General features: G+C 64.8%; 49 protein-coding genes and 1 tRNA gene (1 of these 50 only partly in view). 32 read left to right on the forward strand and 18 right to left on the reverse strand.

Features of this window, described 5'->3' with window-relative positions; all coding sequences use genetic code 11:
• The first annotated feature begins 221 nt into the window (after positions 1-221).
• The 4 genes from FG93_RS03675 to FG93_RS03690 all read left to right on the forward strand — a co-directional run bounded on the left by FG93_RS03675 (position 222) and on the right by FG93_RS03690 (position 10907).
• The gene (locus FG93_RS03675; protein ID WP_052513340.1) at positions 222-5828 is read left to right on the forward strand and encodes an autotransporter domain-containing protein; all 5607 of its coding nucleotides are present in this window, start codon (positions 222-224) and stop codon (positions 5826-5828) included.
• Positions 5829-6073: 245 nt separating this feature from the next.
• Positions 6074-9367, forward strand: coding sequence for an adenylate/guanylate cyclase domain-containing protein (locus tag FG93_RS03680; RefSeq protein ID WP_043232016.1), 3294 nt, complete (start codon positions 6074-6076; stop codon positions 9365-9367).
• Positions 9368-9385: 18 nt separating this feature from the next.
• Positions 9386-10066 carry a peroxiredoxin-like family protein gene (locus tag FG93_RS03685; RefSeq protein ID WP_043232018.1) on the forward strand — a complete coding sequence of 227 codons (681 nt, stop codon included), beginning with the start codon at positions 9386-9388 and terminating at the stop codon, positions 10064-10066.
• Positions 10067-10097: 31 nt separating this feature from the next.
• Complete coding sequence (locus FG93_RS03690) at positions 10098-10907, forward strand: class I SAM-dependent methyltransferase (RefSeq protein ID WP_043232019.1); 810 nt, start codon at positions 10098-10100, stop codon at positions 10905-10907.
• Between the two features lie 74 nt (positions 10908-10981).
• On the opposite strand, the gene FG93_RS03695 is transcribed toward FG93_RS03690, so the two are convergent.
• Positions 10982-11317 (reverse strand): hypothetical protein, encoded by a 336-nt coding sequence (locus tag FG93_RS03695; protein WP_043232021.1) that lies wholly within the window; start codon positions 11315-11317, stop codon positions 10982-10984.
• Positions 11318-11785: 468 nt separating this feature from the next.
• Between FG93_RS03695 and FG93_RS03700 the strand changes: the two genes are divergently transcribed.
• The 3 genes from FG93_RS03700 to FG93_RS03710 all read left to right on the forward strand — a co-directional run bounded on the left by FG93_RS03700 (position 11786) and on the right by FG93_RS03710 (position 13925).
• Positions 11786-12061, forward strand: coding sequence for a hypothetical protein (locus FG93_RS03700; RefSeq protein WP_152579292.1), 276 nt, complete (start codon positions 11786-11788; stop codon positions 12059-12061).
• Positions 12062-12196: 135 nt separating this feature from the next.
• Positions 12197-12661, forward strand: a complete 465-nt coding sequence (locus FG93_RS03705) for a hypothetical protein (protein ID WP_043232025.1) — start codon at positions 12197-12199, stop codon at positions 12659-12661.
• The gene (locus FG93_RS03710) at positions 12654-13925 is read left to right on the forward strand and encodes an HlyD family secretion protein (protein WP_043232027.1); all 1272 of its coding nucleotides are present in this window, start codon (positions 12654-12656) and stop codon (positions 13923-13925) included. The genes FG93_RS03705 and FG93_RS03710 overlap by 8 nt, the downstream gene beginning before the upstream one ends.
• Before the next feature lie 391 nt (positions 13926-14316).
• On the opposite strand, the gene FG93_RS03715 is transcribed toward FG93_RS03710, so the two are convergent.
• The 3 genes from FG93_RS03715 to FG93_RS03730 form a co-directional block, all read right to left on the reverse strand.
• Positions 14317-15477, reverse strand: coding sequence for a succinylglutamate desuccinylase/aspartoacylase family protein (locus FG93_RS03715; RefSeq protein WP_052513343.1), 1161 nt, complete (start codon positions 15475-15477; stop codon positions 14317-14319).
• Positions 15478-16178: 701 nt separating this feature from the next.
• Positions 16179-16427, reverse strand: coding sequence for a hypothetical protein (locus FG93_RS03725; RefSeq protein WP_152579293.1), 249 nt, complete (start codon positions 16425-16427; stop codon positions 16179-16181).
• A 166-nt stretch (positions 16428-16593) separates the two neighbouring features.
• Positions 16594-16845: a hypothetical protein gene (locus FG93_RS03730; RefSeq protein ID WP_043232036.1), complete on the reverse strand. Its 252-nt coding sequence runs from the start codon at positions 16843-16845 to the stop codon at positions 16594-16596.
• Between the two features lie 266 nt (positions 16846-17111).
• Here FG93_RS03730 and FG93_RS03735 point away from each other — a divergent pair, with 266 nt between their 5' ends.
• The gene (locus FG93_RS03735) at positions 17112-17459 is read left to right on the forward strand and encodes a hypothetical protein (RefSeq protein ID WP_043232288.1); all 348 of its coding nucleotides are present in this window, start codon (positions 17112-17114) and stop codon (positions 17457-17459) included.
• Positions 17460-18374: 915 nt separating this feature from the next.
• Here FG93_RS03735 and FG93_RS03745 read toward each other — a convergent pair.
• Positions 18375-18599 (reverse strand): hypothetical protein, encoded by a 225-nt coding sequence (locus FG93_RS03745; protein WP_043232041.1) that lies wholly within the window; start codon positions 18597-18599, stop codon positions 18375-18377.
• A gap of 296 nt (positions 18600-18895) precedes the next feature.
• Here FG93_RS03745 and FG93_RS03750 point away from each other — a divergent pair, with 296 nt between their 5' ends.
• The 6 genes from FG93_RS03750 to FG93_RS03770 all read left to right on the forward strand — a co-directional run bounded on the left by FG93_RS03750 (position 18896) and on the right by FG93_RS03770 (position 25316).
• A complete protein-coding gene (locus tag FG93_RS03750) occupies positions 18896-19654 on the forward strand; it encodes an SDR family oxidoreductase (RefSeq protein ID WP_043232044.1) in 759 nt (252 codons plus the stop codon).
• Positions 19655-19877: 223 nt separating this feature from the next.
• Positions 19878-20018: a hypothetical protein gene (locus tag FG93_RS33125; protein WP_162531534.1), complete on the forward strand. Its 141-nt coding sequence runs from the start codon at positions 19878-19880 to the stop codon at positions 20016-20018.
• 646 nt (positions 20019-20664) lie between these two features.
• Positions 20665-22185: an MBOAT family protein gene (locus FG93_RS03755; RefSeq protein ID WP_043232046.1), complete on the forward strand. Its 1521-nt coding sequence runs from the start codon at positions 20665-20667 to the stop codon at positions 22183-22185.
• Positions 22186-22211: 26 nt separating this feature from the next.
• Positions 22212-22463: an acyl carrier protein gene (locus FG93_RS03760; protein ID WP_043232047.1), complete on the forward strand. Its 252-nt coding sequence runs from the start codon at positions 22212-22214 to the stop codon at positions 22461-22463.
• Positions 22460-24238 carry a fatty acyl-AMP ligase gene (locus FG93_RS03765; RefSeq protein ID WP_348270465.1) on the forward strand — a complete coding sequence of 593 codons (1779 nt, stop codon included), beginning with the start codon at positions 22460-22462 and terminating at the stop codon, positions 24236-24238. Before FG93_RS03760 ends, FG93_RS03765 begins: the two co-directional genes overlap by 4 nt.
• 28 nt (positions 24239-24266) lie before the next feature.
• Positions 24267-25316 carry a hypothetical protein gene (locus FG93_RS03770; RefSeq protein WP_043232052.1) on the forward strand — a complete coding sequence of 350 codons (1050 nt, stop codon included), beginning with the start codon at positions 24267-24269 and terminating at the stop codon, positions 25314-25316.
• A gap of 245 nt (positions 25317-25561) precedes the next feature.
• Here the strand turns inward: FG93_RS03770 and FG93_RS03775 are convergent.
• Positions 25562-25639, reverse strand: a tRNA-Pro gene (locus tag FG93_RS03775).
• Between the two features lie 338 nt (positions 25640-25977).
• Here FG93_RS03775 and FG93_RS03780 point away from each other — a divergent pair.
• Positions 25978-26793 carry a bifunctional 2-polyprenyl-6-hydroxyphenol methylase/3-demethylubiquinol 3-O-methyltransferase UbiG gene (locus tag FG93_RS03780; RefSeq protein ID WP_052513346.1) on the forward strand — a complete coding sequence of 272 codons (816 nt, stop codon included), beginning with the start codon at positions 25978-25980 and terminating at the stop codon, positions 26791-26793.
• An 82-nt stretch (positions 26794-26875) separates the two neighbouring features.
• On the opposite strand, the gene FG93_RS03785 is transcribed toward FG93_RS03780, so the two are convergent.
• Positions 26876-28174 (reverse strand): O-antigen ligase, encoded by a 1299-nt coding sequence (locus FG93_RS03785; RefSeq protein WP_052513349.1) that lies wholly within the window; start codon positions 28172-28174, stop codon positions 26876-26878.
• Positions 28171-29718 (reverse strand): undecaprenyl-phosphate glucose phosphotransferase, encoded by a 1548-nt coding sequence (locus FG93_RS03790; protein ID WP_043232056.1) that lies wholly within the window; start codon positions 29716-29718, stop codon positions 28171-28173. The genes FG93_RS03785 and FG93_RS03790 overlap by 4 nt, the downstream gene beginning before the upstream one ends.
• Positions 29719-30250: 532 nt before the next feature.
• On the opposite strand from FG93_RS03790, the gene FG93_RS03795 reads away from it, so the two are divergent.
• Positions 30251-30607, forward strand: a complete 357-nt coding sequence (locus FG93_RS03795) for a multidrug efflux SMR transporter (protein ID WP_043232058.1) — start codon at positions 30251-30253, stop codon at positions 30605-30607.
• A gap of 2 nt (positions 30608-30609) precedes the next feature.
• The gene (mdtI, locus tag FG93_RS03800; protein WP_043232063.1) at positions 30610-30942 is read left to right on the forward strand and encodes a multidrug/spermidine efflux SMR transporter subunit MdtI; all 333 of its coding nucleotides are present in this window, start codon (positions 30610-30612) and stop codon (positions 30940-30942) included.
• A 136-nt stretch (positions 30943-31078) separates the two neighbouring features.
• Here the strand turns inward: mdtI and FG93_RS03805 are convergent, their stop codons facing one another.
• Positions 31079-32245 (reverse strand): glycosyltransferase family 4 protein, encoded by a 1167-nt coding sequence (locus FG93_RS03805; RefSeq protein ID WP_043232295.1) that lies wholly within the window; start codon positions 32243-32245, stop codon positions 31079-31081.
• A 20-nt stretch (positions 32246-32265) separates the two neighbouring features.
• Positions 32266-32826 (reverse strand): polysaccharide biosynthesis/export family protein, encoded by a 561-nt coding sequence (locus tag FG93_RS03810; protein WP_043232298.1) that lies wholly within the window; start codon positions 32824-32826, stop codon positions 32266-32268.
• A gap of 180 nt (positions 32827-33006) precedes the next feature.
• On the opposite strand from FG93_RS03810, the gene FG93_RS03815 reads away from it, so the two are divergent.
• On the forward strand, positions 33007-35181 hold the full coding sequence (locus FG93_RS03815; protein ID WP_081881285.1) for a GumC family protein: 2175 nt from the start codon (positions 33007-33009) through the stop codon (positions 35179-35181).
• A 123-nt stretch (positions 35182-35304) separates the two neighbouring features.
• Here FG93_RS03815 and FG93_RS03820 read toward each other — a convergent pair whose 3' ends face one another.
• Positions 35305-36582: a GNAT family N-acetyltransferase gene (locus FG93_RS03820; protein WP_081881286.1), complete on the reverse strand. Its 1278-nt coding sequence runs from the start codon at positions 36580-36582 to the stop codon at positions 35305-35307.
• A 106-nt stretch (positions 36583-36688) separates the two neighbouring features.
• Here FG93_RS03820 and FG93_RS03825 point away from each other — a divergent pair, with 106 nt between their 5' ends.
• Complete coding sequence (locus FG93_RS03825; protein WP_043232064.1) at positions 36689-37741, forward strand: polysaccharide deacetylase family protein; 1053 nt, start codon at positions 36689-36691, stop codon at positions 37739-37741.
• On the opposite strand, the gene FG93_RS03830 is transcribed toward FG93_RS03825, so the two are convergent.
• On the reverse strand, positions 37738-37950 hold the full coding sequence (locus FG93_RS03830; RefSeq protein ID WP_043232066.1) for a DUF2842 domain-containing protein: 213 nt from the start codon (positions 37948-37950) through the stop codon (positions 37738-37740). The genes FG93_RS03825 and FG93_RS03830 overlap by 4 nt on opposite strands.
• A 130-nt stretch (positions 37951-38080) precedes the next feature.
• Between FG93_RS03830 and FG93_RS03835 the strand changes: the two genes are divergently transcribed.
• On the forward strand, positions 38081-39154 hold the full coding sequence (locus FG93_RS03835; RefSeq protein WP_244448490.1) for a COX15/CtaA family protein: 1074 nt from the start codon (positions 38081-38083) through the stop codon (positions 39152-39154).
• Positions 39155-39278: 124 nt separating this feature from the next.
• On the opposite strand, the gene FG93_RS03840 is transcribed toward FG93_RS03835, so the two are convergent.
• The 3 genes from FG93_RS03840 to FG93_RS03850 all read right to left on the reverse strand — a co-directional run bounded on the left by FG93_RS03840 (position 39279) and on the right by FG93_RS03850 (position 42408).
• Positions 39279-40556: an O-acetylhomoserine aminocarboxypropyltransferase gene (locus tag FG93_RS03840; protein ID WP_043232068.1), complete on the reverse strand. Its 1278-nt coding sequence runs from the start codon at positions 40554-40556 to the stop codon at positions 39279-39281.
• A 67-nt stretch (positions 40557-40623) separates the two neighbouring features.
• Positions 40624-41853, reverse strand: coding sequence for an FAD-dependent oxidoreductase (locus FG93_RS03845; RefSeq protein ID WP_043232071.1), 1230 nt, complete (start codon positions 41851-41853; stop codon positions 40624-40626).
• A gap of 24 nt (positions 41854-41877) precedes the next feature.
• Positions 41878-42408, reverse strand: a complete 531-nt coding sequence (locus FG93_RS03850; RefSeq protein WP_043232072.1) for a CoA-binding protein — start codon at positions 42406-42408, stop codon at positions 41878-41880.
• Positions 42409-42557: 149 nt separating this feature from the next.
• Between FG93_RS03850 and FG93_RS03855 the strand changes: the two genes are divergently transcribed.
• Positions 42558-42989: a hypothetical protein gene (locus FG93_RS03855; protein WP_043232076.1), complete on the forward strand. Its 432-nt coding sequence runs from the start codon at positions 42558-42560 to the stop codon at positions 42987-42989.
• Between the two features lie 103 nt (positions 42990-43092).
• Here the strand turns inward: FG93_RS03855 and FG93_RS03860 are convergent, their stop codons facing one another.
• The gene (locus tag FG93_RS03860; protein ID WP_043232077.1) at positions 43093-43908 is read right to left on the reverse strand and encodes an enoyl-CoA hydratase; all 816 of its coding nucleotides are present in this window, start codon (positions 43906-43908) and stop codon (positions 43093-43095) included.
• 103 nt (positions 43909-44011) lie between these two features.
• Between FG93_RS03860 and FG93_RS03865 the strand changes: the two genes are divergently transcribed.
• The 7 genes from FG93_RS03865 to argC all read left to right on the forward strand — a co-directional run bounded on the left by FG93_RS03865 (position 44012) and on the right by argC (position 49268).
• The gene (locus FG93_RS03865; RefSeq protein WP_152579294.1) at positions 44012-44428 is read left to right on the forward strand and encodes a PaaI family thioesterase; all 417 of its coding nucleotides are present in this window, start codon (positions 44012-44014) and stop codon (positions 44426-44428) included.
• A 390-nt stretch (positions 44429-44818) separates the two neighbouring features.
• On the forward strand, positions 44819-45280 hold the full coding sequence (gene rplM, locus FG93_RS03870; RefSeq protein WP_043232308.1) for a 50S ribosomal protein L13: 462 nt from the start codon (positions 44819-44821) through the stop codon (positions 45278-45280).
• Positions 45281-45282: 2 nt separating this feature from the next.
• Positions 45283-45762: a 30S ribosomal protein S9 gene (gene rpsI, locus FG93_RS03875; RefSeq protein ID WP_043232079.1), complete on the forward strand. Its 480-nt coding sequence runs from the start codon at positions 45283-45285 to the stop codon at positions 45760-45762.
• Positions 45763-45858: 96 nt separating this feature from the next.
• Complete coding sequence (locus tag FG93_RS03880) at positions 45859-46617, forward strand: SDR family oxidoreductase (protein ID WP_043232082.1); 759 nt, start codon at positions 45859-45861, stop codon at positions 46615-46617.
• Positions 46618-46731: 114 nt separating this feature from the next.
• Positions 46732-47010: a hypothetical protein gene (locus FG93_RS03885; protein WP_043232085.1), complete on the forward strand. Its 279-nt coding sequence runs from the start codon at positions 46732-46734 to the stop codon at positions 47008-47010.
• A gap of 21 nt (positions 47011-47031) precedes the next feature.
• Positions 47032-47988 (forward strand): agmatinase, encoded by a 957-nt coding sequence (gene speB, locus FG93_RS03890; RefSeq protein WP_043232309.1) that lies wholly within the window; start codon positions 47032-47034, stop codon positions 47986-47988.
• Positions 47989-48335: 347 nt separating this feature from the next.
• Positions 48336-49268, forward strand: coding sequence for an N-acetyl-gamma-glutamyl-phosphate reductase (argC, locus tag FG93_RS03895; RefSeq protein ID WP_043232310.1), 933 nt, complete (start codon positions 48336-48338; stop codon positions 49266-49268).
• Positions 49269-49633: 365 nt separating this feature from the next.
• Here argC and FG93_RS03900 read toward each other — a convergent pair whose 3' ends face one another.
• Positions 49634-50482 carry a fumarylacetoacetate hydrolase family protein gene (locus tag FG93_RS03900; protein ID WP_043232088.1) on the reverse strand — a complete coding sequence of 283 codons (849 nt, stop codon included), beginning with the start codon at positions 50480-50482 and terminating at the stop codon, positions 49634-49636.
• A gap of 433 nt (positions 50483-50915) precedes the next feature.
• Between FG93_RS03900 and FG93_RS03905 the strand changes: the two genes are divergently transcribed.
• Complete coding sequence (locus tag FG93_RS03905) at positions 50916-52247, forward strand: OmpP1/FadL family transporter (protein ID WP_052513357.1); 1332 nt, start codon at positions 50916-50918, stop codon at positions 52245-52247.
• A gap of 181 nt (positions 52248-52428) precedes the next feature.
• On the opposite strand, the gene phaC is transcribed toward FG93_RS03905, so the two are convergent.
• Complete coding sequence (phaC, locus tag FG93_RS03910; RefSeq protein ID WP_052513358.1) at positions 52429-54252, reverse strand: class I poly(R)-hydroxyalkanoic acid synthase; 1824 nt, start codon at positions 54250-54252, stop codon at positions 52429-52431.
• 116 nt (positions 54253-54368) lie between these two features.
• On the opposite strand from phaC, the gene FG93_RS03915 reads away from it, so the two are divergent.
• The 3 genes from FG93_RS03915 to FG93_RS03925 form a co-directional block, all read left to right on the forward strand.
• Positions 54369-54719 carry a hypothetical protein gene (locus tag FG93_RS03915; protein ID WP_052513359.1) on the forward strand — a complete coding sequence of 117 codons (351 nt, stop codon included), beginning with the start codon at positions 54369-54371 and terminating at the stop codon, positions 54717-54719.
• A gap of 288 nt (positions 54720-55007) precedes the next feature.
• Positions 55008-55844, forward strand: coding sequence for a class D beta-lactamase (gene blaOXA / locus FG93_RS03920; protein WP_043232090.1), 837 nt, complete (start codon positions 55008-55010; stop codon positions 55842-55844).
• A gap of 221 nt (positions 55845-56065) precedes the next feature.
• Positions 56066-56853, forward strand: partial view of an LL-diaminopimelate aminotransferase gene (locus FG93_RS03925; RefSeq protein WP_043232319.1) — the 5' portion only. 433 nt of this gene lie beyond the right edge of the window; the window shows 788 of its 1221 coding nt (coding positions 1-788); the start codon lies at positions 56066-56068; the stop codon falls past the right edge of the window.

The raw sequence follows: 56853 nt of genomic DNA on the forward strand, positions 1-56853 counted from the left end.
CTGCGGGGCTGGCCCTGCCAGGTCGGCAGCTCGCCTACAGCCCATTTTCAGGCGGGTTTCATTGGGTAGCGCCGCCCAACCTCGTCGTAATGACCACCAATGCGAATCTGCAAGGAGGCAATGGCGGCCGGGGCGGAAATGGCGGTGATGGGGGGTCGGGCTCTGGCGGCTATGAGACGCAAGTCTGCCTTCCAGCAGGCCGGGGCTGCATACCGATCCGCATGTACCCCGGCGATGGCGGCCCCGGCGGCTCCGGCGGTGACGGCGGCTCCGGCGGCGCTGGACTCTCCTCGTCGTATGGCCGGCAGATCAGCCTCTTCGCGACGACCGCTCAGGGCGGGAATGGAGGCGATGGCGGTGACGCCGGGGGCGGCGGCGATGGCGGCTCAGGCCATGGCTACAGCGGCATGCCGGATGGCAACCGCGGCAATTTCGGAAACGGCGGAAACGGCGGTCGCGGCGGCTCCGGCATCGAGGTCGATGCAAGGTACGGTGGCAGCACGACCATCACCCTGGCGTCCAATAGCCGTGCGTCGGGCGGCAATGGCGGTCGCGACGGAAGCGGCGGCTGGGCCGGAATGGGTGGCGACGGCATCCATGTGACAGGTCCCGCCACGATCACGGTGGGCGGAATCGTGACCGGTGGCGGCGGCGGCAATGCCAGCTATGCAAGGTTCGGAGCTGTCGGAGGCGCCGGCATCTTTGTCGATGGCCAGGCCACGATTACGATCCAGAGCGGCGCGCAGGTGGCGGGCGGGCTCGGCGGCCTCGGCCAGCAAGCGTCGAGCGGCCGCGGCGGCGACGGCGGGTCAGGCATCGGCGTGACCGGTGGCGGCACATCCCTGACGATTGCGGGCGAGGTTCGCGGCGGGGACAGCCATGGCTTTGTTCCGGGCTCGCAGGGCGCGGCGATAGCGCTCAACGGTAGCGGCAATTCGGTTGAACTGCATGCGGGGTATAGTCTCGTCGGCAATGTAATCGGCGGCAGCAATGCGACGCTCATCCTCGGCGGTGCGGCAAATACAAGCTTCGATCTGCGCGGACTGGACTCGCAGTATCAAGGCTTCCTCGATTTCAACAAAAGCGGTTCGAGCACCTGGACACTTTCGGGCGCCGCGACCGCTTTCCGCGGCAACATGGCGGTCGATGCCGGAACGCTTGCATTCTCGGCGGGAGCACAACTGACGGCCACGAACGCTTACATCGCAGACAGAACAGGCGAGGTTGCGGCTGTCGCCGTCACCGGAACTGGGGCGAAATGGAGCGCTGAGGGCCAATTTTTCGTCGGCAATCGAGGTCAGGGCAACCTGACCGTCTCCAATGGCGGAACCGTTCATGCAGGCTCGATCAGCGCCGGCACGAAGATCGGAGGGGCCGGCGCGATCAGCGTCACCGGCAATGGATCATATGTCGGAGCCGGCAGCCTCATGCTCGGTGATAGCGGCACGGGATCGGCTCTGGTGTCCGGCGCCGGATCAAGCCTGACGGCGGACACGTTCACGGTCGGGAACTCGGGCAGCGGCACGCTGACCGTCGCCAATGGCGGCAGGGCCGGCGCAGGACGCGGCAAGCGGATCGATGTCGCCAGGAATGCCGGGGGCACCGGCACGATCAGTATCGGCGCCGCCGCAGGGCAGGCCGCGGTCGCCCCCGGCACGATCGAGGGAGACATCCGCTTCGGCGCCGGCACCGGTACGCTGGCGTTCAACCACACCGCCAGCGACTACACCTTCTCGAGCGCGATCTCCGGCGCCGGAGCGATCAACGTCCTGTCCGGCACGACCGGCCTCACAGCCGACAGCTCCGGCTTCTTGGGCGCCACGACCGTCTCTAACAGCAGGTTGCGCATGGCAGGCACGGCGCGCCTCGGCGGCACGGTTTCCATCGACGCCGGTGGCACGGTCACCGGCGAAGGTTCGATCGGCGCGACCACGATCAACAATGGTGGCACGCTCGCGCCTTCGGGGCGGACCTCGCTGACCGTCAACGGCAACCTGACCGCCAATGCCGGCGGCACCATCAAGCCGTCGGACGCTGCGCCGCTCGTCGTCAACGGCGCGCTGACGCTCAATGCCGGCAGCAACTACGATTATCAGTTGCGCAGCAGCGACGTCGTCGCCGTCGATTCCGCGACGACGCGGGTGAACGGCAACCTCGCGCTCAATGGCTGGACGCTGAACCTCTCCGGCGGCGCCCAGCCGCAGATCGGCTACCACCGGGTCATCACCTACACGGGCGGCCTGACCAATACCGGGGGCACCGTAGGCAGCAGGCCACCCGTTGGCGTGTTCACCTATGACTACGCGATCGACACCGCCCGCGCCGGAGCCGTCGATCTGCTCGTCACCCCCAACGGCCTCAACATTTTGCAGCTCTGGGGCACGAGCCCCGCCGGCGGCGCGAGCGGCACCTGGAACGGCGCCAATCCGAACTGGTGGAACCTCGGCGGCGTCTCGGCGACGCAATGGGGTAGCGCCTATGGCGTCTTCCGCGGGCCGGGCGGCACGGTCACCGTGGACGGCCAGCAGAACGCGGTCGGGCTGCAATTCGCCGGCGGCAACTACACGCTGGTTGGCGGCGCTGGCGGCAGCCTCAACCTGCACGGCTACAACAATGGCGGCTTCGTCGTCACGACGCCGGAGATCCGCGTGCTCGACGGCGAGACCGCGACAATCGCGGCGACCATCACCGGCACTGCGGGGCTCGAGAAGACAGGCGATGGCACGCTGATCCTGTCCGGCTCGAACAGCTTCAGCGGCGGCACCATCATCTCGGGCGGCACTTTGCAGATCGCAGCCGACGGTCATCTCGGTGCGGCCAGCGGCGGGCTCACCCTCGACAATGGCGCGTTGCGTACGACGGCGGACATGGTCTCCGCCCGCACCGTCACCTTGCGCGAAACCGGCGCGATCGAGACCGCGGCCGGCACGACACTGACCCTGACCGACACGCTGAGCGGCGCCGGCGGACTGATCAAATGGGGCGACGGCACGCTCGCGCTGACCGGGGCCAACGGCTGGTCGGGCGGAACCCTGATCACCGCGGGCACGATCAGGGCCGGCAGCGCCGGTGCCCTGCCGACGATGACCGACTGGGCCCTGACCGGCGGCAGGCTCGACCTCGACGGTCACGATCTGCGCATGAACCTGGTCGCCGGCAGCGGCGGCGAGATCGCGCTCGGCGGCGCCGACCTGACCATCGACCAAGCTGAGGACAGCGTCTACGCGGGAACCGTCACCGGTGCCGGCCGCCTGCTGAAGGACGGCGCAGGGACAGTGCTTTTGACCGGCACCAGCAGCTATTCCGGCGGCACGGTCATCCGCGACGGGACGCTCGCCATCATCGCCGACGCCAATCTTGGCGCGGCCGGCTCGGCCATCGCCTTCGATGGCGGCGGCAAATTGTCAACCTATGCCGACATCACCAGCGGGCGTTCGGTCACGCTCACCGGTACAGGCACGATCGAGACCGTCGCCGGCACGACATTCGCCCTCGGCGGGTCGATCAGCGGCGCCGGAAGCCTGGTGAAGGACGGCTGGGGCACGCTGACACTGACAGGAAGCGCCGGCCATGGCGGCGGGACGACGATCGCGGCCGGCATGCTGCAGATCGGCAATGGCGGGACCTCCGGCGAACTTGCGGGCGATGTCGTCAACAATGCCTTTCTGAGCTTCAACCGCACGAACGACTATGTCTTCGCGGGCGCGATCTCAGGCAGTGGCAGCGTCGTCCAGTCCGGCAGCGGCACGACGATCCTGACCGGCAGCAACAGCTATTCCGGCGGCACGGTCATCCGGGCCGGCGTGCTCCAGGTCGCATCCGACAGCAATCTCGGCGCCCAGGGCACGGCGATCACCTTCTTCGGCGGCGCCCTGCGCTTCGGCACCACGTTCGACACGAGCCGTACCTTGCTGCTGCTTGGCAACGGCACCGTCGACACCAATGGCCGCGACGCGACGCTGACGGGCGGCGTCTACGGCTTCGGCGACCTGGTCAAGACCGGAGCGGGCACACTGACCCTGACCGGCACCAACTCCTATCGCCGCACCGTCGTTGCAGCCGGCAGGCTCGTCGGCGACGCAGCCTCGATCTCCGGCGATATCGTCAATAGCGGCACGGTTGTCTTCGATCAGCGCAGCGATGCCAGCATCGCGAGCGTGTTCTCGGGCACGGGGCGGTTCGACAAGACCGGTCGCGGCGGGCTCGAACTGCACGGTGACAGCTCGGCCTATTCCGGGACGACCACGGTGTCGGCGGGCATGCTCGTGGTCAATGGGTCCCTTGGCGGCGAGATCGATGTCCTCACTGGCGCACGGCTCCAGGGCGGCGGCACCATCGGCGCAACGACGATCCGGCCCGGCGCGACGATCGCCCCCGGCAACTCGATCGGCACGCTGACGGTTGCCGGCGATATCGCGTTCGAGCGCGGCGCGATCTACGAGGTCGAGGTCAGCGCCGGCGGCATGTCGAGCGACCTGATCCGTGCCAGCGGTGCGGCGCGGCTCGGCGGCGGCTCTGTGGTCCATCTCGGTGAGGACGGCAATTATCGGGCGAACCAGCGCTATACGATCCTGACCGCCGATCGGGGCGTGCAGGGCCGTTTCGAGGATGTGACCTCGCGCTATCTCTTCCTCGATCCGACGCTGGGCTACGACGCGACCAGCGTCACGCTGACCCTGCTGCGCAACGATTTGCCTTTCGCCGCCCTCGCACAGACCCGCAACCAGGTCCAGACCAGCCTCGGCCTGGAGAGCCTCAATGAGGCCAATCCGCTCTGGCAGAGCTTCACGCAATTGCGCGACGAGGATGAGGCGCGGCGCGCCTTCGACAGCCTGTCCGGCGAGATTCACGCCTCGGCCAAGACCGTGCTGATCGAAGGCAGCCAGATGGTGCGCAGCGCGGTTTCAGACCGGATCCGCGCCGCTTTCGACGGGATCGGCGCGCCGCATATCGCGACGCTGGCCTATGCCTCGGGTCAGGGGGCGATCTCGACGGCCCCGGCGGAGAGCCTGGCGCTATGGGCGCGCGGCTTCGGCGCCTGGGGACAGACACGGGGAGACGGCAATGCCGCCTCGCTGACGCGCTCGACCACCGGCCTTGTCGCTGGCCTCGACCTCGCCGCCGCGCAGGATATTCGGGTCGGTGTCATGGCGGGATATTCGCACTCGCGTTTCGAGGTGGCCCGTCGCAGGTCGCGCGGCGACGCGGACAACTACACAATCGGTCTCTATGGCGGGGCCCGCTTCGATCGTCTCCGCCTGACCGGAGCCGTGAACTATGCCTGGCACGATCTCTCGATGCGGCGCTCGGTCTCTTTCCCAGGGGGCGGCGAGCAGCTTCTGTCGGGCTATGGCGCCCATACCCTGCAGGCCTTCGGCGAGATCGCCTATCGTCTCGATCTCGGTTCGGGCGCGTTCGAGCCCTTCGCCAATCTGGCTTATGTCAACCTGCGCAGCAACGGCTTTCGTGAAACGGGCGGCATCGCAGCTTTGTCGGCCGGCCCCCAGAGCACCGCCGTGACCTTCGCCACGCTCGGCCTGCGCGCGCAGACCAGCGTCGATCTCGGCAGCAACGCCGCCCAACTCAACGGCACGCTCGGCTGGCGCCACGCCGCCGGCGATCTGACGCCGGTCTCGCTCCAGGCCTTCGCCGGCGGCGCGCCATTTTCGATCGCGGGCGTTCCAATCGCCCGCGATGCGCTGGTGGTCGGCGCCGGCGCCAGTATGAAGCTCACGTCGGCCGCCGAACTCAGCCTCGCCTATGACGGCCAGCTTGCGCGGGGCGCCACCGACCACAGCTTCAACGCCAGGCTTGGAATGAGGTTCTGAGGGCGGGGCGACCGCACGTGTCGGAACGTTCTGGGCCCGATGGCAGACCGCTCACGGAACAGGGCGCCTGATGCGATTCGAATGCCGCCGGGCCCGGCCGACCTCTCACCGTCACAAGCATGCCGGCTGAGGGCGTCAGTGCGCCACCGCTTGCGGGCTGACTATTATCGGTTCACCCTTGTAACGGCCGTTCGGCAAGGCGTGAGGCGAAGCCTGGCTTTTACGGCCCCGCGAGGTCTTGGTCGATGGACTGCTCGGGCTGCGGTTTCCCTATCGAAAGCGGCTTTGCCTTCTGCCCGCGATGTGGCATGCGCCAGCCTGTGCCGTGTTCGAGTTGCGGCTATCTCTGCGCGCCGGATTTCGCCTTTTGCCCGCAATGCGGCGCTCGCACCTCCGCGAAAGCCATCCCCCAGAGCGCGCCGGCACCGAGTGCAGCCGCTGCCTTGCGATCCCGCGCGCCCGCATCGTTTCCGGACGTCGAGAGGGAACAGGGAGCTGCGGAGCCTGTCACCGATGCAGATCGCAGGACGGTGACGATCCTGTTCGCCGACCTCAGCGGCTTCACCGCGCTCAGCGAGCAGCTTGACCCCGAGGTCATCCAGACCTTGCAGACCGCGTTGTTCACGGAACTGACGGCGGCCGTGCAGAGCTTTGGCGGATTCGTCGACAAGTTCATCGGCGATGCGCTGCTTGCTCTGTTCGGTGCACCGGTCGCGCATGAGGACGATCCGGAACGCGCGCTCCGTGCCGCGCTCGACATGATCGCCCGCACTGCGCGGCTCGGCGAAAGCTCCGCCGCCGGCGGTCCTGAAATGGTTCTCCATATCGGGATAAACACCGGGCCGGTCGTTGCCGGAGGGTCGGGGGTCGGCACTGCGAAATCCTATTCGGTGACCGGCGACACGGTGAACACGGCGCAGAGGCTGCAATCGCTGGCCGCCCCGGGCGAGGTGCTGGTGGGGCCCTTGACCTACCGGCTGACCCGGCATGCCTTCTCCTATACCTCGCTCGGTGACGTCGCACTTCGCGGCAAGTCCGGCAGCGTGCTGGTGCATCGGCTGGGCGGGCCGCTCGCCTCACCGCGTGCAGCGCGTGGACTTGATGCACTCGGCCTCAGCACGCCGCTGATCGGCCGCGATGCGGAGCTCCAGCGCATGCTGGCGAGCCTCGACCAGGCTTGTTCTGGCCAGGCGCAGCTTCTGCGCCTCGTTGGTGAGGCCGGCATCGGGAAATCACGTCTGGTGAACGAATTCGTCGCCCGGCTGGGCTGCGAGGACCGCTTCCGAGACGTTGCCGTGCGGCAGGCTGCCTGCTCGCCGCTGGGCGAACAGTCCTTCGGCGCCATCGGCGCAGTCATGCGCAGCGCTGCCGGGGTGATGCAGAACGATGCTCCCGACGAGATGCGCTTGAAGCTCGCAGCCTTGCTGGCCGATCTTGGCATCGCGGGTGAAGAGGCGGAGCGGCTGATGCCGCTGCTCTACCACGTGCTCGGACTGGCAGACCCCAAGGCGAGTTTGCAGCATGTCGAGCCCGAGCAGTTGCGGCGGCAGATCCTTCATGCGGTCTGCACGATCATCGAGCGGCGTCTGGCACTGTCGCCGCTGCTGATCGTCGTCGAGGATCTGCACTGGGCTGACGCCGTATCGCTGGAAGCGCTGCGTTTCGTGATGGAGCGGCTGGACCGATCGCGGCTGATGCTCGTGGTCACACATCGCCCCGCACAGCAAAACGACCCGCTGGACTCAAGCCGCTTCAGCCATACCGCGCTCCGGCTGTCGCAGCTCGGAGACAGCGACGGGCGCCGCCTGCTCGCGGCGCTCTTTGGCGAGGGCTGGCCGAGCTCCGTCGGAGCGCTCCCGGACAGGATCCTCGAGCGCGCCGGCGGCAACCCCCTGTTCCTCGAGGAGATTGTGCGCAGCCTGATCGAGCTCGACGTGCTGAAGCGCGAAGGCCAGCACTGGCAGATCGTGACGGGCGAAGCGGCGGTCAGCATCCCCGACACGATCCAGGCGATGTTGCTCGCCCGCTTCGACCGGCTGCCGCAGGAGGCGCGGAGGCTTGCGCAGGAAGCCGCAGTCATTGGCCCTCGCTTCGATGCGACGCTGCTTGCCGCGGTGACCGCTGACCCCGCCAGGCTCGAAGCCGGGCTCGAACTGCTTGGCGACACGGAAATCATCCAGAGGGCCGGGACGGGCGCGATCTCGTCGCAATGCTACCGCTTCACGCAGACATTGCTGCACGACGTGATCTATCAGAATCTGCTGCTGCAGCGGCGGACCGAACTGCACGGGCAGATCGCCACTGCATTTGAGGGCCTGTGCGGCGAGAGCCCCGAACGGCTCGAGGACCTGACCGTGCTCGGTCATCATTTCGGGCTGAGCACAGAGCGGGAAAAAGGGGCGCATTACCTGCGCGAGGCCGGTGATCGCGCCCGCATGATCTATGCCAATGACGACGCCCTTCGCTTCTACGAGCAGGCGCTCGCGGCGCTGGCGACAGCCGAGCCCACGCTGCTCAGGCAGCAGCTCGGCGAACGGATTGCCGATCTCTGCGGCCCGACCGGACGCCGTGCGCTGGCGCATGAGCATTATGGAACGGTGCTGCGGGCTCATCGCGAGAATGGCGACCGCGTCGCCTCGGCCCGGGTTCTTCGCAAGATCGGTCGCCTGCTCTGGGATGCCGGCAAGCGCGACAAGGCCGAAGCCTGCTACGCCGAAGCCGCGACACTTCTCGACGGAGCCGACGCGCCGATCGAACAGGCGCATCTCTGGCAGGAGCGCGGCCGCCTTGCGTTCCGGACCGGCGATCACGCTCGTGCCGCAGAATGGGCCGACGCAGCGCTTGCATGCGCGCGCACGCTGACCGGCGACGAGCCCTCCGAGATCGGCCGCGACGCCGCGCTTGTGACTGCCGAAGCTCTCAACACCAAGGGCGTCGCGCTGGCGCGGCTCGGGCGAAACCGCGAAGCGGTGCGCGAGGTGGAGCGAAGCATCGAGGTCGCCGAAGCTGCGGACCTCCCCGGTGCGGCCTGCCGCGGCTATACCAATCTCGGCGTGCTCTACACGACGATCAACCCTGCGCAGGCGATGGAGGTTTGTCGGCGCGGCCTCGAGATATCACGGCGGATCGGCGATCAGGGCTTCCAGGCACGCCTCCTCACCAATCTGGCGGTCGCCTGCTGCACATTCACGGACCGTTGTCCGACCGAGGGCGTTCCGGCGGCTGAGAAGGCGGTGGAGATCGACCGGGAACTCGACCAGCGCGAGCACCTGCCGGTGCCTTTGATCGTGCTCGGGCAGATCCACCAATGCCAGGGGCAATCAGAAATCGCTGCGCGCTTCTACAACGAAGCGCTCGACGTTGCCCGCGAAACGGGCGAGCCGCAGCTGCTTTTTCCGTGCTATGATGGCCTCGCAACCCTCAAACTCGATCGTGATGATCTGGCGGAGGCCGACCGTTACTTTTCGCTGGCGCAGGATGTTTGCGCCCAGCACGGGCTCGACCCGGAAGCGCTCGTGGTGCTGCCTTTCCTCGATTGACCGCGGAGGAGGTTGGATATGGTTGCGCAAACCGACATGGGTCCTCTTCAACCCGGCGACAGGGCACCGAACGTCGTGCTCGACGCCATCACTCGCGAGGGAAAGATCGCGATCGACGACTTTCGCGGTCAAAAGCCGGTGCTGGTCGGCTTGTTCCGTGGCCTGCACTGCGCCTTCTGCCGGCGCCACATCGCCGCCCAGGCGCAGCTCGATCCGGCGCTCCGTGCCGCGGGCGTCGAGAGCCTGACCGTGGTCAATACCCCGATCGAACGCGCGCGGCTCTATTTCCGCTACCATCCGATGCCCAATCTTCTCGCCGCCTCCGACCCCAAACGAACCTCGCACCAGGCTTTTGGCCTGCCAAATCTCGAATTCACGGAGAATGAGACGGCATGGCCGCACAAGGTCTCGATGGCTGCCGTGCTGGGCATGAAGGTCGAGATCCCCGGCGAGACGCCGGGGCCGCTTGACCCGATCGCGGGGTCGCAATTTCTCGACAGGAAGGACGGCTACGAACTGACCGAGGCCGATCTGGAAATGAAGGCGACAGGCCTTGGCCAGCTCGTCGGCCAGTTCCTGCTCGACCGGCAAGGCATCGTGCGCTGGAGTTTCACCGAGGTTCCGGAAGGGGGGCGCTACATGTTCGGGGCGCCGAACCCGCAGGAGCTCATGTCAGCCGTTTCCCAGGTTGCGCAATAGCGAAGTTCTTCAGCCAGCGAGGCGAGCTGCCATGCCGTCCAGTTTCACCGTCCGCAGCGCCAGCGGTTACGAGCAGCTGATGGGGCGCTGGAGCCGTCAGCTTGCAGGGCCGTTCATTGATTTTTCCGGGATCGCCAAGGGCGAGCGAGTTCTCGATGTCGGTTGCGGCACAGGCAGCCTGACCTTCGCACTGCCCCAGGCGGCAGAGATCGCCGAGGTCGAAGCGATCGACTTTTCACCGATCTTCGTCGAGGAAGCCCGGCGCCGGAACAGTGATCCGCGGATCACGATCAGCGAAGGCGATGCTTGCGCGATCCCTTTCCCTGACGGCGGGTTCGATCGGGCCCTGTCGCTGCTCGTCCTCCACTTCGTGCCGGCGGCCGACAAGGCGGTTGCCGAAATGCGCCGCGTGGTGCGACCGGGCGGCGTTGTCGCTGCCGCCGTTTGGGATCATCTCGGCGGGATGCCGGGGATGCGCATGATGTTGGACACCGTCGCCGCGCAGGACGAGCAGGCGCGCAGCCTGCGCGCTCATTACTGTTTCCAGCCCATGATGAGGCCCGACGAAATGCGGCAGGTTTTCATGGCGCAGGGGCTCGAGAGCGTCGAGCAGACCTCGCTGATGATCAGGATGGATTACGAGAATTTCGCTGACTACTGGGACCCGTTCGCCGCCGGCGAGGGGCCGCTCGGCAAATATGTGGCGGGGCTCGATCCAGAATCCCGGGCAAGGGCCGGCGAGGCCGTCCGGGCCGCTTATGAAGCCGGCCAACCCGATGGCCCGCGCTCCTTTGCGGCCGTGGCCTGGGCCTGCCGGGGTGTTGTTCCCGGTGGTGGTTGAGGGCCTGCATACGCCTCGATCAGTTGCCAACTTGCCTTCCGCAACTGCGCGAGGCCAGCAGCAGGCCTTCGAGATTACCAGCGATCATAATGGTGCCGGCGGTAGCCATGCGCGGGCGCCCATGGCGGCGGACCACCATGGTGACGGCCATAACCGTATCCACCGCCATAACCGTAACCACGACTGTAGCCGTCGCGGCGGCCGTAGTACCTCTGCCGGTTCATGTTTTCCTGGATGATCATCAGGCGTTCCCGCTTCGCCTCGGTCATGGCGAATTCCAGCGGCTGCTTGTCGAGCTGCTGCGCGACAGCTGGCGGAACCGCTTCGCTTGCACGAGCCTCAGGCGCGGTGCCGGCCATCGCCGCAGCCGCGCCAAAGACGATAGTCGCTGTGATCAGGAACCGACGCATCGGGGGTCTCCTTGTTTCCTCCCGACAATTAAAGCCATCCGAATTGGAACGCAGGATGAATGAATTGGTTCGGGTGTGTTCATGATGGACCCACCCGGTCAGATCGCCGATGTCGCGGGCGCCACTCTTCGTGCAAGCGATTGGGCCGCATCCCAGAGTGAACGAGGTCGAGGTTCAGATCGCTTTCGGTACGTTCCGCCCGGCCCGACCGCCTGCGGGCGACGTGGCCGCGCCCGCGCCAACTGGCGCTGGAAAATCCTGGGCTGAGAACAGCACATCGGGGGGCGTCGGCGTATTGTCCTTGGGGACAGGTTCCTGTTGGCAGGAATTCGCTAGAATTCGCCGGTCAGGTCGGAGCGCTTTGCGATTTCCAGCGTGGGTGTATGCTGTCCCAAGTCGATAAATCGATGCGTTGTACCTGGTCCCTAGCCAGGTTCAATGCGCGAACTGAGCGTGGAGGCTTTACCGATGAGAAAGCTGATCCCCCTCGCAGCGTCTGTCGTAATGGCCGCCGCGGTTCTTGCCGGATCTGTCGTAATGGTCGCCGCGGCTACTGTCGGAACACCGAATTCATGCAACAAGATCAATGGCTGCACGTGGGATTTCATCTACGAAAACCAGATGATGATGCAGAGCGGCCTCATGACGAAAGCAATGGAGGAGGGCCGCGCAAACAAGGAAGCGTTCGAGAAGCTGAGAGAATGGGAGCGCACCCATGGCACCGCACCGAGCAACCTGCGGTAATGTCGGTTCGAATTCGGCATGACGGCCGGGACAAGACCCAGACGGTCAAGTCGAGTGGCGCCGGAGCGCGCGCTGGCGTTTCGCGCCTGACACGGATACCGTTGCGATAGCGCTCAGGGGTCGGATGTAGAAGTCATGTCGTCGCCGAACATTCATCCCGCTGCCCCGCACCATTTGCCGGCATTCATCACGGCACCGGGAGAGACCGACTATCTCATGGTCGCGATGGCGGTGCTGCTCGTCGTCGCGGTTCTGACGGTTGGCATCATCTTCTTCCGTCTGCACACATTGCCGGAGCGGATGGCGCACAAGTCGCAAAAGCTCCAGTTCGAGATTGTCGCGGTCCTTGGACTTCTGGCGCTGTTCACGCATGTCCACCTATTCTGGGTGGCTGGGCTTCTGCTGGCGCTGATCGACTTGCCCGACTTCTCCGGTCTCTTCGGCCGCATGGCTCACGCTCTCGAGCGAATTGCAGGCGTGGCGCCCCGCCGCGGCACTGCCTCATCACCCGAGCCACCTGACCCGTCCGATTCCCGGGAGATTCCGGTCGAGCCTCAGCCGGAGCATCCTGGGCACCGGAAGGAACCGACCCATGCTTGAGCTCCTGTTCTGCTCGCTTCTGACGATCCTGCCGGACTACCTCTTTCGCCGTTACGGTCAGGGCCGGCGCATTGGCAAGGAGATCACGCTCTATTCGGTCTGGTTCGAATTGCGCTGGGGCATCACGGCCTGCGCGATGCTGACTGTCGGGTTGATCACGGTGATCTTCTACAATCACCCTTCGACCACGAGTGCGACCTTGTACTTCAGGGCGGTGCCGATTGTTCCAGAGATCAATGGGAGGGTCGCAGAAATCTATGTCGGGAGCGGGGCGAGGGTCGGGGTCGGCCCAAGGGTTGAAGGGGTTAGCGGCAGGGTTGAAAAAGGCGCCCCCATCTTCAGGTTGGATAGCAGCAGGCAGGAAGCGGCAGCCGAGGCCGCCCGCCGCAAGATTGTCGAGACCGAGGCAGCGCTTTCTGTCGCCCGGTCGGAGCTCGCCTCGAACGAATCCAAGATCCAGGAGGTGAGAAGTGACCTCCAGCAGGCGCAGGACGAATTGCGGACCAAGCAGGAATTGATGCGGCGGAACCCGAATGTCGTCGCGGAGCGTGAGATCGAGCGCCTGCAGGTCATCGTTGCCGGGCGCGAGGCCGCCGTGAATTCGGCTGTCGCAGCGCGCGATACGGCGCAGATACGGATCTCGACGCTGCTGCCGGCTGAGAAGGCAAGTGCTGAGGCGGCCCTTGCCCAGGCCCAGGTCGATCTCGACAAGACCGTGATCAGAGCCGGCGTGACCGGGCGGGTCGAACAGTTCGTCCTCCGTGTCGGCGACATCGTCAACCCGCTTCTTCGCCCCGGCGGCGTTCTGATCCCCGAGGAGGCCGGGCGATTCTCCTTGCAGGCGGGCTTCTCGCAGATCGAGGCACAGGTCATGAAGGTCGGCATGGTTGCCGAAGCCACCTGCCTGTCGAAGCCGTGGACCGTCATTCCGATGGTCGTGACCGGGGTGCAGGACTTTATCGCAGCCGGGCAGATTCGCAGCGGTGAGCAACTGATCGATGTTCAGCAGACTGGGAGGGCCGGCACGATCCTGACTTTTCTCGAGCCGCTCTATCCCGATGGGCTCGACGGGGTGACACCAGGCAGCAGCTGTATCGCCAACGCCTATTCAAGCAATCATGACGTCATTCAGGCAAAGGAAACCGGGGCCGTCAGGAGGGTCGTTCTTCATGCGGTCGATGCGGTCGGGCTTGTTCATGCAATGCTCCTGAGGATCCAGGCGCTGGTTCTGCCCATTAAAACACTGGTCTTCTCCGGACACTGAACCGGCAGAACCCGCTGCCGATCGATTCTCCCTGTCCGGCTTCGACCTTGTCCTTCAGCCTGACGAGAACCGCGACAAAGTCGCCATGGCTCGAAGAATGGAGCGCCCGCCATTGGCGTGGAACATGCCCGCATCGCGGCCGGTGCGCCGAGCGGACCGGCGATGAGCTCATGGAATCGCGTTGTTATTGCAACACGCGGCAGTCGCATTGCAACACGCGGCAGTCGCAGTTTGTCACGCGGCACAACCTAAGAGATCAGGCTGGCGGAACGGGCCGAGGCCATGCCATAGCGTCGGCGGCCAGCGATGCCTGCGTCACCTCACGGCCCACTCCAAGGCTGCGGGCTTCAAGCCAATCGGCCCGGAGCGGACTTCATGGGTCCGCCGGCACTCACTCGGAGTAATCAACCGGCTCTTCGGGCAATGCGTTGTTGTAGAAGATGAATACGAGCGGTGTACCGGGCTCGGCCGTGGCGTCTGTGCGACGGCCGCAGACCTCGCCCGCCACATCGCAGGTGTATTCCGCGACCACCTCGCCGAACGCATCGCGCTGGATGGCGACCTTCTGCCCGACCTTGACCTTGTCCTTCAGCTTCACGAGAATCTCGACGAAGCCGCCATGGGTTGAAAGAATGGTGTGCCCGCTATTGGCGAGGAACACACCTGAATCCCGGCCGGTGCGCCCGATTGGACCGGCGATGATGCCATGGTGCTTCAGCACATTCATCGTGCCCTCGGCGAAGAGCGGAATCAGGCCGTGGTCGAGAATGCGCGCGGCCCCGATCTCCGGCGTAAAGGCTGGGATGCCTGCGTCGATCAGGGCGTTTGCCAGCAGCGTGGGATAGGCGCGATTGTCGAATATCTGGTCGATCGGATAGAGCTCAGCCATGGCCCGGACCTCGGGCAACTCCATTCGGGCGAGATGGAACCCTGTCAGATCCATCCCGGTGGTTCCGGTGTGAAAGTCGATCGCGAAGTCGGCGTTCGGCCTGAACAGCCTGTTGAACAACAGGCCGGCATGCCGGCTGGGCGCGCTGGCGCCGTTCTCGTTGCCGGGCCATTCGCGATTGATGTCGATGAGATCGATGCCTCGTCCGGAATTGGGCCACCTGCGCGCCATGCCTTCCAGGGCCGGACGCGACACATCGAGAACCGCCATGACGCTGCCCGACATCGTGGCAGGGTCGAGCTGGGCCATGACGGTCTGGATCATGTGCATCGGGCTGATCTCGTCGCCGTGCACACCGCTGATCAGCGCGATGCGCTTGCCTGGCGTCGCTCCCTTGGCGACGATCACGGACACATGCCAGTGCTGCCCTGTCGGCATCTGCACGCCCTGGAAATAAAAGAGGTGTTTGCCGGGCTCGATGTCGTCGAGGTCGAGCGCGCTGATGACCTTTTTCCCGCCGATCACGTCTCCGGTGAAGACTGTTCCGCGAGACGCCACCTGGGCCGAGCGGGCCGCCGGCGCTGTAGCGGCCTGAGCTCGTGCGGGGCTGGCATTGGCCGCAAGGGCAGCCGACGCGCCAACCGAGGCAATGGTTGCCATCATGAAGTCACGGCGATCGAGGCCGTCTGGTTCGTCTGACTTGGCAATCGGTCCTTATGTCGTACGCGATGGGGACGATCTGCTGCCGGCCTGACCAGCGCAAGAGCCGCGTGAGACGGCAGAGGAGGCGAATGCCACGCTCTCCGAACTCCGGGCGCACTGCGAACAGGTGAGGGTGGCTCTGCGAGTTGCGGCGGGAGCGGTCGGAAAGCGCGAATCCGGCGTCCTCGACCAAGCCCTCGGCAGGGAGCTCGACCAGATCTTCGGCGCCATTCGTTTCGACGCGTCGGCGCTCCCAGCAATCCCGGTCAAACGGGATCTGCTTGCCTCTCTCCTAAGCGGCACGGCGACAGTCACTTCGTTGCGTGTGACGATGTGAGAGGCATGTCGTCCCAAAGGGGTAGCGGACTTTCATATTTTAGGCGATGCTGGGGCGGAACTTGGGCAGTGCTGCCGCAGTTGAAGCTGAGCCAACCTCGGAGGCGACAATGGGCATTCTCGAGCTATCGATCGTACTGGCATGTGCCTCGGCGATCGGCTTCTACATCGCAGATGGAGCCGCTTGAGGCATCACCTCTCCGCTTTGGCTCGACGCAGGCGCGCGCGATCTCCAGCCTTGAAACCCTTGCTCCCGCGACCGGTGGCGCAGGGGATGTGGGGAAACTCCGCGCGGCTCGGCGCCGGTGGGGCCAGGGAGAGGGCGGTCAGCTGTCTTGATTGGGAAACGGGCCGGGCTCTTCCAGGAGGCCGTGCCCCGCGTCGTTGTCTTCTCCCGTCTGAAGCGAGACGTTCAAGGCAATCAGAAGCGAGACCGTCCCTGTGAGTTCGGTGACCGCGTCAATCATCTCGTCGACGATCTCTGCGCTGTGATCGAGACCACATTGCCGGAGAAACACGCCGGCCCTGCGAGCTCGAAGGATCAGATCGTCGTAGACAGGTTGCATAATGGTCAACGCTGGCTGCCGGAGCCCATCAGCATGGCGCAGCCGCAGCCGGCGCGGGAAGAGACCTACGGCCGGTGTCTTCCAAGCCCTAAGGCCCAGACCCTCTTGGGGCCAGACCTCTTGGGGCCAGGCCTTTGGGGGCCAGGCCTTTGGGGGCCAGGCCTTTGGGGGAATGTCACGCGGCCCTGATGCCTTCCTCGAACTCCTCGGGAATGGCGCCATGGCGGGCGAGAACCTCAATCGAGCTGAGCTCGCTGGTCTCGTCATCGGCCACGACATGGATGACGGCGACGCCTTCCGCCCGCCCCGCGAGCCGCTGCGCATCGCGCAGAGCATGGTGCTTGGTCTTGGCCGGCGTCTTGTTGCCCGGCACCAGCCTCTTCCGGCGGGTGACGAATTCCTGGATGATGAAGGTGTCGACATTCATGGCGTGAATCTCCGCAGCTTCCGAATGTTCTAGTTATGTTCTTGTGCGAATGCGAGTCAAATAATCGGCGGCCATCTGGCCTGCGATACGCCCTCCTGACGGTGATCGACGCCGTCAACAAGCGCTCCTGCGGAGGCCGGGGATCGCGCTGCGAGACGGTGCGCTGGCGAGGGCGGGCCGTTTGGCGTCGGGCATTTTGAACCGGCGCCAGGATGAACCGGCGCAAGGATCATGCGTTTAACATCGACCTCAACAGAGTGCCGATCATGATCCGAGCGACTTTCTACAGCCTGATTGCGCTGGTGCTGCTCTCCGGCGCGGCGACCAGCCAAACTGCTCCGGCAGAAAATCCGTCCTCACCCGAGATCGCCGCCTGCAAGGCCACGGCGCTCCATACGATCTCGGCGCGGGAGCCGGAGATCAAGGACATCTACATCGACGAGGACGGGGCGACGATCGCCACCTCCGAAACCAAGGTCGGAGATACGCCGATCACGCGCATCATCATGGGCGAAGCTTATCTGCGCACCGACCGCACGGACAAGCCGCGGCGGTTCCTGTGCCTGATCGGCGAGAGGGGCAAGGTCCTGCTGACATTCTTCACGCAGCGCTGATGACGCGCGGGCGGATCTTGCAACGCCCGCCACACCCGGCACAGGTGCTGTGGAGCCAAAGCCGGGCCGCACGGAACACGGTTCACTCACAGACCCGGACTTCGCCCGCTGCGCCGAAAGGCGCAGCGGGCTCGTTGCCGGTTGGGCGGCAAGATTTCCAGACGCCGCCATGGCGCGAGCGATGCGGGTGAAACGTCTCGCGGTGAGAACACGCCCGGCCTGGGCGACGACGATCCGGCGACCGCGGAACTTCGCGAGGAAACGCTGTTCCGGACCAATCGCCTCACCAGTCCTGGTGACGCTCGCTCCGTGATCACGCCGTCAGAACGTGCGATCCTCCATCAGCTTCACTGAATCTGGAGCAGGTTTATACTGCCATGTTGCTATGGAGGATGTGGTCGTGGGGCGGAGCATCGGCCTGCTCGCCTGTTGTTCCATGCATCCCGCGAGCGGCAGAAGCACAAGGGCAGCTACTGAAAGACGGAGTACATAGGTCATGACTGCACCTCATCATGAAGGTGAGACGATGTTGCCCCCTCGGCCAATTTCAATAAGCCCAAAATACGACGCCATTGCCGCAGGACGAGATCACAGCGGGATCGAGCTTCATCACGTGATCGCGACTTCGCCGCCGGAGCGCGGATCGTGGATCGTCGATCGGAATGCGCTTACCTTGTACGTGGCATCGGAACCAAAGCATTCACCGTGCGTAATTCAGTGCGAGTGATTGACCCCAAACTTGGCCCGGCTCTCCGAATGGGGCGCCGGGCTTCTGTCTTCCGGATCGGACCAGGTGACGCGTTGGCAGGTCCCGCTTGCCAGGTCCCGCTTGTCAGGTCCCGCTTGGCAGGTCTTCGCTTGGCAGGCACTCCGTTATGGGAGCCCCGCTGCCCAGAGACATCTGCGGGGCCAAGGTCAGTAGACCAACAGTCCAACGGCAATCCAGGCCAAGGCTGCGAGGACGAGCCCTGCGATCAGAACCTTCAGAACCGGACGGTCAAGAAAGCCCTGCCGGGCTTCGACCGGCGTTTCCTGCGCCGGATCGGCGGTGGAGTGATCGTCGGCGCGGATTGGGGGGATCGGATCGCCGCCCCGGGTTGCCGATTGTCTTTCGGCCCGTCTTTCAGTTTCCGTTTCCATGGCGTTTTCCTCTGCAAATATCCGAATTCACAGCTGACGGAACAACGGCGCCTCCGGAGACATGTTCCCGGTCTCCACGTTCCCGTGACGGGGTATCGCCCGGAGATCGGCGTGAGTTCCGGTTCTCGGAACGTCGTCATGTAGGGCTTGGGCGCCCTGCCGGGGTCGGTTGGAACTGAGTTGCCTTGCCTTGCCGCCGTGGCGTGGCGTGGCGGAGCGCTTGCACAGGAAACGGGTGGCTGCACCGCCCGGCCAATCGCTAGTTCGCCCTGGCGTCACCGCCAGAGGAGCAAGCCGTGGAACTGGAAGACAAGTCGATCATCATCACGGGGGCGAGCAGCGGAATCGGCGCCGCGGCGGCTCTGTTGTTTGCAGCCGAAGGAGCGAAGCTGGTTCTCGGAGCCCGCCGCACGGCCGAGTTGGAAGCCTTGGCAGCGCAGATCCGGGAAAACCATGGCAGGGCCGTGTTTTTGGCCGGCGACGTCAGGGACGAGGGCTACGCCAGCGCTCTCGTCGCTCTCGCCCTCAGGGAGTTCGGTCACCTGGACGGCGCCTTCAACAACGCCGGCATCGTAGGCGACATGGTGCCCGTCGCCGAGATGGGGATCGCAAACTGGAACGATGTCATTGCGGTCAATCTGACAAGCGCATTCCTGGCCGCGAAAGCCCAGATCCCAGTCATGAAGGAGCACAGGCAGGGCTCGATCGTCTTCACATCCTCCTTCGTCGGCTTCAGCAATGGCGGGCTGCCGGGCATGGCGGCCTATGCCGCGTCCAAGGCCGGCATGATCGGCCTGATGCAGTCACTGGCCGCCGACCACGCCGGGGACGGCATCCGCGTCAATGCGCTCCTGCCGGGCGGCACCATCACGCCAGCGGGTGGTGCAGGACAGCCGGCCATCCTGGATTTCGTCGCCAATCTGCATCCGATGAAGCGCATGGCGAACTCAGAGGAGATTGCCCAGGCAGCCCTCTTCCTGTTGTCGGACCGGTCCAGCTTCGTGACGGGAAGCCCGATGCTCGTGGACGGTGGCATCTCCGTGCGCCTGGCCTGACGCCGGCGTTGAAACCGATGCTGCCGCAAGCGCCTGGCTGGTTCTGACGCGGCGCCGCAACGAGGTGTCACATCAGGATTGGCGGGCGGCGACCAAACGTGTCTTGGATCGGTCGTCTCGCTATTCCCGCCCGGGATCCGGAGCAGCCCGCACGGCTTGGGAACGTAGGCGTTTCGCTGGCGTTAACCCGTCTAGCGGCTTCAGCTACGGTAGAGGCATGGCAATGCGTGAGCACACGGCCGAGCGTGAAAACACGCCGGAGCAGCAGCTCGACAAGGCGTTGAAGGACACCTTCCCCGCAAGCGACCCGGTTGCCGCGCAGAGCCCGGCCAAGCCTGGGGCACCAAGGAAAAGACGGCAGTAAGAGAAATGGCGGCGGCTGTATCGAGCGGAACCAGTGTCGCAGTGGCGGACCCGCGGTCAGCGCCGCGGCCGCTTACACCGCGATCGGGGCCGCCTCCGCCGGCCGCTGAATCCGTTCATCACAAGCAAGATCATGGAAATCAGCATGGTCGATTTCAGGCCCGGCGCATCATGCTCCAGATCCTCCTTGCGATCGGCGGCGGCCGTGTGACGAAAGGCTGGATCGATCGCGGCGCGCTCGAGGCGATTATGCGGGCGATCATCCTCCCTGTCCCGCCGCCGGCTACCAGATCGGACTGAATGGCCGCTCGTAGACGGCAGGCTCGGTATCAAAGTCGGCTGGTAGCGCAGCCGAAGGCCCAAAGGCCAGACGCGGTTCACGCGCCCGAACGCCTGCCGGGCTTGATGCCCGTCGCGATTCTCAAACTCCACGCAGGTGACTGGCAAAGCTTGACCTTTACTGAAACTCCCAGGCTGCTGCCGTGCAGCTTGCCCAATGGCCGACGGCTGAGGCTGCGCAGAAGCTACAGTATCGGTGACATATTTCACACATAAGGCCGGCTAATGGAGCACAAGCCCTGGCCCGTGTTGCGCGCGTGCACCCCGGCTGTATGTCTGTAGCCTCGCACGGCTCTATGGCACGCCCGATGCTCTTCAATTCTACCGAGTTCATCTTCGTCTTTCTTCCTCTTGCCGTGCTCGTGCACTTCGCACTTGCGCGCGTAAGCGCGCCGGCTGCGATCCTCGGCACGACGCTGTCATCGCTCGTCTTCTATGCATGGTGGAATCCGCCTTACGTGCTGTTGCCCGTGGCGTCGATCGTCGCGAATTTCTGGTTCGCACGGCTGATCGCAGCGGCCGAGAAACCGGCGGCGAAGCGGCTGCTGGTCCTCGGCATCGTCAGTAACATCTTGGTACTATGCTACTGGAAATACGCTGATTTCCTGCTCTCGATCGTCTATTCCTATAAGGCCGCGCCTCCGGTCGTACCGCTCGCGCTCTCGTTCACGACCTTTGTGCAGATCGCCTTTTTGGTCGACGTCTACCGCCGCAAGATCCCGCTTGATTTCAGCCGCTACGCGTTTTTCGTCGCCTTCTTCCCGCACCTGATCGCGGGCCCCATCGTGCGCTGGAACAGCTTCGGGAGGCAGCTCGGCGATGATGCGCGCTTCCGGCTCGATTGGTCGAACGTTGCCCTGGGGCTGACGATTTTCATTTTCGGCCTCGCCAAGAAGGTGCTGATCGCCGATTCGCTTTCGCCGCATGTCGGCGCCGTCTTCGATGCTGCAGCCAGGGGCGATCCCGTCACCGCCCTTGCCGCATGGGGCGGGGCCTTGGCGTTCTCGGCCCAGATCTACTTCGATTTTTCCGGCTATTCCGAGATGGCGATCGGTCTCGGGCTGCTGTTCAATTTCCGCCTGCCCGTGAATTTCGCCGCACCGCTACGCGCGACCAGCATCCTGGACTTCTGGCGGCGGTGGCACATCACCCTTTCGCAGTGGCTGCGGGACTATGTTTATGGGCCTCTGACCTTCGGCCGCCCGATGGGATGGTGGCGCGCCATCGCGGTGATGATCACCATGACCCTGGCCGGGCTCTGGCACGGAGCCGGGTGGACATTCGTGGTGTGGGGCGCCTATCACGGCTGCCTTCTCACCATCAACACGATCTGGCAGCGGATCGTGCCCGAGCGGGATGAGCCGACACGGGCAGGCCGGTTCGTCGGTTGGGCGCTGACCTTCACGGCCTTTGTCGTGGGCTCCGTCCTCTTTCGCGCAGCGGACATCGAAACCTCGCGGCACCTTCTCGCTGCGATGGGAGGCATGGGCCAGCCGCCGATCGCTGAGGCACTCACGCTGCAGCACGACTGGTGGGCGATACGCCAGGGCTGGATATCGGAGGCCTTCATCCGCACCTGGCTCGGCAGCACCTGGTCGGTCACCGGGACCGCGCTGACCCTGCTGGCGCTAGCCATCGCCTTGTTGCTGCCGGATCCGATGGAGATCACCGGCTATCGCGAAGGCGACGCTCAGTCAGCTTGGCGAAGAAACGTCGGCGTACTCGCCTGGCGCCCCTCGCTCATCGCCCTCTGCGCTGCCTTCCTGCTCTTCGGCGAGGTGTTCTTCCGGCTCGGGCAGGTGAGCGAATTCCTCTATTACCAATTCTGACGATCGGCTGGGGAGCGTGGCGTTTTATGGCAATTGACAAGGGCGAAGCCGAAATCACCGGGTGGTGCGTGGCGCATCTCGCCAAGGCCCTGCGACGCCCTGAGGGAAAAATCGATCCGCAGGCCAAGTTCACGCGCCTTGGCGTCGATTCCGCAATGGCGGTCTACCTCGTGGCCGAACTCGAAGAATGGCTCGGGCGCGAACTCGCCCCTGAACTGGCCTTCGAATACCCCACCATCGCAACGCTCGCCCGTCACCTCGCGGGAGAACGGGATTGAACCAAGTCCCAACATTTCAAGACAGCCCGGCGGTCCTCAAGACCAGGTACAACTCGATGGTCGAGCTGCTGCGCGCGCGCGCGGCGGAGCAGCCGGACGAGCGAGCCTATGTCTTTCTGTCAGATCGTGGCGGCGAAGAGGCATCCCTGACCTTCTCCGAGCTCGAGCGCCGCGCCAGCGCGCTTGCGGCAGAGCTACTGGGCCGCGGCCTGGGCGGCGAGCGCGCGCTTCTGATGTTCCCGCCCGGGCTCGATTTCCTTGTCGCCTTCTTCGGCTGCCTCATCGCCGGCACGATCGCTGTACCGATGATGCCGCCGCGGCGCCTGGGCGCCCGCAATTCAAGCGCCAGCATTGTCGCCGACTGCACGCCGCGAATCGCATTGACGAGTCCAGCACTGCAGGCGACGCGAAGCGATCTCGCAGAGCGTCTCCAGGCACCCGCGCTCGATTTCATGGCCGTAGACGCCACGAAAGAGGCCGAGGCGCCTGCGGGAATCCTGTTCCCGGAGCCCGGCCTTCAGGATCTGGCTTTCCTGCAATACACCTCGGGCTCGACGTCGGACCCCAAGGGCGTGATGGTGAGCCATGGCAACCTTCTCGCCAATTGCGAGATGATCCGGCTCGTATACGGCAACACACGCGCGACCACTTATGTGAGCTGGGTGCCGCTCTATCACGACATGGGCCTTATCCTGAACGTGCTTCAGACGCTCTATGTCGGCTCCCTTTGCGTGCTCATGGCGCCGGCGAGTTTCATGCAGCGCCCATTGAACTGGCTGCGCGCCATCAGCGACTATCGCGCCGAGTTCGCAACGGCGCCGAACTTCGCCTTCGATCTTTGCGTCGATCGCTTCCGCCCCGACCAGATGGCGGGGATCGATCTATCCGGCTGGAAAATTGCGCTCAACGGCGCCGAGCCGGTGCGCGCGGATACGATGGAGCGCTTCATCGAGACATTTGCGCCCCTTGGCTTCGATCCGAGAGCGTGCTCCCCGGCTTATGGGCTCGCGGAGGCGACGCTTCTCGCCTCCGGCGGCGGGCGGGGACGGGGGCTCGTAAAGCGTCGGGTGAGCCGGCAGGCGCTGCAACGCTATCGCGCAGCCGCACCATCGAGCGAAGAGGATGCGCAGTTCGTCGCGGGCTGCGGCAAGGCCCTCGTCGGTGAAAGGCTCGCGATCGTCGATCCGCAAACATGCCGCCGCCTTCAAACGGGTCATGTCGGCGAGATCTGGATTTCCGGGCCGAATGTCACCCAGGGCTATTGGCAAAACCCCAAGGCCACCACCGCGACCTTCTGGCCGCGCATCGAGGGCGAGGCCGAGGAGCGCTGGCTTCGCACCGGTGATCTCGGATTTCTCGATGACACGGGCGAACTCTTCATCACCGGGCGCATCAAGGACGTGATCATCCTTCGCGGCATCAACCATTATCCGCAGGACCTCGAGGACACGGTTCAGGCGAGCCATCCGGCCTTGCGCCGGCACGGCGGCGCCGCCTTCTCGATCCTGGACGAGGATGGCGAGGGACGTCTCGTTGTGGTGCAGGAAATCGAGCGGACGCAGATTCGCCATGTCTCCATTGATGACATCGAGGACACGATCCGTGAGGCGGTCGCGACCGAACACGAGCTTGCCATCCAGGAGATCGTGCTGATCCGCCCCGGCAACCTGCCGAAGACCACGAGTGGCAAGATCCAACGCGGCCTTGCCCGCAGCCTTTTCCTCGACGGGCGCCTTGCCGAGCTCCAGCCAAGCTTGCCCGATGCTCTGGCGTAAGGAAAAGCCGGTTTCTGCGGTGTCCGGGATGAACCCGCGGACATATGCGCTGGTGCTGATCCTGGGTGCAGCGGCGCTCTTTATCAGCGTCATCGCTGCGAATGTCCTGATCGACCCGCAGGGCGTGTTCGGCACGAACATCCTCCCGCGTACGCCCAACCTCAATTACCACTACCGGAATCTTGCTGCCTATGACGCTGCACCGGACAGTTTCGAGGGCTTGCTGTTCGGCTCTTCTCGCGCCCAGGCCACTTCGCCGGCGGAGCTGTCCCGCCGCATGGACGGGGTAACCTTCGCGAGCTTCTCCGTCACACGCGGCATGCTGCCGGACTTCCTGCCCGCGCTCGAATACGTCCTCGCCGACAAGGCGAAACGAGGACAGCGGTTGCGGACAGTGTTCCTGCTCCTCGATATCGACACCTTCGGAGATCCCCCGGCGACCAACCGCTATATCGAGACCTTGCTGCCTCAGGCCCTGAGCGGCGAAAGCGGCGTCTATTTCTGGTGGCGCAATTTGACCGCCATGCAGGTCAGGAGCTGGCAGCGTATCCTGCGCGAGGCCCGGGCCGCGATCGAGGAGAGAGATCGCAAGGACCCTTCGGTCCTCGATAAGGTGAAACTGGCGTTCGTCCGTCTGGCATCGTTGAGCCACTTGGCGGGGCGCGGCTCGCAGGCCGGAAGCGACTACAACAGGCCGTTCGAACAGCGCACGTATTTCGCAGAGCAGTTGCGGCTTCTGCAGCGCATCGCTGCGCTTTCGCAGCAAAGCGGCACCAAGCTCATTGTGGCTGTCAGTCCGCTCCATCGTGCCGTCGAGAGCCGCTACTTGCCGAAGGATCTCTCGCAAGCGCTTGATCAGGTTGCGCGTGTCACGCCGCTCTGGGATTTCACAGGCTCCGACTGGCTCTCGGACGATCCGAGTTATTGGATGGGCGACCAGGCTCACTATTCTGCGGAGGTCGGCCGCATGATGCTGGCTCGCATTTTTGGCGAGCCGATGCCCCGCAACTGGGAGCGTTTCGGCCGCTTGAGGGGAGCTGAGGGCGCGATTGCTTCAGAGGCGGGTGTGCGGCGATGAAATTCGGCAAGGCTGGAACATCCGCGGGTCACTTGATTCCCGTCATGCCGCGCTCGATCGAAACCCAGCTGAGAACGGCATACCGGTAGGGCCCCGGCAGTTCCCGCCGCAGCGGCGGCTGACGATTGGCCCTTGCGCTGGCAAGGCAAGAATCGCGTTGATGCAGGCCAAGGGCGCCCCAACGCAAAAACAGCGCCGCGGCATTTGCAGGCCGCCCGCTAACTCAATGATTCCTTGAGATTTTATGGTCGGAGCGAGAGGATTCGAACCTCCGACCCCTTGTCCCCCAGACAAGTGCGCTAACCGGGCTGCGCTACGCTCCGACAGGGCGGCTTATAGAGGGGCGGGCGCGCGGATGCAACGCGCTTGGGCACACTCTTCGCAGGGTTTTTCTGAAGCGTTGAATTGCCGCCATATCTCGCGGCCAATGTCTCGCCGCCATGCCCTGGATTACGGGGCGAGCGGGCACTCCTGCTTGCGGTTGGGTGCGCGTCGGAAACAAGCGCCAGGGGGATCATGGCCGGCGCTGCCTGCGCGCCATGGCTCCATGGCGATCGCACCCGGCTTCGAAACCATCAATATTAACCGCATGTTAAGCAAAAGATTGCGGGCGGTGCCGTCCGTCCACATCCTCCCTTCAGATCGACCGGTGGAGGGTGACATGGCGGTGGCGGTTGCGTTGGGCGCTCACGGAATAGCCGCCAGGGCGGCGAAGCGTCCGGACCGTACTCTCGAAGCCTTCTTCGCCGAGTTGCAGCCAAATTGGCATTCGCGCTGGGCCTGGGAGAATTACGAGCGGACGATTCTCGCTTTGACCCGACAGTTCGGCCTGAGGCGGATCTGCGAGATCGGCGGCGGCCGCGACCCGCTGTTCTCTGCCGCCGAAGCCGCCAGTCACGGACTGGACCTTGTCGTCAACGATATCGACGCGGGCGAGTTGGCCTTGTCGGCGCCCGGCCTCCGGACGGCGCGTTTCGACATTGCAGGGGATCTGTCCGAACCGGATGTCGAGCGCGGCGGCTACGACCTGATGGTCTCGCGCATGGTCTTCGAACATATCCGCGACGTGGAGCGGGCCTGGACGAACATCCATGCGCTGCTGGCTCCGGGCGGGGTGGCGCTGGCCTTCTTCCCGACACTCTGGACGCCGGTCTTCGCGCTGAACCACATCCTGCCGGAGGCAGCCTCGCGCGCAATCCTGCATGCGCTGTTTCCGGCGCGCCGAGAGGGTGGCGGCGATCCAAAATTCCCGACCCATTACGACTGGTGCCGCGGCAGCCGCACGCAGCTGACGCCGATGCTCAACCGGGCCGGTTTCCGCAATATTCACATTCAGCGCTTCTGGGGACACGGCTATTTCGAGCGCCTGCCGGGGCTGCGCGAGATCGACCATGCCTTCAATCTGCTGGCTGCGAAGGTCGGATGGGATCTGGTGACGACCTACGACTACGTGCTGGTCCGCAAGGCGCCGGTCTAAGGCACCGGCTGTCTAAGGCACCGGCCCGAAAAGTGGATTGCGGTTTTCGGGGCAAAGCCGATGCAAACACGGAAAGGTTAGATCATCGGGCCGGATACGAATCCGGTCTGATGATCTGAGCCGGATCCGCGGGCGCCTGTCCGCGCGCGGGCCGAAGGGCAGCCCGGTCAGGGCTGAGCGCTGCCAGGCCCCAGACCAGCCCGAGCAGCAGGTAGAAATGCCGCCAGTGGTCGGTGTCGATCTGGACGCCCTGCAGGATGGTGATGAACAGGACCGACCACAGCACGATCGCGTGGTTCTGCCAGGGCGAGCGGGTGAAGACGAGGCGCCAGCCGACATAGCAGGTGGTGACGATCAGGCCGAGATAGGCGATGCCACCGAGCCAGCCATAGGAGGCGAAGGCATTGATGTAGACGTTGTGGGGATCTTCCGGGAAATGCCAGCGGAAGCGCAGCGGGCCGAGCCCGTTCGGCGCATCGAGAAGGAGCGGAAGCGAGCGGAGCTGGCTGCCGAACCGCCCGGTGACGCCCTGATCATAGCTCTGGTTGAGGCTGGCGCGAATCTCGAAGATGTCGCGGATGCTCTCGAAGGAGAGCGCGATCAGCAATGCCGCGAGGATGCCCCCAAGGGCAGCGAGGGTCAGCGCCACGATGCGGGCGCGGCGTGACGCGTCGGGCGCAGTCAGGAACATCAGCCCGACCATCATCAGGGCCGAGCCGGCCAGATTGCCCCAGGCACCGCGCGAAAAGGCGAGCAGCACGGCCATCAGCGGCACGCTCATCACCAGGAAGCCGCGTATCAGGCCCAGGCGCCCGATCAGGATATGCTGCAGCGCATAAGTGATGGGCACCACGAGGAAGGGGCCGAGCACATTGGGGTCCTTGAACGTCCCGGAAGCGCGGCCGGCATAGGCGAAGACGTCGGAGAGGCCGCCAATATTGAAATAGCCGAGGATGCCGGCAAGGCTCGCGCACCAGGCGGAGAAGAGATAACCCTTGCGCAGCGTCTCCAACCGGCCGAGCGGGTCTTCCGCCATGATGGCCGCGAGGAAGATCGCGGTAATCATCAGGTAGACCGAGACGGCTGTGAAGCGCACCGAGGGCGCCTCGTCCATCCAGGGGATCAGCGAGAAGATGCCGCCGATATTGTAGAGCAGCAGCAGCACGACCATTGGCAGCAGCTTTTGCGAGAAGCGGATGCCTGTCAGCGCGAAGACGAACAGCGTGAGCAGGAAGAAGAACTCATAGGGGGACGGTTCGATCAGCGCGAAGCCGCTGGAGGCCGTCAGCAGCCAGAGTGTCCCTCGCTTGATCGAGGCAAGGGAAACCCTGAGGCTGCCGCGGCCGCCATCATGCCCCGCGCCGTCGGCGAGCGCGCTCAATAGGCGTTCTCGGACTTGGTCAGCAACGAGATCGGCGTCTTGTACAGGATGTAGAGGTCGAGCATCACCGACCAGTTTTCGATGTAGTAGAGGTCGTGCTCGACGCGGCGCTGAATCTTGTCCTCGGTATCGGTCTCGCCGCGCCAGCCATGGATCTGGGCCCAGCCGGTGATGCCCGGCTTGACCCTGTGGCGAGCGAAATAGCCGTCGACCACCTGCTCATAGGCGCGGTTGTCGGCCTTGCCGTGGACGACATGCGGGCGCGGCCCGACCAGCGAAAGATTGCCCTTGAACACCACGTTGAAGAGCTGCGGCAACTCGTCGATCGAGGTCTTGCGGATGAAGCGGCCGACACGGGTGACGCGCGGATCATCCTTGGTCACCAGCTTGCGGGCGGTAGCGTCCTGCATCTCGTGATAGAGCGAGCGAAATTTGAGGACTTCGATCTGCTCGTTGTTGAAGCCGTAGCGCTTCTGCCGGAACAGGACCGGCCCCTTCGAATCGAGCTTCACCGCAATCGCCGTGATCAGCAGCACCGGGGAGAGGGCGATCAGGGCCAGGGTGCCGACGATCTTGTCGAACAGCCATTTCACCACGATGTCCCAATCCGCAATCGGCCGGTCGAACACATCGAGCACGGGCACCGCGCCGATATAGGAATAGGAGCGCGGCCGCAGCCGCAGCTTCGACATATGGGCGGAAAGGCGGATGTCGATCGGCAGAACCCAGAGCTTGCGCAGCATCTGCAGGATGCGCCCCTCCGCCGAGATCGGCAGGGTGAAGATCACCAGGTCGAGCTTGGTGCGGCGGGCGAACTCGACAAGGTCGTCGATGGTGCCGAGCTTCGGATAGCCGGCGACGAGATCGGGCGAGCGATCGTCGTTGCGATCGTCGAAGACACCGCAAATCTGCAGTCCCGAGTCCTTTTCCGCCTCGAGTGCCTTGATCAGCGCTTCGCCGGCAGCGCCGCCGCCAACGATGGCGGTGCGGCGCTCGAGCCGTCCCGTGCGGGTCAGCCGGCGCACGGCCAGCGTCACGAGCAGGCGCTCGCCGAGCAGGGCTGCGAGGCCGCCACCATAGAAGCCTGCGAGCCAGACACGGGAAAACTGGCTCCCGACCTTCATGAAGAAGAAAGCGGCGAGTGCGATCAGGAACAGCATGGTCCAGCCCGCGACCAGGCGGGCGGCGGTCGGGACGAAATGGCGCAGAGCGCCGATATGATAGAGATGCAGCGCCTGGAAGGCGGCAAGCGCGCCAACGCTCACCAGGAGCACGGTGGTCTGATAGAGCAGGGTGCTTCTGGTGGTGCCCGCGACATAGAGCCAGTAGACCAGCCCCGCCAAGCTGACGATGACGAGGACATCGAACAGGCGGACCAGGCCTTCGATCAGCACCGGGGAGAGGGTCGGCTTGACCGGCATCGCCGCGATGCGTTCGGCCAGGGGATGGAAAGCGCGGGTCGAACCCGTCTTGCTCCCGCCAGCTGGATCCGATGCTCCGGCCGCGTCGGCCTTCATCAGGTCACGCACATCGAAAGTGCCCATCACACGCTACCTCTACTCAGACCGGAGCAATACTCACACCTCCCGGTCCCGGCTTGCGATTAGCTCAAAATGCTCTCGGAAGGCTTAATCCGAGGCTTCGCTGCCTTGCAGGCATCAATGCGACTCTACGGCATCCGGGGCCATCGCGAGCAGGCCAATTTATCCCCCTGCAGGTGGCTTCCCAAACCCGATGCAAAGAAAGTTGATTTTCTCTCGTCCGGCCAAGGAATTAGCTCACTCCCATTTCTTCCGATTTTGCATCGAAAAGCAGTCGTTTCTGGCCCATAAAGTTGATGTTGGTTGACAAAAAGCATTAAAACGGGCATATCCATTCGCGATGAGTGTCTGAGAAGCACATTTCTGAGCGATGCCCGCGGTTGCCAATCCAGGCAATTGGGCAAGTCGCTGTGCAACCCCCGCAGTTCGATCTGCCAGGGCTTCGTCTTCGAAACTCGTTCGTAAAAACTCCAACTTTGCTTAGCTGCCTAACGTCGCTTCCCGACGGTAAGCGCCGGCTTCGCCCGTGTGCATCATGTCTTTTCATTGGTTGGTTCTGCTCGCAGCGATTGCTGTCGAGATTGTCGCGACGGCCGCGTTGAAGTCGGTCGTCGCCGAGCCGTGGCTCATCACGGTTCTGCCGCTCGTTCTGATCGGATTGTCCTTCGCGCTGCTCAGCGTGGCGCTGCGTGTCATCCCCATGGCGGTTGCCTATGCCGTCTGGGAGGGGCTCGGCATCGTCGGCATCGCCGCCGCCGGCCACCTTCTCTTCGGCGAGCATCTGACGCCTGAGCGCCTGCTGGCGCTTGCGGCCATCATCGCCGGTATCGTGCTGCTCGAGCGCGGTGTCGGGCACGGCGTCGAGGAGGGTAAGCAGGGGAGGCTGGCGTGACCATGCTTCTTCAGCCGCAATCGCTGGCCTTTGCCTGGCTCGGGCTTGCGGTCCTTCTCGAAGTCCTCGGTACCTATCTGCTCAAGCTGTCGGACGGCATGAGGCGACGATTGCTTGGCGCCGTCGGGATGATCCTCGTCGTCGGGGCCTTCGCGGCCCTGGCACAGGCCATACGCGGCATGGACCTCTCGGTCGCCTATGCGGTCTGGGGCGGAGCGGGGCTGGTGATCACGGCCATCGTTGGCGCCCTGGCCTTCGGGCAGCGGATCTATCTGTCCGGCTGGCTCGGCATGGCGCTGGTCATCGCGGGCGTCGCCGCCCTGAAGTTCCTGTAGGGCGGCCGCGGCTGGTGATCAGTGTTTGCACCAGCTGTCCCGAAACCCGCAATCCACCTTTCGGGCCGATGCTACTCTCATAGTTTAGAGCATGCTTGATGCGAAAAACCGTTGCCACTTTTTCGCAGCATGCTCTCTAGCCGATACCGCGTCGCGCCAGCGCGACGCGGTACGCCGCAAGCACGCCGTCGATCATCGCGTTGAGGCAGAAATTCTGGCGGACATGTTTGGCCAGATCGGTGGCCTGCGCGCGTCTTTCGGCCTCGGGCATGGCCAGGATCGAACGAATGCTGCCGGCCAGGATTGCCGGGTCATCGGCCGGTATCAGGCGGTTCGCGTGATCCGGGCCGTAGATCTCCCTGATGCCGCCGACATTCGTCGAGATCAGCGGCTGGGCTGCCGCTGCCGCTTCGAGGATGACATAGGGCAGCGATTCCGCCCGCGACGGGATGACCATGACATGGGCTTGCGCCAGCGCGGCGCGGATCGGGCCTGGCGGTTCGAACACGCATTGACTGCCGACGCCGCGGTCGAACGTCATCTGGCGCAGCACGGCCTCGTCAGGGCCCGATCCCACGATCAGGATGCGCGGTTCGATGCCGTCGCGGCGCTTCAGCAGCGCGAGGGCGTCGATCAGCGTGTCGACCCCCTTCGCCGAGCGCAGTTCTCCGAGATAGACAAGGTCGAACGTTGCCTTGGCATGGTCGATCGGCGCGAACTCGGCTTCCGAAATGCCGTTCAGGACAATCCGGTAATCGCTGCGCGGCTTATGGCCGATATAGGCTTCGAACCGCCCCGCAATGAAGGCGCTCTCGAAGCAGAACATATCGGTCGCCCGCTCCAGCAGCCGTTCGACCGACATGTAGATGCGATGCTCGGTGCCGCCGGGCTTGTAGTTGAAGCTGCCGCCATGCGGCGTATAGGCGGTGATGTACCGGCGCTGCGGTGAAACCAGTGCAGGCAGGCGCGCATAGACGCCGCCCTTCGAGCCATGGGCGTGCACGACATCGGGGGAGAGGCGTCCCCGCGTCGAGATCGCCGCCATTTGCGCCTTGGCGTCGGTGAGGCTGGGGTAGCGCGACATCGGTACGCGCGTGACGCCAAGCGCGAGATCGGGGCCAAGCTCGGCGAAGACCTGATCGGCACGTGCGCTGCCGGTATTCGAATCGCAGAAGATGCCGACCTGATGCCCGCACTCCACCTGCCCGCGGGCAAGATCGAGGACATGCCGGAACAGCCCGCCCAGCGGCGCCCGAAAGACGTGCAGGATGCGCAGCGGCCTCAGGCCGGGGGCGTCCGCCATGGCCGTCACCTCGTTTACGCTCAGAACCAGCGTTCCTTGATGACGATCGTGTCGCCCGGCTGCACCTGATAGGTGATCGGCACGGTCCCGGTGACGAGCTGACCGTCGATCTGGCGCGTGACCTCGGCATAGTTGCGCTGGCCGCGCGGGGTGAACCCCCCTGCGATAGCGACAGCGGTCTGTACTGTCATGCCGTTGACGAAGGGGAACTGGCCGGAATTGGTGACTTCGCCCAGGACGAAGAACGGGCGGTAGGTATCGACTTCTACCGAGACCTTTGGCTCGCGCAGGAAGCCACCGCGCAGCCGGCCCTCGATGGCCTGCTCGAGCTGCCGGGTCGTGCGTCCCTGGGCCTCGACCGGGCCGATCAGCGGCATGGAGATCCGCCCGGAGCCGTCGACGGCGTAGATGTTCGACAAATTGTCCTGACCGAAGACAATCACGCGCAGCCGGTCGCCGCTGGCGAGTCGATAGGGCACATTGACGTCGACGATCGCGAAGTCCTGCGCTGCGTAGCGCGGCGCACAGGCGCTCGCCGCCAGTGCGGCCGCCAAGGCAAGTGGGGCGAGTGATCGACTCATCGCATATTCAGTCCATCCAAATTCGACGGTCACGTTAGGATTGCTATGGTTAACAAAGACTGACCGCGACCTCCTTGGGGGAGGCGCCGCCCGCGTCTTAACTCGCCAATAACCTTAATCAGCTTTGATTGACCCTGCGTCCTGTGCTGGGCGCGCGAGTTTTGCGTGAATAGGTGAGTCATGACCTCTCGATCCGATGACGGAATGCGGGATGCCGGCGAGAGCCGGGGCGACATGCTCGATCTGTCCGCTCTCTGGGCCGCCATCAAGCGGCGCAAGCTCTGGGTGCTCGGCCCCACCGTGCTGGCGCTCGGTCTCTCCTTTGTCGCCGTCAATCTGGTCACGCCGCGCTATACGGGCGAGGCGCGGCTCCTGCTCGAGAATCGGGACAGCTTCTATACCCGTCCGGGGCAGGGCGGGGCTGAGGCCACAAGCCAGCAATTCGACAGCGAGGGCGTCCAGAGCCAGGTCCAGGTCATCATGTCGCGTGATCTCGCCCGCGAGGCGATCAAGCGCATCGGGCTCGTCGGCAATCCCGAATTCGATTCCGGCGCCGGCGCGCTGAGCGCCCTGAAGCGGCTCGGCGTACTGATCGGGCTCGGTGCGCACCCGGCTGATCGCTCGCCCGAAGAGCGCGTGCTCGATCAGTTCTACGACCGGCTGCTGGTCTTCCCTGTGGGGCGCTCCCGCATTGTTGCGATCGAGTTCACGTCGCGCGATCCGGCCCTGGCCGCGCGCGGAGCCAACGAAATTGCGAGCGTCTACCTCGAGATGCTGGAGGCGGCGAAGCAGGATACCGCGCGTAGCGCTTCGTCCTGGCTCTCGACCACGATCGAGCCCCTGCGCAAGCGCGTCGCCGAGGCGGAAGGCAAGGTCGAGGACTTCCGCTCGCGCAACGGGCTTCTCGTCGGGACGAACAACACCACCATCACCGCACAACAATTGGCGGACCTCTCGACCCAGCTCTCCAGTGCCCGCAGTCAGCAGGCGGAGGCCCAGGCCAAGGCCAGCGTCATTCGCGACGCGATGAAAAGCGGGCGGACCTTCGAGATTCCGGATGTCGCCAATAACGAACTGGTCCGCCGCCTGATCGAGCAGCGCGTCAATCTGCGCGCCCAGATCGCACTGGAGTCGCGTTCGCTCCTGCCCGGGCATCCGCGTATCAAGGAGCTCAGCGCCCAGCTCGCCGATCTGGAAGGCCAGATTCGCGCCGCCGCCGAGCGCACGGTCCGCACCCTCGAGAACGAGGCGCGCATCTCCGGCCAGCGTGTCGACAGCTTCACGGCCGCCCTCGAAGGGCAGAAGAAGAATGTCTCGAGCGCCAACGACAAGGAAGTGCAGCTGCGTGCGCTGGAGCGCGAGGCGCGCACGCTGCGCGACCAGCTCGAGCAATACATGCAGCGCTATCGCGAGGCTGTGGCGCGCGACACCCAGAACGCCAGCCCGGCCGATGCACGCATCATTTCGCGCGCCGTCGAGCCCACGGAACCGTCCTTCCCGAAGAAGATCCCGATCATTCTCGTCGCGACGCTCGCGACCTTCCTCGTCGCGCTCGCCATGGTGGTCTCGCGTGAACTCCTCAACGGCACTGCCGGGTCACCTCCCGGCTCGAATGGACCGCGCCGCGCGCCGGGCTGGGTCGGCGGTGGCGGGGCTGGTGCCGCGCAACATCCTTCGGACGGCGACGAGCGCCGCGAGCGCATTGCGGGGCTGCTGACCCATACCGGCCGGGTTGGCCGCGTTCCACTGGCCGCCGCCGACCCCGAAGGGGCCCTCGCAGCGCTTTCGGAGCGGATTGCTGCGCCTCCCGCCGATATGGCACCGCTGGCCGTGCTGCTCGACGGGGCCGGCCCCGAAGCGATGTCGGCACGGGATCTCGCGGAACTGCTGTCCAGGCACTCGCGCTGCGTGCTGGTCGACCTTGCCAGCGATGATGACGAACCGGAAGAGCTGGGGTTCTCCGAGCTCCTCGCCGGCGAGGCACAGTTCTCCGAGATCATCATGCGCGAACCCGGCTCGCGATTGCATCGCATCAGTGCCGGGCGCGCAGGACGCAGGGCGGTTCTCGCCGCGCCGGACATCGTCGAGGTGGCGCTCGATGCGCTCTGCGAGACCTATGACTGGGTGCTGGTCTCGGCGGCTTCAGGGGATGAAAGCGCCGTGCTCGCGCCGCTGGTCGGACGTGCGCAGGGCGTCTTCGTCATGGCGGGCAGCATCGGTAACGGGCACGCCATGGAGGCTGCCTACCGGCTTGCCGATTTGACGACGGCGCCGGTGGCCCTCGTCGTCGATAAGCTCGAGGAGACGGTGGGCGTCCCGTTTTCCGTCCGCGAGCATGATGCGGCGATGGCCTGAGCCGGAGCGTATCCCGGCGGCCGAGGCGGCACGGTAGCGCCCGTGCTAAACGTGATCGACTCTCATAGTTTAGAGCATGCGTTATGCAAGAAACCGTTGCCACTTTGTAGCATAAAGCATGCTCTAGTCGTCGTCTGCGACGAGTGTCCGGTTCCGGCTCAACCAGCCCGAGGCGCGCTGTGCCAGCTTCAGTGCCAATGGAGAGCTCTTGATCCGGCGTTTTGCGGCACGTTTGGCCCGGCTGAACAGGACAAAGGCATGTCCCTTGGCCGTCAGCGGCAGGAAAGTATCGACGAGTTCGTCCCGGTCGTCGCAGACCGTCGTCTTGTAGCGGGCTTCGCCGACACCAAGGTCGAAGACTTCGATTCCGGCGCGACATTTCAGTTTGATCAGGTCGACCAGCAGGATTTCGCCAGGGCTCGACTTGGCGAGCTCGCTGTCCATCTCGAACGATGTCGCCATGCCTGAGAACCGCAGGCCCTGCTCCGCGCCGACATAGGTTGCGACGCAGCGGCCGTCGAGGTTGAGCGCGTAGAGTTCGAGGACAGGCGTCCCGGCGCGGTCACGGCTCGCACCCTGGCGCAGGAAGTCGCGAAGGGCGGGCTCCGCAAAGGGGTTTGGAATGCCCATGCTGGCAAACCGCGCCGCCTTCTGGTTCAGGAAAGCGTCGACGACCCGCTCGATATCCTCCGGGGTCTCGGCCTTGAGCAGGGCCGAGTTGCCGAAGCTGGCGAAGCGGTTGCGCTTGTTCTTCAGCTTTTTGCGGGCATGCGAACTCATCGAACGCCGCAAGGTGCCTTCGCAGTCTCTACGCTCCAGCGCCAGTTTGTAGGCTCCGCTTGGGCTCGGTCCTGCGGCGAGCTGCGCGAGCGGGTTGGGAACGCCTTGCCAATCCCTTGGCTGGTTGACGAAGATGAAACCGTCGAGTGTGCCGATGGCCGTGCCGATCTCGACGAGCAGGGCACGCGCCGCGGCCGCATCGAGGGCTGCTGCGAAATCGGGGGCATAAAGCCCCATATGGTAATTGGCGTGCTTGCCGCCGATGAACTCGCCGAAGCGAACGCCGTTGCGCCGTGTCAGCGCCAGCGGCAGGATGGCCAGGGTGCGCCCGGCCGCGTCGCGCAGCGCCACATAGCGGAATTCCGTGGCATCGGCTGCCCCGACCGTCTCGACGAAGGGCCTGATCCAGCCATAGGCCTGGTAGGGTGTCACCAAGGCAGACGCTTCCAGGCTGCGCCACTCGGCTTCCAGGGCGGCAGGATCATGGCTGATCGTGATGCTGTGCCAGGGACGCGCGCGCTCGCCCGCGCTCCTGTCCGGAGTACGGTTCAGAGCCGAGGCCGGAGTTCCAGCGCGTTCGGCAAGTGCGGGCATCGTCTCTGGACCCTTGGGAGGCGGCATTCCTCGCTGTCCTTAACCCGCTATTGTGAACGAACCTGCCAGCTTGTCTTCGACCAGCCGAAGCATCGGCAAACAATATTAGCGAGCGGTTGCTGCCGGGAGCCATATGAGCCTGCGACACCGAGCCTTTTCCGCCGCGTTCAAGGCGATTGCGCTGACCGGCGCCGACCGTTGGGCGAAAGACCTCGCGCAAGGCGCGGGCGTGATCCTGACCCTGCATCATGTCCGGCCCTGGCGCGAGCGGGGCTTTGCTCCCAACCGGCTGCTGGAGATCACGCCCGAATTCCTCGACCAGACGCTGACGCTGATCAAGTCGCAGGGCTATGACATCGTCTCGCTCGACGAAGCAGTCGTGCGGCTGCAGAGCCCGCGCTCGTCGCGCTTCTTCGTGGCGCTGACCTTCGACGACGGCTATCGCGACAATCTCGATCATGCCTGGCCGGTTCTGGCGAAGCATGGCGTGCCCTGGACATTGTTCGTGACGACGGGCTTTGCCGAGCGCACGGCCCGACTCTGGTGGCTGGAAATGGAGGAGGCGATCCGGGCGCTGCCGCGTTTCGCCCTCGACCTGCCCGATGGCGGTTTCTCGGCGCGCACCGAATCCGATCGTGAGAAGCGGCTTGCCTTCGAGACGCTCTACTGGCGTCTGCGCAAAGGGTCGGAAGCGATTCTGCTGTCAGCGATTTCCGACCTTGCGCGTCAGGCCGGGATCGATGGCGCAGCCCTGGTCGAGCGCGAGTGCTTGCCCTGGGAGACGCTGCGATCGCTGGCCGGCGCGCCCGGCGTAACCATTGGAGCCCATACGCTGAGCCACCCCATGCTGGCCAAACATCCGCAAGAATTTGCCCGGACCGAGATCGTCGAGAGCAAGGCGCGGCTCGAGCAGGAGCTCGGCCTGCAAGTTCGCCACTTCGCCTATCCCGTTGGTGATCCGGGCTCGGCCGGCAAGCGTGAATTCGCGCTTGCCAAGGCGGCTGGCTTCACCAGTGCGGTCACCACACGGCCGGGCCACCTCTTCGATCGGCACGAGCGGCATTTGCATGCCCTGCCGCGCGTCTCGCTGAACGGCTATCACCAGAGCGAGGCGGCGCTGCGGGCGCTGCTGTCGGGACTGCCCTTTCTGCTGTGGAATCGTGGGCGGCGGGTGAATGTCGGTTAGCGCGGCCCGTCCTTCCGCTCCATCCACTTGATCAGCGGCAGCAAGGGCAGCACCCAGGCGAGGCCGAGCGCGATATAGGCGATCGTCTGCACCAGCTTGGGAGCGTCGGTGATCCGCCCCTGCGCCAGGGCCATGGCGACCAGCGCATAGACGCAGACGAAGATCAGGATCCCCACGGTGCCGATCAGCTTGCGGTGGCTCTGGGTCATCTCTCGTCTCCATGCCGGCGCGGCTGCGGCATTGCGGGCGTTGTTCGCGTCTTCGCGCGGGTCTATCTGTCACCCCCAACGACGCTTGTGAAGCGCGACATTTGCGACCCGAGGTCCCCATCCCGTGACGATTGCTCTCGATCAGCCGCGTGGCGGCGCTGTCAGCTCCGCCAACCACGCAGGCATCCGCCGCTGGCTCTGGATCGTCGCGGCTCTCGTCTTCGCCATGGTCGTGGTCGGTGGCGCGACCCGTCTGACCGGCTCGGGCCTCTCGATCACCGAATGGCGACCGGTCACCGGCGCGATCCCGCCGCTCTCCGACGCCGCCTGGGCGCTCGAGTTCGAAAAATACCGCGCGAGCCCGCAATACCAGCTGCTCAATGCCGGCATGGCGCTATCGGAATTCAAGTTCATCTTCTGGTGGGAGTGGGGGCACCGTCAGCTCGGCCGCTTCATCGGCCTGGTCTATCTGCTCGGCTTCCTTGTCGTCGCCCTCCGCCGGCTCCTGCCTTGGCGCCAGAGCGTCGTGCTCTTCGGCATGGGGCTGCTGCTTGGGCTGCAGGGCACGATCGGCTGGATCATGGTCGCGTCGGGGCTCCAGCCAGGCATGATCGCGGTCGCTCCGGTCAAGCTGACGCTTCACCTGACCTTTGCCGGCCTGTTCTTCGCCGCCGTCGTTGGTTTCGCTACCTGGCTGACCCCGCTGCGGCGGGTTGAGCCGGCGCGGGGCCGCCTGGCCGCCTGGGGGCTGCTGGTGCTCACCTTCGCGCAGATCGCGCTTGGCGGGCTCGTCGCCGGCTCGCGTGCGGGCTTTACCTTCAACACCTGGCCGCTGATGGATGGGGGCCTGGCACCGGCTTCGTCGACGCTGTTCGCGCAGACGCCGTTCTGGGAGAATTTTGTCGATAACGTCGCGCTGGTGCAGTTCAACCACCGCATCGGCGCCTATCTTCTGCTGGCGGTTGCGCTCTGGCACGCCGTTGCGATGCGCCGCGCAGCGCCGGGGTCAGGCAGCGCGAAGCGTGCGACGGCGATCGCGGGCCTCACGCTGGCACAGGCCGTGCTCGGCATTGTCACGCTGCTGCTGGTGGTGCCGCTCTGGGCGGGGCTCGCCCATCAGGCACTCGCCTTCATGGTGCTGGCGATGACGGTGGTGCATGTGACGCGGAGCACGGCCTCCGCCGCGCATTCCGTCCGGGCCTGATAGAGCCTGAATGCCGCCGTCCCCGGCGGCCAAGAAAGAGACCCGGAACCCCTGCCGGAAGGTTTCAGGCAGGGATTCCGGGTCTGTGTTTTGCTTCGGGGGATGCCCCCCAGATTGCCGGCTTCTAGATCAGCGCCTGATCGAGATCGCCGATCAGGTCGGCGACATCCTCGAGCCCGATCGAGAGGCGCACGACTTCTGGACCGGCACCGGACGCGGTCTTCTGTGCATCCGAAAGCTGGCGATGCGTCGTCGAGGCGGGGTGGATCACCAGCGAGCGCGTATCGCCGATATTGGCGAGATGCGAGAACAGCTGCAGGTTGGAGACCAGCTTGACGCCGGCGTCGTAGCCGCCCTTCAGGCCGATGGTGAAGACCGCGCCTGCACCCTTCGGCGAGTAGCGCTTGGCGAGATCGTGATACTTGTCGCCCGCCAGGCCGGGATAGCTGACCCAGTCGACCGCGGGATGCGTTGAGAGATGAGTCGCGACCGCGAGCGCGCTCTCGCAATGGCGCTGCATGCGCAGCGGCAGGGTCTCGATGCCGGTCAGGATCATGAAGGCATTGAAGGGCGCGAGCGCGGGGCCCATGTCGCGCAGGCCGAGCACGCGGGTCGCGATGGCGAAGGCGAAATTGCCGAAGGTCTCGCCGAGCACCATGCCGTTATATTCCGGCCGCGGCTTGGACAGCATCGGGTAGCGCTCGTCGCCCACCCAGTTGAACGAGCCGCCATCGACGATCAGGCCGCCGATCGAGTTGCCGTGCCCGCCAAGGAATTTGGTTGCGGAATGCACGATGATGTCGGCGCCGTGCTCGAACGGGCGGATCAGGTAGGGGCTGGCCATTGTGTTGTCGACGATGAGCGGAATATTGTGCTTTTTGGCGATGGCCGCGACGCCGGCAATGTCGACGATCACGCCGCCCGGATTGGCGATCGACTCGATGAAGATCGCCTTGGTGCGCGGGGTCACCGCAGCGGCGAAGCTCTCCAGATCGTCGGAATCGGCCCAGATCACGTTCCAGCCGAAATTCTTGTAGGAATGGTTGAACTGGTTGATCGAGCCGCCATAGAGCTTGCGCGCGGCGACGAACTCGTCGCCTGGCTGCAGCAGGGCGTGGAAGCAGAGGAACTCCGCGGCGTGGCCGGATGCGACGGCGAGCGCCGCGGTGCCGCCCTCGAGCGCCGCGACGCGCTCTTCGAGCACCGCGTTGGTCGGGTTGCCGATGCGCGTGTAGATGTTGCCGAAGGCCTGCAGGCCGAACAGCGAGGCGGCATGGTCGACATCGTCGAAGACGAAGGATGTCGTCTGGTAGATCGGCGTGGCGCGCGCGCCCGTGGCTGCGTCAGGCGCTGCACCGGCGTGAATGGCCAGCGTATGGAAACCCGGTGCGCGGTCTGACATGGCGTGCTCCCTGCAAATTCTGATCGTGAAACGGTCTCGTTCGATTTAACGAACGGTCTGTGCGGCGTCAATTCGGCCGGACAGGCTTGAGCGCCGGACCGATATGCTCCGGCCTGATCCCCAGACCGATCAGCCGCGCCGGCAGGCGGCGCAGCAGCGGGAAGCGTTGCAGGAGCCGCAGCGGCAGAGGCGGCGTGACCGGCCCGCTTCTGGCGAGCAACGGCGTGATCACCCGGTTCTGGATGGCGATCTGCATGGATTGGGTCAGCTTTGTCGGGAATTCACGACGATGCTGCACGGCTGCGAGAACGGTATCTGTCAGCCGCTTCTCGCGGAGCGGCACTGCCAGCAGGTTGGCCGTCGCGACGGCATCCTGTACCGCCAGATTGACGCCGACGCCGCCGATCGGAGACATCGCATGCGCCGCGTCGCCGATACAGAGCAGGCCCGGCTTCCACCAGCGCGTCAGGCGATCGACCGCGACCGACAGCAGCTTGATGTCGTCCCAGCCGCGCAGTTCCGCAATCCGGTCCTTGAGGAATGGCGAGAGCGCGACCACGCCGTCCCGGAAGGCCCGAATGCCCCTGACCTGCAAGGCTTCCAGCGAGCCCTTGGGGATGATGAAGGCGCATTGCCAGTAGTCGCCGCGGTTCAGCATGATGAAGAAGTGCCCGCCTGCGACCTGGCCGAAGGTCTGGTTGCGATCGCTCTTCTTCCGCGACAGCCGGAACCAGAGCACGTCCATCGGTGCGCCGAGGACCTCGACCGCGAGGCCGGAGGCCGCGCGCAGATCGGAGCTGCGCCCGTCGGCTGCGACGACGAGATCGGCCCTGATCGAGAGCGGGCCGTCCAGCGTCATGGCCGTGACGCCGGACACGCGCCCATTCTGCTTGATCAGTCCCTCCGCCTTCGTCTGCATCCGCAGATGGAAGGGCGGTTGCTCGCGTCCGCGTTCCGCGAGGAAATCGAGGAAATCCCATTGCGGCATGAAGGCGACATAAGGGGCCTTGACCGGCAAATGGCTGAAATCGGCGATCGTGATCTCGTCATCTCCGAAGCGGGCGACGATGTCGTCTTCCTTGCTGTGCGGCAGCTTCAGGAATGCCTCGAGCAGTCCGAGTTCATGCATCAGCTCGAGTGTCGAGGGGTGGATCGTGTCGCCGCGGAAATCCCGCAGGAAATCGCTGTGCTTCTCCAGCACGGTGACCGCGATGCCGGCTCGCGCGAGCAGGAAACCGAGCATCATCCCGGCGGGGCCGCCTCCGGCGATGCAGCAAGTTGTCGTCTCCTCGCGCATCGCCGTCCCCAGGTGATGGCCGGGTCAGGTCCCGGGCCGGTTGATCGACAATTTCTGGAAGCCCTTGCCGGCCAGTTGCGGCCTCTTGTTCGAGATGATGCGCGAGTTGATGCCCTGCCAGCCGATCTCGCCGGAGAGCCGGCCATACTCGATCTTCGGGCAGCGGTTCATGATCACGGTAAGGCCCTTGGCCTCGGCGCGGGCGGCGGCCTCGTCATTGCGGACGGAAAGCTGCATCCAGATCACCTTCGGCAGGGGCGAGAGCGCCAACGCCTCATCGGTGATCGGGCCGGCGGCTTCCGAATTGCGGAAGATCTCGACCATGTCGACGGGAACCGGAATCTCCTTCAGCGAGCCGTAGACCGTCTTGCCGAGCAGCGTCTGGCCGGCAAGGCCGGGATTGACGGGGATGACGTCATAGCCGCGATCGAGCAGATATTTGGTGACGATCCAGCTCGGCCGCGCCTCGTTGGCGGAGGCACCGACCAGGGCGATGGTTTTCACCTCGCGCAGGATGCGGCGGATTAGCGCATCTTCATAGGCCTCATGATTCAAGGTGCTGAATCCTCACGGGAAATACGCGGCAATCAGTCGTAGGTATTTTGGCGCCGAGGGGCTGAACCACAGCTTTGCCACTCTTATTTGATTCAATGGAACACAGGGCGAACAACCCGGGTTGTTCCGTCATGAAAGGAGGGTCTACCATGTGCGACTATAGCCTGCACAATGTGATGTCCACTCCAGCCAAAGTGGGCGACGAACTGACGACCACCAGCTTCCCGAACTCGAGCACGCGCGGCTTCTGCACCACCGCACAGCCGGAGGTTGCGGTTTGCGTGCTGCCCGGCACGGAGCTGGCGTTCGAGAGCGAGATCGAGTGCGATCGGGTGGTCGGCTTCCTGCCGCATCGCAAGATGGCGGCGACGGTGGCGCGCTTCCGTCAGATCGATCTCGACAAGCCCTATGCGCATCACGATGCGCTCGAGCTGCCCGATGGGCAGGTCATTCTGCTGACGAATCTGTCTACGGGGCAAAAGGCGACCGTTCTGCAGTTGCCAGCCGCGCCGCAGCCGGAGGAAAAGGCCAAGGAGCATCTGCAGGCCGAGCTGCCGGAGCATATTCCCGCGATCCTGTGAACAGGCGCCTGATGGATAGCTGCACGCGGCGAGTCTCGGTTGTCGCCGCGTGCGGCGTTGATTCCAGATGGATGAAGGGGGCTCGGCCGAGTGCCGCGCGCGGTTAGCTGCCGCTCCAGACCGGCGGGCGTTTGTCCATGAAGGCGCCGATCCCTTCCTCGGCGTCGCGGGCGAGCATGTTCTCGACCATGACCGCCGACGCGTGATCATAGGCTGCCGCGAGGCCCATCTCGCGCTGCTGATAGAAGGCGCGCTTGCCGATCTTCACCGTGGCAGGCGATTTCGATGCGATCACGGCCGCCAGCCGCAATGCCTCCGCAAGCGCACCACCTGCCGGAGCGACACGGTTGACCAGCCCCATCCGGGCTGCCTCCTCGGCCGGAACCATCTCGCCCAGCAACAGCATCTCCAGCGCATGCTTGGCTGAGAGGTTGCGCGAGAGCGCCACCATCGGCGTCGAGCAGAACAGTCCGATATGCACGCCCGGCGTGCAGAATCTCGCTTGCGTGCCTGCGACGGCAAGATCGCAGGTTGCGACGAGCTGGCAACCGGCAGCGGTGGCCGTGCCTTCTACGGCCGCAATGACCGGCTGGGGCAGGGCGGTGATCTGCTGCATCATGGCCGAGCAGCGACCGAGGACATCGGCGAAGTAGGCGCGGCCACGGTCGGAATCCGCGCGATGCGCACTCATCTCCTTGAGGTCGTGGCCGGCCGAGAAGACCGGGCCGGCCGCAGTCAGCACGACGGCACGCACGCTCCGGTCTGCTGCGATGGCCACGAATACCTCGCTCAGCGCGGCCAGCATCGCTTCGCCAAGCGGATTGCGCGCCTGCGGCCGGTTCAGCGTCAGTGTTGCGATGCCGTCCTGGTCTGCGCGCAGCAGGACGGGCGCGGTGTCGGGCTTGAGATGGGCATTCATGGCATCGCCTTTCGCGTCAGTGCCTATTGTCGGAGCCGAACCGTCATGCTGCAAGGGGAGGAGTTCCCCGCTGGCATCCGGTTTCCCGCACATGACCCCCCGCATGACGATCTCAGAGGTGGAGGCCTATCTCGATCAGGTCTTCCCGCAGCTCCATTATGGCGGGCGCACCTATTTCATCGAAGAGGTCGGCCCGCTGACTGCGCGCATGCGCTGCGACTATCACGAGCGGCATTTGCGCCCCGGGGGCACGATCTCCGGTCCGACCATGATGGCACTGGCTGATCTCGCTCTCTATGTCGCGATCCTTGCCCAGATCGGCCCGGTCGGCCTCGCGGTGACGACGAGTCTCAACTACAATTTCCTGCGCAAGCCGGGGCCGGTGGCGCTGATCGCCGAGGCCAGGCTGCTCAAGCTCGGCAAGCGGCTCGCCGTCGGAGAGGTCGCGCTGTTCTCGCAGGGCGACAGCGAGATGGTCTGCCATGCGACCGGCACCTATTCGATTCCGTCGGAGCGTTAAAGCATCGGCCCGAAAAGTGGATTGCGGTTTTCGGGGCAAAGCCGATGCAAACACAGATGGCAAGATCGTCGGACCGAATACGATATCCGGTCCGACGATCTTGCGCCTCAGCGTCCCATTTCTGACCGCAGAACCGCCGCAAGCCGGGAATCGGAGCGGCGGGAGAAGCGCCGGGAAGCGGGCGATGCGGCCGAGGCCCGAAGGAGCGCCGGAACGGAAATGAGGTACCTAAATACCGTTTTTGCCATTGCACTGAAAACAATGCGATTTTTCGCCTCGGAGCGCGATCGTGGCGCTTGACAGTAGGGCAGCTTCCACCTATCCACCGCCCCACACCGCCGCCGGCCTTCCGGCGGCTTGTCCTTTTTCAAGCAACCGAAGGGTGCCGCGATGAAGACCGTCTCGCTCAAGCCCGCCGACGTCGAGAAGAAGTGGGTTGTGATCGATGCCTCCGGGCTGGTCGTTGGTCGTCTCGCCTCCGTTGTGGCGATGCGTCTGCGCGGCAAGCACAAGGCCGCCTACACCCCGCATGTCGACTGTGGCGACAACATCATCGTCATCAATGCCGAGAAGGTGGTCCTGACCGGTCGCAAGCGCGACCAGAAGGTCTATTACCATCACACCGGCTTCCCGGGTGGCATCAAGGAGCGTTCGGCCAAGTTCCTGCTGGAAGGCCGCTTCCCTGAGCGCGTGGTCGAGAAGGCTGTCGAGCGCATGCTGCCGCGCGGCCCGCTGTTCCGCCAGATCATGGGCAACCTGCGCGTCTACAAGGGCGCAGAGCACCCCCACGCCGCCCAGTCGCCGGAGGCGCTCGACGTCGCCGCGCTCAACAGCAAGAATGCGAGGCTCTGATCATGGCTGAGGTTCTTCAGTCTCTCGAGCAGCTCGGCCAGGTCGCCAAGACGGCTCAGCCCGACGCTCCCGTTCACGTCAAGAAGGTCGATGCGCAGGGCCGCGCCTATGCCACCGGCAAGCGCAAGAACGCCATCGCCCGCGTCTGGATCAAGCCGGGTTCCGGCAAGATCACGGTCAACACCCGCGACCAGGAAGTCTACTTCGCTCGTCCGGTGCTGCGCCTGATCCTGCAGCAGCCGCTGATGATCGTCGACCGCATGACCCAGTACGACGTCGTCGTCACGGTCAAGGGCGGCGGCCTCTCCGGCCAGGCCGGCGCGGTGCGCCACGGCATCTCCAAGGCCCTGACCTTCTACGAGCCGGAACTGCGCGGACCGCTCAAGAAGGAAGGCTTCCTGACCCGCGACTCGCGCGTCGTCGAGCGTAAGAAGTTCGGTAAGGCCAAGGCCCGCCGCAGCTTCCAGTTCTCGAAGCGCTGATCCGGCTCACGCAGTCTGGGTATGCTTTCAGGGCGGCTCGCAAGAGCCGCCCTTTTCGTATTGGCTGCAGCTCCGTTCCAACTGGAGTTGCCGCCGATGAGCGCTACCCGTCCCGTTCTTGTCGTCACCGGAGGCAGCCGCGGCATCGGCGCCGCCATCTCAGTCATGGCGGCCGGGCGTGGCTATGATGTCGCCGTCAATTACCAGCGCGACGCGGCGGCGGCGGCAACGGTCGTCGCCACGTGCGAGGCCGCGGGCGCCGGCGCCGTTGCGCTGCAGGGCGACATGTCGAACGAGGCCGATATCCTGCGCGTCTTCGCCGAGACGAAGACGCGGCTCGGGCCGATCACCCAGGTCGTCAACAATGCGGGCATCACCGGGAAGTCCAGCCCGCTGGCCGAGGCGGACTCCCAGGTCATCCGCAACTGCATCGACGTGAACGTCACCGGTGCGCTGCTGGTCGCGCGTGAAGCGGCGCGGGCGCTGCTCGCCCAGCCGGAGCGGAAGGGCAGGGCGATCGTCAACATCTCCTCGGCGGCGGCAACGCTCGGCTCGCCCGGCGAATATGTCTGGTACGCTGCCTCCAAGGGCGCGATCGATACGCTGACGGTTGGTCTCGCGAAGGAACTCGCTCCTGCCGGAATCCGCGTCAATGCGGTTTCGCCCGGCATTACCGAGACCGAGATCCATGCCCTGTCGACGGGCGAAGCAGGCAGGGTCGAGCGCATCGCGCCGCTCGTTCCCCTGCAGCGGGCCGCAACGCCAAACGAGATCGCCGAGGCCGTGCTGTTCCTGCTCTCCGAGGCTTCCGCCTATACGACAGGCGTCGTTCTGCGCGTGGCGGGCGGGCGTTGATACCCTTGGTGTCCTGAACGACAGATTCGGCTGCGACCGCAGCCCGGCGCGGCTGGATCAGGGCCGCGGCCATGCTAAACCGCAGGCTCACTTCGTCCGGTTCCGGCCTCCGCCATGCGCATCCTGCTCGTTCTCATTGCTTTCGGAATGATCGCGGTTCCCGCGCTGCTCGCGCTTGCGCGGACGGGGGAGCCGACCGGGCGCCGGGTCGGACGGGCCCTGGTCATCTTCCTGGCGCCGGCTTTCGCGCTCGGCCTGATCCACGGCGTGCCCGAACTCGATGGCCGCGCCCTGCAGAGCCACGTCGCCTGGACCACGTTTCGGCTGGTCCTGACCGGCCTCGCCCTGATCCTGCCGTGGTGCCTCTATGTCTGGCTCACAGGCAGGCGCTGACAACATTCACGGATGACTGCCATGACCGAACTCGACACTCCCTCCATCGACCACGCCTTCACCGGCGATCGGCGCGGTCCGGCGCAGGATCCGACCTATGCCGGCGCGCTCTCCTTCATGCGCCGCCGCTACAGCAAGGACGTCGCCGGCTGCGACCTCGTGATCTGGGGCGTGCCCTTCGATCTCGCGGTCTCCAATCGTCCGGGTACGCGCTTTGGACCGCAATCGCTGCGCCGCGTCAGCGCGATCTTCGACGGCGATGCCCAGTATCCGTCCCGCATCGATCCATTCGAGCATCTCTCGGCCGTGGATTATGGCGACTGCTCGCTGCCGCGCAGCGACCTGCTCGGCTGCGCCAAGGCGATCGAGCGCGAATCCGCCGCGATCATCGCGACCGGTGCCCATCTGGTGACGCTCGGCGGCGATCATTTCATCACCCTGCCGCTGCTGCGCGCCCATGTCGCCCGCCATGGCAAGCTGGCGATCGTCCAGTTCGACGCGCATCAGGACACCTGGGACGATGGCGTCGGCGCGGTCTCGCACGGCACGTTCATGCTGGAGGCGGTGCGCGAGGGGCTGATCGATGTCGATCGCTCCATCCAGGTCGGCATCCGCACGGTTGCGCCGCGCGATTGCGGCATCCAGGTGCTCGGCGCCTATGAGGCCCATGAACTCGGCGTCGATGGTGTCGTCGAGCGCATCAAGCAGCGCGTCGGGCAGGGGCCCGCCTATCTCACCTTCGATATCGACGCGCTCGATCCGGCCTTCGCGCCGGGCACGGGCACGCCTGTCGCCGGCGGCTTTACAACGGCACAGGCGCTGCGCATGGTCTGGGCCATCCGCGATCTCGATTTCCGCGGCATGGACATCGTCGAGGTCTCCCCGCCCTACGACCATGCCGACGCGACGGCGATTGCCGGTGCCGCGGTGGCCCAGCACTACATCCAGGCGCTGGCGTTGAAGAAGAAGGCCGGTTGAATCACAGTGCAAGCGGGCTGAATCAGTCTGCCAGCCGCGCGCGCCAAGCGATTCCATCCATTGGCAAATCCGGCATGACGCAAACCTCTTTCCCGTCGGGCGAGAGGTTTGCCGCGCTTGGCAGGGCGACGTCGCGTCACATGCCGATTGACAGGGGCGGCGCCCTCCCACATATCAACGTCATGATCATGTGCTCGATCCGACGTCGCACCGACCAGGCCGCCCCGGCGCGCCCGCGATGACGCTCGGCTGAACCCCGAACTGTCCGCGAACCGCGCCCGGAGCGCGGTTTTTTTATGCCTGCAGCTGACCTATCAATGAGCGCGAGCCCGCTCTCGGAGGCCCTGATGAGCCAGAACCTGAAATCGATCTTCATCGACGGCGAAGCCGGCACGACCGGCCTTGGCATTCGCGACCGGCTGGCAGAGGTGCCGGAGGTCGTCGTGAAGAGCATCGATCCCGACAAGCGCAAGGACCCGGCCGCCCGCAAGGCGATGATGGCGGGGGTCGATCTCGTCGTGCTCTGCCTGCCCGACGAGGCGGCGAAGGAATCGGTCGCGCTCGCCGACGAGCTCGGCGCAGACGCTCCCAAGATCGTCGATGCAGCGACCGCCCATCGCATCGCGCCGGGCTGGGTCTATGGCTTTGCCGAACTCGCGCCCGGCCATGCCGCAAGGATCGCCAATGCCAACCGTGTCTCCAATCCCGGATGCTATCCCACCGGCGGCATCGCGCTGCTGCGGCCGCTGGTCGATGCGGGCTTGCTCGCGCAGGATCATGCGGTGACGATCAACGCCGTTTCCGGCTATTCGGGCGGCGGCAAGAGCATGATCGAGGCCCATGAAGCGGATACCGCGCCGTCCTTCGAGCTCTATGGGCTGGGGCTGAAGCACAAGCATCTGCCGGAGCTGCAGGAATATGCGCGCCTGACGCGGCGGCCGATCTTCGTGCCGTCCGTCGGCAATTTCCGCCAGGGCATGCTCGTCTCGGTGCCGCTGCATCTCGAGACGCTACCGGGCAAGCCGAAGGTCGCCGACCTGCACGATGCGCTGGCGGCGCGTTATGCCGGCTCGACCTATGTCAAGGTCGTCCCGGCCGAGGCCGACGGCAAGCTGGAAGCGGAGTCTCTCAACGACACCAACCAGCTCGAGTTGCGCGTCTTCGGCAATGAGGAGTTGCGGCAGGCGGTGCTGGTCGCCAGGCTCGACAATCTCGGCAAGGGCGCCTCGGGTGCTGCCGTGCAGAATATCCGCCTGATGCTTGGGCTTAACGGAGCCTAGCCCCTGGGAATGTCCGCGAAGGCGAGAGGCCCGGCCGCAAGCCGGGCCTTTTCGGTTGGCATGAGGGGGCGCCCCGGCAGCTGGCCGGAGGCATCGTGACGTAGCGTCACTTAACGGGGTCGTGATGACCTGATGCCTTGACCTCCCCCAAATGGGGGTAGCCGATGATGGCAGGGATGGCCTCTATCGAGGCTCGGTTGTGTCTAGCGTTTTGTCGCTACGGCGGCTGGCGGTTTTCCGACACGAGACCCGAGACTAGTCCCCACCGCCTTGGCTGCCTCTGTGGCAGGCGTGAGCGACATGATTTGCGGTGTGGGCAACGCCGCCATGGCTGGGTCAAGCAGCCATGGCGGCGTCTTTTTATCTCAGCCCTTGTAGGGGACGAAGTTCTGCTTCTGCGTGCCGAGGCCGTCGATGCCGAGAGCGACGACCTCGCCGCCCTTCAGGAAGCGCGGTGGCTTGAAGCCGAGGCCAACGCCGGGCGGCGTACCGGTGGTGATGACATCACCCGGATCGAGCCGCATGAACTGGCTGATATAGTGCACAAGATAAGCGGCACCGAAGATCATCGTCTTGGTCGAGCCGTTCTGGACACGCTCGCCATCGACCTCGAGCCACATGCCGAGATTCTGGATGTCGGCGATCTCGTCGGGCGTCACCAGCCAGGGGCCGAGAGGGCCGAAAGTCGGGCAGCCCTTGCCCTTGGCCCATTGGCCGCCGCGCTCGGTCTGGAATTCACGTTCGGAGACGTCATTGCAGACGCAGAAGCCCGCGATCGCGGCCATCGCGTCCTTCTCGGCGATATAGGAACCGCCATCGCCGATCACGATCGCAAGCTCGACTTCCCAGTCGGTCTTCTTCGAGTTCTTCGGGATGGTGACATCGTCATAGGGGCCGACGATGCAGTTCGGCGCCTTGTTGAACAGGATCGGCTCGGCCGGGATCGGCGCGCCGGTCTCGGCCGCATGATCGGCGAAGTTGAGGCCGACGGCGATGAAGTTGCGCACATCGCCGACGCAGGCGCCAATGCGCGGCGAGCCCTGCACCGCGGGAAGCGATTCGGCATCGAGCGCCTTGAGTGCAGCAAGCGAGGCCGAGGTCAGTGCCTTGCCGGCGATGTCCGGAACCTTGCCCGAGAGGTCGCGCAGCACCCCCTTGGAGTCCAGCAGCGCGGGCTTTTCTTGGCCGAAAGCGCCATAACGTACCAGTTTCACGTCGTTTCCCCCGTTTCAATCGATATGATCAATGGTGGCGCGATCCTGTGCGGACGGGGCGCTCGAGGCAAGCGGTTCCTGCGCATGACGCAGCTGCACAGGGGTGACCCCGAAACTTGTTGCGGGAATGCAACGGCCGTCGTCAAAGCACAGCGCTTCTGCAACCAGCAGACGCGGCCCTGCAGAACTGCCACCTGCGCAGAATTTGCGATAGTTCGTATGTAAACGATATTTTTGGCGCGCCGACTTGATCGTGGTCGCAGAAATTCGCCGCTTTTGGCCGATTCTGTCCGCTGCGACGCCGATGCGTGGAGAAGCATGGCGAAATTGTGCCGTTCAGGGCGGGATTGCGGCAGAAACCCGAGCGCGGCATGTTCGTCGGCGAAGCGGGTGATTTGCCCGAAAAAACGTCAATCCTGGGGATGGGTACTCGATGAAGAGCATCGTTCGCTACACCGCCGCTGCTACCGTTTCGGTCGCTGCTCTTCTTGCTGCCGGCTCTGCCTCTGCCAGCTCTTTCGCAATCCGTTCGGGCCAGAGCGCCGAGGGCCTCGGCATGGCCTATGCAGGCGCCGCGGCGGGCGGCATTGGCATGGGTTCGATGGCCTGGAACCCGGCCACCATCACCATGTTCCCGGGCCGCAACAGCAACTGGAACATCACCTATCTCAAGGCGAGCGCCGATTACCAACCGACACAGCAGACGCGCGTGGTCACCCCGCTGGGCACCTTTCCCAATGCGCTGCTGGGCGGCAGCCCGGCGGGAACCGGCGACCTCGGCGGCGACGGCGCTCTCATCCCTGCCACCTATGGCGCATGGCAGTTGACCGATCGGTTCTGGATCGGTCTCACGACCGGCGCCCCGTTCGGACTGCGCTCGAAGACCGATTTTGCTCACGCGGCCCAGATTTACGGCCGCTCGGCCAAGGTCGGCACCTACAACGTCTCGCCGACCTTCGGCTATCAGGTCAATGACTGGCTCGCCATCGGTGGCGCCGTGCAGGTCCAGTATTTCAAGACGAAGCTGAAGCAGGCCGTTGGCGTCAGGGCCACTGACCCAAGCGCCATTCTCGAAGGCGACTCGGTCGATTTCGGCTACCGTTTCGGTATTAACCTGACCCCCTGGGCCGGCACCAATATCGGTCTCGCCTATCGTTCCTCGATCCGTCAGACACTCGAAGGCGATTTCAATACGGGGGCGGCGGTGCTCCCGATCAAGGCCAATCTGAACCTGCCGGACTCGGTGGTGTTTGGTCTGTCGCAGGTCATCAACGAGCAGTGGCAGGCTCATGTGGGTGTCGAGTGGACGAACTGGAGCCGCTTCCGCAACATTCCGATCGTCAACGAGCTCAATGGCCGGCCTGTCACCAGCCTGAATTTCCAGTATGACGACAGCTGGTTCTTCTCGGCCAGTCTCGAATACAAGTACAACCGCGACCTGACGCTGCGTGCCGGTGCCGGTTACGAGCTCTCCGCGGTGAACGACACCAACCGCACCGTCTTCATCTCGGATAATGACCGTCTCTGGCTCTCGGCCGGTGCGAGCTACCAGATCAACGACAGGCTCAAGATGGATGTCGGTTACACCTACATCCATGTCGAGAAGGCGAGCGTGAACTATCTGGGCGCGCATCCGCAGCAGGGGCCGGTGCTCTACGCGGCGGAGGCCAAGCCTGAGGTCCATGTCGTCTCGGCGGCGCTGACCTATCGTTGGGACAATCCGCAGGAGCCGATCCCGATGCGCCCGGTGGTGCGGAAGAACTGATCGACGCATCCGCGCCGAAGAAAAAGCCGGCCCAAGGGCCGGCTTTTTTGTTATGCGGAAGGCTAAAGCATCGGCCCGAAAAGTGGATTGCGGTTTTCGGGGCAAAGCCGATGCAAACACAAAAAGGTTAGATCATCGGTCCGGATACGATTTCCGGTCCGATGATCTATGAGGCTGGGGTTCAAACCCGGATCTTGACGTAGCTCCCCGGTGCGTCCTCGAGCGGCGCCAGCGCGCCGCCGCCCGGCTCACGCGCCGGCAGCAGCTTCGGCGCCTGCGAAGTCACCCAGCCGAGCCAGTGCGGCCACCAGGAACCCGGGTGCTCGATTGCAGCCTTGGCCCAGTCGCCGAAGACGCCCTCGGGCCTGCCGCCGGTCCAGTACTGGTATTTCACCTTGCTCGGCGGGTTGATCACGCCCGCGATATGACCGGAGCCCGCCATGACATAATCGACCGGCCCGCCAAAGCATTGCGAGCCGATGAAGACTGACTGGGCCGGAGCGATGTGGTCTTCCTTGGCGGCGAGATTATAGATCGGAATCTTCACCGCCTTCAGATCGAGCGTCTTCCCGCCGATCGTCATTTCGCCCTTCGCGAGCCGGTTCTCCAGATAGCAGCCGCGCAGGTAGAACGAGTGGTTGGCGGCCGGCATCCGCGTCGAATCGGAGTTCCAGTAGAGCAGGTCGAAGGCGGTCGGGAGCTTGCCCTTCAGATAGTTGTTGACGGCATAGGACCAGATCAGGTCGTTCGGCCGCAGCATGTTGAAGGCTCCGGCCATGCGCGCGCCGTCGAGATAGCCGCGCTGTGCCATCTGCTCTTCGACTGCGCGGATCTGATCCTCATCGACGAAGACCGAGAGTTCGCCCGCCTTGGAAAAATCGACCTGCGTCGTGAAGAAGGTCGCGCTCTCGATGCGCTTGTCCCTGGTCGCCGCCATATAGGCGAGGGTGACGCCAAGCAGCGTGCCGCCGACGCAATAACCGATGGCGGTCACGCGCTTTTCGCCGGTCGCCTGCTCGACCGCGTCGAGAGCCTCGAAGATGCCCTCGCGCATATAGCTCTCGAAGTCCTTGGCGGCGTGGCGCTCATCGGGATTGACCCAGGAGATGCAGAAGACAGTCAGTCCCTGCGCCACGCACCAGCGGATGAAGCTCTTCTCGGCGTTGAGATCGAGGATATAGAACTTGTTGATCCAGGGTGGCACGATCAGCAGCGGTCGCTTGAAGACCTGCTCGGTCGACGGTGCGTACTGGATCAACTCCATGATCTCGTTGCGGTAGATGACCTTGCCGGGCGTGGTGGCGATGTTGACGCCGACCTCGAAAGCGCCCCCGTCCGACTGGCGGATCTTGAGTTCGCCGCCGCCGGCTTCGACATCCTCGGCCAGCATCTTCATCCCGCGCACGAGGTTCTCGCCGTTCTGCTTGAGCGTCTCGCGCAGGAGTTCGGGGTTCGTTGCGACGAAGTTCGAGGGCGAGAGCGCGCTGGCGATCTGCTTGACGTAGAAGCGAGCCTTCTCGCGCGTATGCGGGTCCAGGTCCTCGGCGCGATCCACCAACGACTCGGCCCAGCGTGAGCCGATCAGATAGGCCTGCTTGACGAAATCGAACATCGGGTGGGCCGACCAGTCCGGATCGGCAAAGCGCGCATCGCGCTTGTCCGGTTCGGCGACGGGCGCTGCTTCCTCGCCGCTGGCCCGTTTCAGGGTCGAGGCCCACAGGCTCATGAAGTCGCTGGTCAGCGAGGCTTGCGCCTCGATCACCTTGCGCGGGTCCGTCACCCAGCGTTCTGCGACGCGGCCAATAGTCTTGACCATCTCGCTGACCTCGTCGGCGGCGCCAGTCTTCGCTTCGCCGCGCTCGATCGGCTTCAGATAGGCGGCCGTGACCTTTCCGGCTTCCTCCATGAAGCGCCCCATGTTCTGGGCGAGCAGGTCGAAATCCGGCACAGGCGCTTCGTCCGAGCCGGCGGGACCCTTCGGCGTGTCGTCGGCTGGCGGGCACATGAATCATCTCCCCTTGCCACGTCTTTTGCGGAAGCCCTTGCTTCCTATTTTGGTCCCATTAAGGACGTAAACGATATGGTGTAAAAAGATAATTCTGCAACGCGTCGGACCTGCTCATGTCACTCAACAATCCTCTGACGAGGTTCCTGCCGCTGTTGCTTCTCTGCGCCCCGATTCTCGCCGGCTGTGCGGGGGATGGCATGAAGGGTGTTGCGGAGGCCGCGGGGCTTGCGACCACGCCGCAGGAATCGAAGCCCTTCGTCAAGGAGAGCCGCTCGACGACGCGGGATTACATCTCCGTCGGCTCGTCCGCGACGCGCGCTGCCCCGCGCAAGCCCGTGGCGGATTTCAAGACGCTCGAAACCGACCTCGAAGCCAAGCGCATCTCGAACGAGGCTGCCGGAGAGCAGGCCAAGTCCCTGGGCGCGACGCCGCCGCCGGCGCCAGCCACGGTTCCGACCAACTGATCCGCGATTCGACTAATGCATCGGCCCGAAAAGTGGATTCCGGTTTTCGGGGCAAAGCCGACGCAAACACAGAAGATTAGATCATCGGTCCGGATACGATATCCGGTCCAATGATCTAACCGCCTATTTTCTCGGGCGGCGATTGGATCTTCGGGCTCGCCCGCTCCGTCGGGCAGTCCCGCCTTCACCAATCCGTCAGGTTAATTCCGGCTTTCCGGGACCGCGCCATATCCGGGACAGGCGGGCTCGCTAGGGCAGGGGGCGTTGCCGCTCCGGAGACCGTGCCCCATGGCGCAAGCAGACCACCGTTCATTCTCCTTCGCCACGGCCATGCTGATTGCGGGGGCCCTGCTGCCCCGGCCGGCGCAGGCCCAGCCGGTTCCGGCGAAGCCGTATCTCGACTGCACGCTCATTCTCGATGCGGCATCGGGAAAGACACTCCATCGCGAAGGGACCTGCGACAAGCGCTTCAGCCCCGCATCGACCTTCAAGGTGCCGCTTGCTGCAATCGGCTACGACGCGGGCATCCTCGAAGACCAGCACAAACCACTCTGGGAGTATCGGCCGCGCTTCAACGCGGTGGCGCGGGATCGCAAGCCTGTCGATCCGACGATCTGGGAAGCGGATTCTGTCATCTGGTACTCACGCGAAATCGCCGCCCGGCTTGGGCCCAAGAGCTTCGCGGCCCATGTTTCGAAGCTCGGCTACGGCAATGGCAATGTCTCGGGTGATCCCGGCAAGAACAATGGACTGACCCATTCCTGGATCTCGTCGTCGCTGACCATCTCGCCCGAGGAGCAGGCGGGCTTCCTGCGGCGTCTCCTGTCCGGTTCGCTGCCGGTTTCCGGCAAAGCCCATGAGATGACCAGAGCGATCCTTCCCAGCTTCGGTGCCGGAGACTGGACCGTGAAGGGCAAGACCGGCAGAATCTGGCTTCGGAACGCCGCCGGGGAAATCGATCGGACGCGGCCTGTCGGCTGGTTCGTCGGCTGGGCTGACGACAAGGACAGGCGCGTCGTCTTCGCGCGCTTGCGTATCGGCGCGGAACGGACGGAGGGCATACCCGGCCGGAAACTCCGCGACGCCTTCCTGAAGGAGCTGCCCGTATTGCTGAAGGCGAAATGACCGGCACAATCGATGCTGTCGCCATGACATATCGGACGCGAACCGGAGCGGCCCCGGACTGTGTGCCTATGCGAGAGGCCTGAGGCGCCGCTGCCACGGCGCCGCGTTTCGTCGAAAATTGCGTCTTGTGGCCTGTCCTGACCGAAGATGCGATGCTATGGGCAGTCAACGCACAATTGTGACGGGCCGGTTCTCGCGGCTCGTCCAGGGACATGTTCGAAATGACTGATTTTCATCGCATCAAGCGCTTGCCGCCCTATGTTTTCGAACAGGTCAACAAGATCAAGGCAGCCGAACGGGCCAAGGGCGTCGATATCATCGACCTCGGCATGGGCAATCCCGATCTGCCGGCGCCGAAACATGTCATCGAAAAACTGGTCGAAACCGCCGGCAAGCCGCGCACGGACCGCTATTCCGCCTCCAAGGGCATTGCCGGCCTGCGCCGGGCCCAGGCGCATTATTATGCGCGTCGGTTCGGCGTGAAGCTCAATCCCGACACCCAGGTCGTCGCGACGCTGGGCTCGAAGGAGGGCTTCGCCAATATGGCGCAGGCGATCACCGGCCCGGGCGATGTCGTGCTCGTGCCGAATCCGAGCTATCCGATTCACGCCTTCGGCTTCCTGATGGCGGGTGGGGTCATCCGTTCGGTCCCCGCTGAGCCGACGCCGGCCTTCTTCCCCGCCTTGGAGCGGGCGATGATCCATTCGGTGCCCAAGCCGATCGCGCTCGTCACCTGCTATCCGGCGAACCCGACCGCCTATACCGCGTCGCTCGATTTCTACCGCGACCTCGTCGCCTTCGCGAAGAAGCACGAGCTGATCCTGCTGTCCGATCTCGCCTATGCCGAGGTCTATTTCGACGAGAACGACCCACCGCCCTCGATGTTGCAGGTGCCGGGCGCCATGGACGTCACGGTCGAGTTCACCTCGATGTCGAAGACTTTCTCGATGGCCGGCTGGCGCATGGGTTTTGCCGTCGGCAACGAGCGCCTGCTCGCGGCGCTGGCGCG

The sequence above is a fragment of the Allobosea sp. LC85 genome, from assembly GCF_000735605.1.
In the GTDB taxonomy this organism is placed as follows: Bacteria; Pseudomonadota; Alphaproteobacteria; order Rhizobiales; family Beijerinckiaceae; genus Allobosea.

Bases quoted from the DNA above. Each gene is read 5' to 3' on its own strand.
- FG93_RS03695 (WP_043232021.1), bottom strand. From the start codon at position 11,317: ATGCGTCGGTTCCTGATCACAGCGACTATCGTCTTTGGCGCGGCTGCG.
- rplM (WP_043232308.1), top strand. From the start codon at position 44,819: ATGAAGACCGTCTCGCTCAAGCCCGCCGACGTCGAGAAGAAGTGGGTT.
- rpsI (WP_043232079.1), top strand. From the start codon at position 45,283: ATGGCTGAGGTTCTTCAGTCTCTCGAGCAGCTCGGCCAGGTCGCCAAG.
- FG93_RS03730 (WP_043232036.1), bottom strand. From the start codon at position 16,845: ATGAATGTCGACACCTTCATCATCCAGGAATTCGTCACCCGCCGGAAG.
- FG93_RS03745 (WP_043232041.1), bottom strand. From the start codon at position 18,599: ATGGAAACGGAAACTGAAAGACGGGCCGAAAGACAATCGGCAACCCGG.
- phaC (WP_052513358.1), bottom strand. From the start codon at position 54,252: ATGTGCCCGCCAGCCGACGACACGCCGAAGGGTCCCGCCGGCTCGGAC.
- FG93_RS03845 (WP_043232071.1), bottom strand. From the start codon at position 41,853: ATGCGCGAGGAGACGACAACTTGCTGCATCGCCGGAGGCGGCCCCGCC.
- FG93_RS03705 (WP_043232025.1), top strand. From the start codon at position 12,197: ATGTCGTCGCCGAACATTCATCCCGCTGCCCCGCACCATTTGCCGGCA.
- speB (WP_043232309.1), top strand. From the start codon at position 47,032: ATGACCGAACTCGACACTCCCTCCATCGACCACGCCTTCACCGGCGAT.
- FG93_RS03760 (WP_043232047.1), top strand. From the start codon at position 22,212: ATGGCAATTGACAAGGGCGAAGCCGAAATCACCGGGTGGTGCGTGGCG.
- FG93_RS03680 (WP_043232016.1), top strand. From the start codon at position 6,074: ATGGACTGCTCGGGCTGCGGTTTCCCTATCGAAAGCGGCTTTGCCTTC.
- FG93_RS03915 (WP_052513359.1), top strand. From the start codon at position 54,369: ATGTCACTCAACAATCCTCTGACGAGGTTCCTGCCGCTGTTGCTTCTC.
- FG93_RS03795 (WP_043232058.1), top strand. From the start codon at position 30,251: ATGTCTTTTCATTGGTTGGTTCTGCTCGCAGCGATTGCTGTCGAGATT.
- FG93_RS33125 (WP_162531534.1), top strand. From the start codon at position 19,878: ATGCGTGAGCACACGGCCGAGCGTGAAAACACGCCGGAGCAGCAGCTC.
- FG93_RS03700 (WP_152579292.1), top strand. From the start codon at position 11,786: ATGAGAAAGCTGATCCCCCTCGCAGCGTCTGTCGTAATGGCCGCCGCG.
- argC (WP_043232310.1), top strand. From the start codon at position 48,336: ATGAGCCAGAACCTGAAATCGATCTTCATCGACGGCGAAGCCGGCACG.
- FG93_RS03825 (WP_043232064.1), top strand. From the start codon at position 36,689: ATGAGCCTGCGACACCGAGCCTTTTCCGCCGCGTTCAAGGCGATTGCG.
- FG93_RS03880 (WP_043232082.1), top strand. From the start codon at position 45,859: ATGAGCGCTACCCGTCCCGTTCTTGTCGTCACCGGAGGCAGCCGCGGC.
- FG93_RS03830 (WP_043232066.1), bottom strand. From the start codon at position 37,950: ATGACCCAGAGCCACCGCAAGCTGATCGGCACCGTGGGGATCCTGATC.
- FG93_RS03865 (WP_152579294.1), top strand. From the start codon at position 44,012: ATGACGATCTCAGAGGTGGAGGCCTATCTCGATCAGGTCTTCCCGCAG.
- FG93_RS03815 (WP_081881285.1), top strand. From the start codon at position 33,007: ATGACCTCTCGATCCGATGACGGAATGCGGGATGCCGGCGAGAGCCGG.
- FG93_RS03810 (WP_043232298.1), bottom strand. From the start codon at position 32,826: ATGAGTCGATCACTCGCCCCACTTGCCTTGGCGGCCGCACTGGCGGCG.
- FG93_RS03840 (WP_043232068.1), bottom strand. From the start codon at position 40,556: ATGTCAGACCGCGCACCGGGTTTCCATACGCTGGCCATTCACGCCGGT.
- blaOXA (WP_043232090.1), top strand. From the start codon at position 55,008: ATGGCGCAAGCAGACCACCGTTCATTCTCCTTCGCCACGGCCATGCTG.
- FG93_RS03735 (WP_043232288.1), top strand. From the start codon at position 17,112: ATGATCCGAGCGACTTTCTACAGCCTGATTGCGCTGGTGCTGCTCTCC.
- mdtI (WP_043232063.1), top strand. From the start codon at position 30,610: ATGCTTCTTCAGCCGCAATCGCTGGCCTTTGCCTGGCTCGGGCTTGCG.
- FG93_RS03770 (WP_043232052.1), top strand. From the start codon at position 24,267: ATGAACCCGCGGACATATGCGCTGGTGCTGATCCTGGGTGCAGCGGCG.
- FG93_RS03790 (WP_043232056.1), bottom strand. From the start codon at position 29,718: ATGGGCACTTTCGATGTGCGTGACCTGATGAAGGCCGACGCGGCCGGA.
- FG93_RS03885 (WP_043232085.1), top strand. From the start codon at position 46,732: ATGCGCATCCTGCTCGTTCTCATTGCTTTCGGAATGATCGCGGTTCCC.
- FG93_RS03715 (WP_052513343.1), bottom strand. From the start codon at position 15,477: ATGATGGCAACCATTGCCTCGGTTGGCGCGTCGGCTGCCCTTGCGGCC.
- FG93_RS03710 (WP_043232027.1), top strand. From the start codon at position 12,654: ATGCTTGAGCTCCTGTTCTGCTCGCTTCTGACGATCCTGCCGGACTAC.
- FG93_RS03860 (WP_043232077.1), bottom strand. From the start codon at position 43,908: ATGAATGCCCATCTCAAGCCCGACACCGCGCCCGTCCTGCTGCGCGCA.
- FG93_RS03675 (WP_052513340.1), top strand. From the start codon at position 222: ATGTACCCCGGCGATGGCGGCCCCGGCGGCTCCGGCGGTGACGGCGGC.
- FG93_RS03805 (WP_043232295.1), bottom strand. From the start codon at position 32,245: ATGGCGGACGCCCCCGGCCTGAGGCCGCTGCGCATCCTGCACGTCTTT.
- FG93_RS03755 (WP_043232046.1), top strand. From the start codon at position 20,665: ATGCTCTTCAATTCTACCGAGTTCATCTTCGTCTTTCTTCCTCTTGCC.
- FG93_RS03855 (WP_043232076.1), top strand. From the start codon at position 42,558: ATGTGCGACTATAGCCTGCACAATGTGATGTCCACTCCAGCCAAAGTG.
- FG93_RS03780 (WP_052513346.1), top strand. From the start codon at position 25,978: ATGGCGGTGGCGGTTGCGTTGGGCGCTCACGGAATAGCCGCCAGGGCG.
- FG93_RS03690 (WP_043232019.1), top strand. From the start codon at position 10,098: ATGCCGTCCAGTTTCACCGTCCGCAGCGCCAGCGGTTACGAGCAGCTG.
- FG93_RS03820 (WP_081881286.1), bottom strand. From the start codon at position 36,582: ATGCCGCCTCCCAAGGGTCCAGAGACGATGCCCGCACTTGCCGAACGC.
- FG93_RS03685 (WP_043232018.1), top strand. From the start codon at position 9,386: ATGGTTGCGCAAACCGACATGGGTCCTCTTCAACCCGGCGACAGGGCA.
- FG93_RS03905 (WP_052513357.1), top strand. From the start codon at position 50,916: ATGAAGAGCATCGTTCGCTACACCGCCGCTGCTACCGTTTCGGTCGCT.